The 57,671-nt window shown below is 59.6% G+C and carries 47 protein-coding genes (1 of these 47 running past the window's edge); 17 read left to right on the top strand and 30 right to left on the bottom strand.

What is annotated here, in order from left to right; genetic code table 11:
* A protein-coding gene (locus tag ACESYO_RS07080; RefSeq protein ID WP_283129449.1) for an oxidoreductase crosses the window boundary here: on the bottom strand, positions 1 to 1,212 show its 5' portion. Its footprint begins 783 nt before the window's first position; the window shows 1,212 of its 1,995 coding nt (coding positions 1-1,212); the start codon lies at positions 1,210 to 1,212; its stop codon lies beyond the left edge, outside the window.
* Positions 1,213 to 1,367: 155 nt separating this feature from the next.
* Here ACESYO_RS07080 and ACESYO_RS07075 point away from each other — a divergent pair, with 155 nt between their 5' ends.
* Both ACESYO_RS07075 and ACESYO_RS07070 read left to right on the top strand, forming a co-directional pair.
* A complete protein-coding gene (locus tag ACESYO_RS07075) occupies positions 1,368 to 1,919 on the top strand; it encodes a PadR family transcriptional regulator (RefSeq protein ID WP_058965214.1) in 552 nt (183 codons plus the stop codon).
* Positions 1,920 to 1,930: 11 nt separating this feature from the next.
* Positions 1,931 to 2,947 carry a transglutaminase domain-containing protein gene (locus ACESYO_RS07070; RefSeq protein WP_283129450.1) on the top strand — a complete coding sequence of 339 codons (1,017 nt, stop codon included), beginning with the start codon at positions 1,931 to 1,933 and terminating at the stop codon, positions 2,945 to 2,947.
* A gap of 84 nt (positions 2,948 to 3,031) precedes the next feature.
* On the opposite strand, the gene ACESYO_RS07065 is transcribed toward ACESYO_RS07070, so the two are convergent.
* From ACESYO_RS07065 to ACESYO_RS07030, 8 genes are all read right to left on the bottom strand, one after another.
* Positions 3,032 to 3,259, bottom strand: a complete 228-nt coding sequence (locus ACESYO_RS07065; protein ID WP_058965216.1) for a hypothetical protein — start codon at positions 3,257 to 3,259, stop codon at positions 3,032 to 3,034.
* Between the two features lie 66 nt (positions 3,260 to 3,325).
* The gene (nspC, locus tag ACESYO_RS07060) at positions 3,326 to 4,450 is read right to left on the bottom strand and encodes a carboxynorspermidine decarboxylase (protein ID WP_373209657.1); all 1,125 of its coding nucleotides are present in this window, start codon (positions 4,448 to 4,450) and stop codon (positions 3,326 to 3,328) included.
* Positions 4,450 to 5,709 carry a saccharopine dehydrogenase family protein gene (locus tag ACESYO_RS07055; RefSeq protein ID WP_087181082.1) on the bottom strand — a complete coding sequence of 420 codons (1,260 nt, stop codon included), beginning with the start codon at positions 5,707 to 5,709 and terminating at the stop codon, positions 4,450 to 4,452. Before ACESYO_RS07055 ends, nspC begins: the two co-directional genes overlap by 1 nt.
* 68 nt (positions 5,710 to 5,777) lie before the next feature.
* Positions 5,778 to 6,632, bottom strand: coding sequence for an agmatinase (gene speB / locus ACESYO_RS07050; RefSeq protein WP_283128825.1), 855 nt, complete (start codon positions 6,630 to 6,632; stop codon positions 5,778 to 5,780).
* Complete coding sequence (gene speE, locus ACESYO_RS07045) at positions 6,613 to 7,473, bottom strand: polyamine aminopropyltransferase (protein ID WP_058965220.1); 861 nt, start codon at positions 7,471 to 7,473, stop codon at positions 6,613 to 6,615. The genes speB and speE overlap by 20 nt, the downstream gene beginning before the upstream one ends.
* A gap of 13 nt (positions 7,474 to 7,486) precedes the next feature.
* Positions 7,487 to 8,935, bottom strand: a complete 1,449-nt coding sequence (locus ACESYO_RS07040) for an aminotransferase class I/II-fold pyridoxal phosphate-dependent enzyme (protein WP_283128826.1) — start codon at positions 8,933 to 8,935, stop codon at positions 7,487 to 7,489.
* 26 nt (positions 8,936 to 8,961) lie between these two features.
* Positions 8,962 to 9,720 (bottom strand): adenosylmethionine decarboxylase, encoded by a 759-nt coding sequence (gene speD, locus ACESYO_RS07035; RefSeq protein WP_058965222.1) that lies wholly within the window; start codon positions 9,718 to 9,720, stop codon positions 8,962 to 8,964.
* A 583-nt stretch (positions 9,721 to 10,303) separates the two neighbouring features.
* Positions 10,304 to 10,651 carry a hypothetical protein gene (locus ACESYO_RS07030; RefSeq protein ID WP_373209658.1) on the bottom strand — a complete coding sequence of 116 codons (348 nt, stop codon included), beginning with the start codon at positions 10,649 to 10,651 and terminating at the stop codon, positions 10,304 to 10,306.
* A gap of 210 nt (positions 10,652 to 10,861) precedes the next feature.
* On the opposite strand from ACESYO_RS07030, the gene ACESYO_RS07025 reads away from it, so the two are divergent.
* Entirely contained in the window at positions 10,862 to 12,013 is a 1,152-nt protein-coding gene (locus ACESYO_RS07025; RefSeq protein WP_373209660.1) for an aminotransferase class I/II-fold pyridoxal phosphate-dependent enzyme, read from the top strand.
* Positions 12,014 to 12,023: 10 nt separating this feature from the next.
* Here ACESYO_RS07025 and pth2 read toward each other — a convergent pair whose 3' ends face one another.
* Positions 12,024 to 12,446, bottom strand: a complete 423-nt coding sequence (gene pth2, locus ACESYO_RS07020; protein ID WP_187120502.1) for an aminoacyl-tRNA hydrolase — start codon at positions 12,444 to 12,446, stop codon at positions 12,024 to 12,026.
* 257 nt (positions 12,447 to 12,703) lie between these two features.
* Between pth2 and ACESYO_RS07015 the strand changes: the two genes are divergently transcribed.
* From ACESYO_RS07015 to ACESYO_RS07005, 3 genes are all read left to right on the top strand, one after another.
* Positions 12,704 to 14,074 carry an MATE family efflux transporter gene (locus ACESYO_RS07015; RefSeq protein WP_373209661.1) on the top strand — a complete coding sequence of 457 codons (1,371 nt, stop codon included), beginning with the start codon at positions 12,704 to 12,706 and terminating at the stop codon, positions 14,072 to 14,074.
* 85 nt (positions 14,075 to 14,159) lie between these two features.
* Positions 14,160 to 16,097, top strand: a complete 1,938-nt coding sequence (locus ACESYO_RS07010; RefSeq protein ID WP_283128830.1) for a BMP family ABC transporter substrate-binding protein — start codon at positions 14,160 to 14,162, stop codon at positions 16,095 to 16,097.
* 31 nt (positions 16,098 to 16,128) lie between these two features.
* Positions 16,129 to 16,800, top strand: coding sequence for a metallophosphoesterase family protein (locus ACESYO_RS07005; protein ID WP_058965228.1), 672 nt, complete (start codon positions 16,129 to 16,131; stop codon positions 16,798 to 16,800).
* 76 nt (positions 16,801 to 16,876) lie between these two features.
* Here ACESYO_RS07005 and ACESYO_RS07000 read toward each other — a convergent pair whose 3' ends face one another.
* The 6 genes from ACESYO_RS07000 to ACESYO_RS06975 all read right to left on the bottom strand — a co-directional run bounded on the left by ACESYO_RS07000 (position 16,877) and on the right by ACESYO_RS06975 (position 22,421).
* Positions 16,877 to 17,008, bottom strand: a complete 132-nt coding sequence (locus ACESYO_RS07000) for a hypothetical protein (RefSeq protein ID WP_276870350.1) — start codon at positions 17,006 to 17,008, stop codon at positions 16,877 to 16,879.
* A gap of 194 nt (positions 17,009 to 17,202) precedes the next feature.
* Positions 17,203 to 18,327, bottom strand: a complete 1,125-nt coding sequence (locus ACESYO_RS06995; protein ID WP_373209662.1) for a hypothetical protein — start codon at positions 18,325 to 18,327, stop codon at positions 17,203 to 17,205.
* Positions 18,328 to 18,497: 170 nt separating this feature from the next.
* Complete coding sequence (gene fsa / locus ACESYO_RS06990) at positions 18,498 to 19,154, bottom strand: fructose-6-phosphate aldolase (RefSeq protein WP_058965230.1); 657 nt, start codon at positions 19,152 to 19,154, stop codon at positions 18,498 to 18,500.
* 127 nt (positions 19,155 to 19,281) lie between these two features.
* On the bottom strand, positions 19,282 to 20,757 hold the full coding sequence (locus tag ACESYO_RS06985; RefSeq protein WP_373209663.1) for a family 43 glycosylhydrolase: 1,476 nt from the start codon (positions 20,755 to 20,757) through the stop codon (positions 19,282 to 19,284).
* A gap of 23 nt (positions 20,758 to 20,780) precedes the next feature.
* A complete protein-coding gene (locus ACESYO_RS06980) occupies positions 20,781 to 21,455 on the bottom strand; it encodes a Crp/Fnr family transcriptional regulator (RefSeq protein ID WP_346672421.1) in 675 nt (224 codons plus the stop codon).
* Between the two features lie 87 nt (positions 21,456 to 21,542).
* Positions 21,543 to 22,421, bottom strand: a complete 879-nt coding sequence (locus ACESYO_RS06975) for a helix-turn-helix domain-containing protein (RefSeq protein ID WP_058965233.1) — start codon at positions 22,419 to 22,421, stop codon at positions 21,543 to 21,545.
* 192 nt (positions 22,422 to 22,613) lie between these two features.
* Between ACESYO_RS06975 and bilR the strand changes: the two genes are divergently transcribed.
* The 6 genes from bilR (at position 22,614) to ACESYO_RS06945 (ending at position 30,306) form a co-directional block, all read left to right on the top strand.
* Positions 22,614 to 24,536 carry a bilirubin reductase, long form gene (bilR, locus tag ACESYO_RS06970; protein WP_058965234.1) on the top strand — a complete coding sequence of 641 codons (1,923 nt, stop codon included), beginning with the start codon at positions 22,614 to 22,616 and terminating at the stop codon, positions 24,534 to 24,536.
* A 40-nt stretch (positions 24,537 to 24,576) separates the two neighbouring features.
* Complete coding sequence (locus tag ACESYO_RS06965; RefSeq protein WP_373209664.1) at positions 24,577 to 25,185, top strand: hypothetical protein; 609 nt, start codon at positions 24,577 to 24,579, stop codon at positions 25,183 to 25,185.
* Between the two features lie 225 nt (positions 25,186 to 25,410).
* Entirely contained in the window at positions 25,411 to 26,247 is an 837-nt protein-coding gene (locus ACESYO_RS06960; protein WP_370827584.1) for an AraC family transcriptional regulator, read from the top strand.
* 21 nt (positions 26,248 to 26,268) lie between these two features.
* Positions 26,269 to 27,267 carry a type 1 periplasmic-binding domain-containing protein gene (locus tag ACESYO_RS06955; RefSeq protein ID WP_373209666.1) on the top strand — a complete coding sequence of 333 codons (999 nt, stop codon included), beginning with the start codon at positions 26,269 to 26,271 and terminating at the stop codon, positions 27,265 to 27,267.
* 14 nt (positions 27,268 to 27,281) lie between these two features.
* Complete coding sequence (gene rlmD / locus ACESYO_RS06950; RefSeq protein WP_373209667.1) at positions 27,282 to 28,646, top strand: 23S rRNA (uracil(1939)-C(5))-methyltransferase RlmD; 1,365 nt, start codon at positions 27,282 to 27,284, stop codon at positions 28,644 to 28,646.
* A 55-nt stretch (positions 28,647 to 28,701) separates the two neighbouring features.
* Positions 28,702 to 30,306 (top strand): ABC-F family ATP-binding cassette domain-containing protein, encoded by a 1,605-nt coding sequence (locus ACESYO_RS06945; RefSeq protein WP_373209668.1) that lies wholly within the window; start codon positions 28,702 to 28,704, stop codon positions 30,304 to 30,306.
* Positions 30,307 to 30,414: 108 nt separating this feature from the next.
* Here the strand turns inward: ACESYO_RS06945 and ACESYO_RS06940 are convergent, their stop codons facing one another.
* The 12 genes from ACESYO_RS06940 to ACESYO_RS06885 form a co-directional block, all read right to left on the bottom strand.
* Positions 30,415 to 32,160: a [FeFe] hydrogenase, group A gene (locus tag ACESYO_RS06940; protein WP_373209669.1), complete on the bottom strand. Its 1,746-nt coding sequence runs from the start codon at positions 32,158 to 32,160 to the stop codon at positions 30,415 to 30,417.
* The gene (locus tag ACESYO_RS06935) at positions 32,154 to 33,986 is read right to left on the bottom strand and encodes an NAD(P)-binding protein (protein WP_132587415.1); all 1,833 of its coding nucleotides are present in this window, start codon (positions 33,984 to 33,986) and stop codon (positions 32,154 to 32,156) included. Before ACESYO_RS06935 ends, ACESYO_RS06940 begins: the two co-directional genes overlap by 7 nt.
* Before the next feature lie 258 nt (positions 33,987 to 34,244).
* Positions 34,245 to 35,633 (bottom strand): amidophosphoribosyltransferase, encoded by a 1,389-nt coding sequence (purF, locus tag ACESYO_RS06930; protein ID WP_058965241.1) that lies wholly within the window; start codon positions 35,631 to 35,633, stop codon positions 34,245 to 34,247.
* Positions 35,634 to 35,707: 74 nt separating this feature from the next.
* Positions 35,708 to 36,997, bottom strand: a complete 1,290-nt coding sequence (locus ACESYO_RS06925; RefSeq protein ID WP_283128323.1) for an adenylosuccinate synthase — start codon at positions 36,995 to 36,997, stop codon at positions 35,708 to 35,710.
* 358 nt (positions 36,998 to 37,355) lie between these two features.
* Positions 37,356 to 37,919 (bottom strand): GtrA family protein, encoded by a 564-nt coding sequence (locus ACESYO_RS06920; protein ID WP_058965243.1) that lies wholly within the window; start codon positions 37,917 to 37,919, stop codon positions 37,356 to 37,358.
* A 58-nt stretch (positions 37,920 to 37,977) separates the two neighbouring features.
* Positions 37,978 to 40,377, bottom strand: a complete 2,400-nt coding sequence (locus tag ACESYO_RS06915) for a beta-glucosidase family protein (RefSeq protein ID WP_283128324.1) — start codon at positions 40,375 to 40,377, stop codon at positions 37,978 to 37,980.
* A gap of 192 nt (positions 40,378 to 40,569) precedes the next feature.
* Positions 40,570 to 43,491: a glycoside hydrolase family 3 C-terminal domain-containing protein gene (locus tag ACESYO_RS06910; protein ID WP_373209670.1), complete on the bottom strand. Its 2,922-nt coding sequence runs from the start codon at positions 43,489 to 43,491 to the stop codon at positions 40,570 to 40,572.
* A gap of 424 nt (positions 43,492 to 43,915) precedes the next feature.
* A complete protein-coding gene (locus tag ACESYO_RS06905; protein ID WP_276870368.1) occupies positions 43,916 to 45,253 on the bottom strand; it encodes an ATP-binding protein in 1,338 nt (445 codons plus the stop codon).
* 2 nt (positions 45,254 to 45,255) lie between these two features.
* Positions 45,256 to 45,969 carry a LytR/AlgR family response regulator transcription factor gene (locus ACESYO_RS06900; protein WP_373209671.1) on the bottom strand — a complete coding sequence of 238 codons (714 nt, stop codon included), beginning with the start codon at positions 45,967 to 45,969 and terminating at the stop codon, positions 45,256 to 45,258.
* Positions 45,970 to 46,169: 200 nt separating this feature from the next.
* Positions 46,170 to 47,093 (bottom strand): calcium/sodium antiporter, encoded by a 924-nt coding sequence (locus ACESYO_RS06895; RefSeq protein WP_058965247.1) that lies wholly within the window; start codon positions 47,091 to 47,093, stop codon positions 46,170 to 46,172.
* A 196-nt stretch (positions 47,094 to 47,289) separates the two neighbouring features.
* Entirely contained in the window at positions 47,290 to 47,880 is a 591-nt protein-coding gene (locus ACESYO_RS06890) for a TetR/AcrR family transcriptional regulator (protein ID WP_346672411.1), read from the bottom strand.
* On the bottom strand, positions 47,873 to 51,877 hold the full coding sequence (locus ACESYO_RS06885) for an efflux RND transporter permease subunit (RefSeq protein ID WP_373209672.1): 4,005 nt from the start codon (positions 51,875 to 51,877) through the stop codon (positions 47,873 to 47,875). Before ACESYO_RS06885 ends, ACESYO_RS06890 begins: the two co-directional genes overlap by 8 nt.
* Before the next feature lie 393 nt (positions 51,878 to 52,270).
* Here ACESYO_RS06885 and ACESYO_RS06880 point away from each other — a divergent pair, with 393 nt between their 5' ends.
* The 3 genes from ACESYO_RS06880 to nifU all read left to right on the top strand — a co-directional run bounded on the left by ACESYO_RS06880 (position 52,271) and on the right by nifU (position 54,505).
* Positions 52,271 to 52,690, top strand: a complete 420-nt coding sequence (locus tag ACESYO_RS06880; protein WP_058965250.1) for an RrF2 family transcriptional regulator — start codon at positions 52,271 to 52,273, stop codon at positions 52,688 to 52,690.
* A gap of 179 nt (positions 52,691 to 52,869) precedes the next feature.
* Positions 52,870 to 54,063: a cysteine desulfurase family protein gene (locus tag ACESYO_RS06875; protein ID WP_373209673.1), complete on the top strand. Its 1,194-nt coding sequence runs from the start codon at positions 52,870 to 52,872 to the stop codon at positions 54,061 to 54,063.
* Positions 54,050 to 54,505, top strand: coding sequence for a Fe-S cluster assembly scaffold protein NifU (gene nifU / locus ACESYO_RS06870; protein WP_373209674.1), 456 nt, complete (start codon positions 54,050 to 54,052; stop codon positions 54,503 to 54,505). Before ACESYO_RS06875 ends, nifU begins: the two co-directional genes overlap by 14 nt.
* Before the next feature lie 196 nt (positions 54,506 to 54,701).
* Here the strand turns inward: nifU and ACESYO_RS06865 are convergent, their stop codons facing one another.
* Both ACESYO_RS06865 and catA read right to left on the bottom strand, forming a co-directional pair.
* Positions 54,702 to 55,223, bottom strand: a complete 522-nt coding sequence (locus tag ACESYO_RS06865; RefSeq protein WP_373209675.1) for a P-loop NTPase family protein — start codon at positions 55,221 to 55,223, stop codon at positions 54,702 to 54,704.
* A gap of 6 nt (positions 55,224 to 55,229) precedes the next feature.
* Positions 55,230 to 55,853, bottom strand: a complete 624-nt coding sequence (gene catA / locus ACESYO_RS06860; RefSeq protein ID WP_058965254.1) for a type A chloramphenicol O-acetyltransferase — start codon at positions 55,851 to 55,853, stop codon at positions 55,230 to 55,232.
* A 154-nt stretch (positions 55,854 to 56,007) separates the two neighbouring features.
* On the opposite strand from catA, the gene ACESYO_RS06855 reads away from it, so the two are divergent.
* Both ACESYO_RS06855 and ACESYO_RS06850 read left to right on the top strand, forming a co-directional pair.
* On the top strand, positions 56,008 to 56,460 hold the full coding sequence (locus tag ACESYO_RS06855) for a MarR family winged helix-turn-helix transcriptional regulator (RefSeq protein WP_346672408.1): 453 nt from the start codon (positions 56,008 to 56,010) through the stop codon (positions 56,458 to 56,460).
* The gene (locus tag ACESYO_RS06850) at positions 56,447 to 57,508 is read left to right on the top strand and encodes an FUSC family protein (protein WP_346672407.1); all 1,062 of its coding nucleotides are present in this window, start codon (positions 56,447 to 56,449) and stop codon (positions 57,506 to 57,508) included. The genes ACESYO_RS06855 and ACESYO_RS06850 overlap by 14 nt, the downstream gene beginning before the upstream one ends.
* Positions 57,509 to 57,671 lie beyond the last annotated feature (163 nt).

Raw genomic sequence — 57,671 nt, 5'->3', positions numbered from 1 at the left:
CTTGGGGCGGCAGATGGGCTGGTATGCCATATCCCGCTCGCGGCAGGCCTGGGGATTCACGGCGCAGTTCAGCGCGGAGTATTCCTGAATGCGGCCCATGCAGCCCTCATGGCAGGACAGGCAGGGCCGGACGAATTCGTACCGGTTGGCGCGCAGCTTGTTCACATAATCGGGGTCTGCCAGCAGGGGGCGGCCCAGGCTGATGATGTCACAGGTGCCGTCCGCAATGCAGGCGCTGGCCATTTCCGGGTTGTCCATGCGGCCCGCCATCAGGATGGGCACGTTCACGGTTTCCTTCATCAGCTTGGCATACTTGCGGTACAGGCCCTTTTCCTGATACATGGGCGGATGGTTCCACCACCAGGCATCGTAGGTGCCAACATCCACATCCAGTGCGTCGTAGCCGTATTCCACCAGCAGCTTGGCAGCCTCCACGCCCTCGTCCAGATCGCGGCCGGCTTCCTTGAATTCCTCGCCGGGCAGCGCGCCGACGCGCCAGTCCTTCATCATGCTCTTGGGGCTGTAACGCAGGGCCACCGGGAAATCCTGACCGCAGCGGGCCTTGATCTCCTCCACAATCTCCTTGGCAAAGCGCAGGCGGTTTTCCAGGCTTCCGCCGTACTCGTCGGTGCGGTTGTTGAACAGAGCAATGGCGAACTGGTCGATCAGGTAGCCCTCGTGCACCGCGTGGATCTGCACACCATCGAAACCGGCTCGCTTGGCGTTGTAGGCGCCATCGCCAAACTTCTTCACGATGGAGTGGATCTCCTCCACGGTGAGGGGTCGGCAGGTCTTATTCAGCCAGCGGTGCGGAATGGCGGAGGGGGCCACCGGCGGGAACTCGCCCAGGTTGGTGGGAATGGTCACACGGCCAAACCCGCCGGACAGCTGCAAAAACACCTTCGCGCCGTAAGCGTGAATACGCTCGGTCATCTCGCGGGCGGTGCGCACAAAGTGCACCGGGTTGTAGGTAGCGCAGGGGCAGCTGGGCATGGCGTGCTCCTCCACCTCATTGTCCACAAAGGTAACGCCGGTGATGATCAGGCCGGTGCCGCCTTTGGCGCGCTCGGTATAATAGTCGATGCCGCGCTGATTGAAGCCGCCTTCCGCGTCGCCCAGACCCAGCGGGCCCATGGGAGCCATGGCGAAGCGGTTCTTCAGCTCACAGCTGCCGATGCGGGTTTTCTCGAACAGATTTGCATACGGAAACATTTGTGATCCTCCTTGTTAAATGATTCACGTTGACAGCCATTATTATAGCACCGCTGCAAAAACATGTAAATATAGACATATAAACTTTTACATGTTTTCCCTTCCAAAATTTATGGTATAATTTTATTAAAAACGACCAATACAGGGAGGGCGTCATGCGCACGTTGAAATATGCGATTCTGGGCATGCTCAGCCGCCGGGAGCTGACCGGCTACGATATGATGAAGGAATTCGACCGGGGGCTGGCCAATTTCTGGTATGCCAGCCACAGCCAGCTGTATCCGGAGCTGAAGCGGCTGGCAGGCGAGGGCCTGATTCAATACGAGACCTCCATCAAGGGGGAGAGTCTGGAGAAGAAGATCTATCGCATTACCCCGGAGGGTATGGCAGACCTGCGCCAGTGGCTGGAACAGGACGAACCCCTCCCCCCCACTCCCAAGGATGTGTTCCGGCTGCGGATGTATTTTGGCGACAACATTTCCCGCGACCGGCTTCTGGAGCTGACCCGGGCCCAGCTGGAACGCCGGCGGCAGAAGCTGGCATTTTTGCAGAGCTCTCTGGATCAGGCCGAACCATACAGCGGCCGCTTTGATTCCGCCACCGGCGACCGGCTGGTGCTGGAAGGGGCAGTGATGCGTGAGACCGCCATGGTTCAGTGGCTGGAGCACTGCATCCAGACGCTGGAACACTGTGAAAACGGAAAGTGAGTACCCCGGCCATGGAATCTTACTATCATAATCAGCTGGGCAAATCCGGCCAGGCGGCCTACCATGCCATGCTCACCGGATTGCGGGCCATTGCCCCCGCCTTTCCCGTGCCACGGCTGGAGCCGGGGCAGCTTTCCGAAATCTTTTTGAAGCTGCGGCTGGATCACCCGGAAATCTTCTACGCCGTGCGCTTCACCTACCGATACTACCCGCAGGCCTCCAGCGTGGAAATGGTGCCGGAATATCTGTTTGAAAAGAGCAAGATTCAGGAGCACCAGAAGGCCATGGCCGCCCGCATCCAGAAGCTCACCCGCCCGGCCATGAACCTGAGCGAGAGGGAAAAAGAGCAGTTCGTGCACGATTTCATCTGCCGGAATGTGCGGTACGACAAGCTGAAAAAGCCCTATTCCCACGAGATCATCGGCCCGCTGGGGCAGGGCGTTGGTGTATGCGAGGGCATTGCCAAGACCGTGAAGGCATTGTGCGACGCGCTGGGCGTCTGGTGCATGGTGGCCCTTTCCGAGGCAAACCCGAAACAGGGGGTCAAATACCGCCACGCTTGGAACATCGTGAAGCTGGACGGGGTGTATTATCATCTGGACGCCACCTTCGACAACACGCTGGGCAAGGCCGGGCCCATCCGCTACGACTACTTCAATTTAAATGACGAAAAGCTGCTGCGGGATCACGAGCCCCTGCTCTACCCTGCCCCCGCCTGCACTGCTGGCGACCGGTTTTATTACCGGGAGAAAAAGCTCTCGTTCACAAAGCTTGAGGACGTGGAAAAGCGGGCGGCACAGGCCATTCGGAAAAATCAGCCGCTGATCTTCCACTGGCGGGGCGGGCCGCTGACCCGTAGTACTGTGGCCGAGCTGACTGCCACACTGGAAACCGCCGCCCGGCGCAAGGAGCTGCACCCCCGCATCGGGCTGAACTGGCCCCAGGCGGTGTTTCAGGTGAGCTTTGTGAGCCAGAACCCGGAGCAGGAGCTCACCGAAGAACAGGCCAACGAGGGCGAAACCCTGTAATTTGCCGTTACGCTCAAACAGAACAAAACGCCCGCCGGGCTTCCCTGATGATCAGGGGCCCGGGCGGGCGTTCGTTTTTTGTTTTTAATCCAGACTGAAATCCTCCGCCGAAAATTCCGGCAGCTTGGGCTGGCGGCGGGGCACCCGCCGCAGGGGATCGTAGCTGAATTTTTTGCAGTGATAATAGGGCGAGACCACGCCCTTTTTGGCACACAGGATCATCCGGGGATCCGCCGCCTTCTGGCCGAACTCACAGTAGGTGCAGGCCGGCTGGATGTTAGCCCCGAACATTGGCTTTTTGCGCAGCAGCATACGCTTGCAACACCTCGCTTTGCTGGTTTCTATTATACCCGCGCGGCGGCCCGGTGTAAAGCCGGTTCAGGAAAGGCGGTTTTTGAAGTCCTCATAACCAAAAGCTTTTACCAGCTTCTCCTGCCCGTTTGCGTCCCGCCAGACGATGGCAGGCAGGGGCATGCCATTGAAGGTGTTGGTTTTGACCATGGTATAAAGGGCCATATCCTCAAACACCAGCCGATCGCCCTCGTTCAGAGGTGCGTCGAAGGAGTAATCCCCGATCACGTCCCCCGCCAGACAGGTGGGGCCGCCCAGCCGGTAGGTGTAGGCCTTTTCCCCGCTCTCGCCGGAATTCTGCAGCGGCGGGCGGTAGGGCATCTCCAGCACGTCCGGCATGTGGCAGGCGGCGGAGGTGTCCAGAATGGCAATGTCCATGCCGTTGTGCAGGGTCTCCAGCACACTGGTCACCAGAAAACCGGCGTTCAGCACCACGGCTTCGCCCGGCTCCAGATAGACCTCCACCTGATAGGTTTCCTTCAGGTGCTTCACAATGCGCACCAGACGCTGGCGGTCGTAGTCCTTGCGGGTGATGTGGTGGCCGCCGCCCAGATTGATCCATTTCAATCCGTGCAGATACTTACCGAACTTCTCCTCAAAGGCAGCCACGGTGGTTTCCAGATCGTCCGAGTTCTGCTCGCACAGGGTGTGGAAGTGCAGGCCGTCCAGCAGGGGCAGCAGGCTCTCGTCGAAGTTGGCCAGCGTGGTGCCCAACCGGGAGCCGGGGGCGCAGGGGTCATAGATGGCGTGGCCCTCCTGAGTGGAGCACTCCGGGTTCACCCGCAGGCCCACCGCCTTGCCCGCCGCCTTGGCCACCGAGCCGAACTTTTGCAGCTGGCGGGGCGAATTGAACACAAAATGGTCGGCGTAGCTCAGCAGCTCTTCAAATTCTTCCGGCTTGTAGGCCGGAGAAAACACATGGGTCTCGCCGCCGAAATGCTCCCTGCCCAGCCGGGCCTCGTACAGACCGCTGGCGGTGCTGCCCACCAGATAGCGGCGCAGCAGCGGATAGCAGGAAAACATGGAAAATGCCTTCTGGGCCAGCAGAATCTTGCAGCCCGCCTGGTCGGCCACCTGGCGCAGAATTTCCAGATTCTGCACCAGGCGGGTTTCATCCACCAGAAAATAGGGTGTGGAAATGGCGTTGCTCATCAGTCCACCAGCTCCGGGTTATCGTTGACCTGCCAGGGCAGACCCCACTTGTTCAGGGCGTCCATGTACGGGTCCGGATCAAACTCCTCCACGGTATACACACCGGGCTTGTTCCACTTGCCGGTGAGCAGCATCATGGCGCCGATCATGGCGGGCACGCCGGTGGTGTAGGAGATGGCCTGAGAGCCAACCTCCTTGTAGCACTCCTCGTGGTCGCACACATTATAGATATAGGCAGTCTTGTCCTGACCGTCCTTCTTGCCGGTGAAGATGCAGCCGATGTTGGTCTTGCCCTTGGTGCGGGGGCCCAGGGTGGCGGGATCGGGCAGCAGGGCCTTCAGGAACTGAATGGGCACGATCTCGTGGCCCTCAAATTCAATGGGCGTGGTGGACAGCATGCCCACGTTCTCCAGACACTTCATGTGGGTCAGGTAGCTCTGGCCGAAGGTCATGAAGAAGCGGATGCGCTTCACGTTCGGGATATTCTTGGCCAGAGACTCAATCTCCTCGTGGTGCAGCAGGTACATGTCCTTCTGGCCCACCTGATCGAAGTTGTACTCCCGCTTGATGCTCATGGCGGGGATCTCCACCCAGTGGCCGTTCTCCCAGTAGGAGCCGGGGGCGGACACCTCGCGCAGGTTGATCTCCGGGTTGAAGTTGGTGGCAAAGGGATAGCCATGGTCGCCGCCGTTGCAGTCCAGAATATCGATGGTGTCGATGGTGTCGAACAGGTGCTTCTGGGCCCATGCGCAGTAGGCCTGGGTCACACCCGGGTCAAAGCCGGAGCCCAGCAGGGCGGTGAGGCCGGCCTTCTCGAACTTCTCCTTGTAGGCCCACTGCCAGGAGTAGTCGAAGTAGGCGGAGAAGCCCTCTTCCTTGCAGCGCTTCTCGTAGGCAGCCTTCCACTCGGGATCGTCCAGATTCTCGGGCTCGTAGTTGGCGGTATCCATGTAGTTCACGCCACAGGCCAGGCAGGCATCCATGATGGTCAGATCCTGATAAGGCAGGGCGATGTTCATCACCAGATCGGGCTGAACCTCCTTGATCAGGGCAATCAGCTGGTTCACATCGTCCGCGTCCACCTGAGCGGTGGTGATCTTGGTGGAGGTGGTGCCCTCCAGCTTGGCCTTCAGGTCGTCGCACTTGGACTTGGTGCGGCTGGCGATGCAGATCTCGGTGAATACTTCGCTGTTCTGGCAGCACTTGTGGATGGCAACGCCGGCAACGCCGCCGCAGCCGATGATCAATACCTTGCTCATGATTTCATCCTCTTTCTTCGTTTGATTTTTCGATTGATACAAAAGTGTTTTGCGCTTCGTTTTCCCACTCAGGGCTGCAGAGCCAGCAGCATCTCCCGCACGATCTTGCAGGCCACGATGGTGGACACGCCGCTCTGGTCGTAGTGGGGGCTCAGCTCGTTCACATCGCAGCCCACCACCTTGGCCCGGCTGCACACCAGCGTCACGGCCTGACGCAATGCGTCGAAGGTTACGCCGCCGGGCTCGGGGGTGCCGGTGCCGGGGAAGATGGAGGGATCCATTACATCCAGATCCACGGTGAAGTAGACCGGCTTGCCCTCCAGCTGGTTCAGGGTCTCTTCCAGACCCTCGAAGTCAAACCGGCGGGTGCTCACATGGGTGCGGCCCCAGGCAAACTCCTCCCGGTCGCCGGAGCGGATGCCGAACTGGTGAATGCGGCCGTCGCCCACCAGCTCCCAGCAGCGGCGCAGCACGCAGGCATGGGAGAGCTTGGCCCCCAGATAATCGTCCCGCAAATCGGCATGGGCGTCAAAGTGGATGATGTGCACATCCGGATACATGGCAGCCACCGCACGGAAGGCGCCCAGCGTGACCAGATGCTCGCCGCCCAGCATGAAGGGCCGCTTGCTGGCGTGCAGAACGTGGCGGGTGCGCTCCTCGATGCGATCCAGCGCCTTGTTCACGTCGCCGAAGCACAGCTCCAAATCGCCCAGGTCGATCACATTGGCGTCCTCCAGATCCTTGTCCTGATAGGGGCTGTAGCTTTCGATGCCATAGGACTCGTGGCGGATGGCCGCGCTGCCGAACCGGGTACCCGGTCGGTAGGAGGTGGTGGAATCAAAGGGTGCGCCAAACAGCATGGTGGACGCGAAACGGGGGCCCTTGTCGCACCCCATGAAAACCTCAACATTCTTGCTCAACATCTCTTAAAAGCTCCTCTACGTATGCGGGCAGGTAAAACGCGCCCTTGTGCAGTGTGGTGGTGTAATAGCGGCAGGTCAGCCCGCGCATGTTCCAGCGGGTTTCGTCCAGATCCCGCAGCGGGTGATACTTTTTGGAGGCAAAGCCGAACAGCCAGTGTCCGGAGGGATAGGTGGGGATGTGCGCCTGGTATACCCGGCTGATGGGGAAGGACTCCACAATCCGCTTGTGGGCCCGCTGGCAGGCCACCGCGTCCTCGGTGTAGAAGGGGCTCTCATGCTGGTTGACCATGATGCCGTCCTCCCGCAGGGCGTTGTAGCAGCTGCCGTAAAACTCCCGGGTGAACAGACCCTCGCCGGGGCCGAAGGGGTCGGTGGAATCTACAATGATCAGGTCATACTGATCCTTGCAGGAGCGGATGAACCGCACACCGTCCTCATAGTGGATGGTCAGGCGGGGATCGTTCAGCCGGCAGGAGGTCTGGGGCAGATACTTCTTGCACACCTCCACCACCAGCGGGTCGATCTCCACCATGTCGATGTGCTCAATCTCCGGGTAGCGGGTCAGCTCGCGGATCACGCCGCCATCGCCCGCGCCGATGACCAGCACGTCCCGCACTTTCGGATGCACCGCCATGGGCACATGGGTGATCATCTCGTGGTAGATGAACTCATCCTTTTCGGTGAGCATCATATAACCGTCCAGCGTCAGAAAGCGGCCGAACTCCGGCGCTTCAAACACATCGATGCGCTGGAACTCGCTCTTGCCGCTGAACAGCTGCTTGTCCACCTTGATGGACAGCTTCACGTTCGGGGTCTGCGCTTCGGAAAACCAAAAATCCATCGCTTCCTCCTTCTTATTTGAGCACGTTCAGGCGCAGGATGTCCGCATCCTCAGGGCCGGTCATGGAGCAGCCCTTGGCCTTCGCATACTGAATGTAGTCCAGAATCTCCTTGGTGATGCGTTCGCCGGGAGCCAGAATGGGAATTCCCGGAGGATAGCACATCACGAATTCGCTGCAGATGCGGCCCGCGGTGTCCTCAATGGGCAGCGACTCCTTCTCCGCATAGAAGGCTTCCTGCGGGGAAGCGGCCACAATGGGGTCGATGTATTCCTGCTGCATCAGGCCCGCCTTGCTGCCGCCGAACCGGCGGCGCACCTCGGCCAGCGCGCTCACCAGCCGCTCCACCTCACGGGGGCGGTCACCGATGGACAGATACGCCAGAATATTGCCCAGATCACCGAATTCGATCTGGATGTCGTATTCGTCCCGCAGCAGATCATAGACCTCGATGCCGGCCAGACCCACATCCAGCGTGTTCACCGACAGCTTGGTGGTATCAAAATCAAAGATGCTGTCGCCGTTGCACAGCTCCTTGGAGAAGGCATAGTAACCGCCGATGGCGTTGATCTCCCTGCGGGCGTATTCCGCCAGCTCGCTCACCCGCTGGAATTCCTGTTTTCCCCGCAACGCCAGGTTCCGCCGGGAGATGTCCAGGCTGGACAGCAGCAGATAGGAGCCGCTGGTGGTCTGGGTCAGGTTGATGATCTGGCGCACATGACCCTCCGGCATGGCCGGGCCGGTGAGCAGCAGCGAGCTCTGGGTCAGGCTGCCGCCGGATTTGTGCATGGAAACGGCGGCCATATCCGCCCCCGCCGCCATGGCGGAAACCGGCAGGTTTTCGCCAAAATAGAAGTGGGTGCCGTGGGCCTCGTCGGCCAGGCAGAGCATACCGTTGTCATGCGCCAGCTTCACGATGCTGCGCAGATCGGAACAGATGCCGTAGTAGGTGGGGTTGTTCACCAGCACGGCCTTGGCGTCCGGATTTTCCCGGATGGCCTTTTCCACCGCGGAAACACTCATGCCCAGCGGGATGCCCAGCCGGTGGTCGCATTCCGGGTTCACATACACCGGAATGGCGCCGCACAGCACCATGGCGCCCATCACGCTGCGGTGCACGTTGCGGGGCAGGATGATCTTTTCGCCCCGCTTTGCCACCGACAGAATCATGCTCTGCACCGCGCTGGTGGTGCCGCCCACCATCAGAAAGGCGTGAGCCGCCCCAAAGGCCTGCGCGGCCAGAATCTCCGCGTCCCGGATTACCGAGATCGGGTGGCACAGATTGTCCAGCGGCTTCATGGAGTTCACGTCCATGCTCACACACTGCTGGCCCAGCAGATCCACCAGCTCCGGGTTTCCTCGCCCGCGCTTGTGCCCGGGCACGTCAAAGGGCACCACCCGCATCTTGCCGAAGCGTTCCAGTGCCTCGTAGATGGGAGCCCTTTGCTGATCCAGATGTTCCATTCTCTCTCCCCCTGCCTCTTTGTTTCTCAGTAGATATTGCGCCCGCTGAAGATCTCGATCATCTCGCGGCGCAGGTTGTTCATGATCTCCAGCCGGGTTTTGGGCGGGAGCTCATACACATCGGTTTTGAACAGATAGTTCTGCAGATCCACTTCCTTGAGCATCATCTTGGTGTGGAAGATGTTCGCGTCGTAAACGTTGATGTCCACCGCGTCGTACCGGCGCAGCAGCTCGGGCTCGATGTAGTCCTGAATGCTGTTGACCTTGTGATCCAGAAACAGCTTGCGACCGTTCATGTCCCGGGTAAAACCGCGCACCCGGTAGTCCATGGTGATGATGTCCGAATCGAAGGAACGGATCAGGTAATCCAGCGTGGACAGCGGGGTAATCTCGCCGCAGGTGGCCACGTCGATGTCCACCCGGAAAGTAGCCAGGCAGGTCTCCGGATGGTACTCCGGGTAGGTGTGCACCGTCACATGGCTTTTGTCCAGATGAGCCAGCTGGGTCTCGCCTGCCGGCAGCATGCTGCCCTCGGCAATGAGGATGGTCACCGACGCGCCCTGGGGGTCGTAGTCCTGCCGGGCGATGTTCAGCACCTTGGCGCCGATCATGTCGGTGAGGGTGGTGAGGATGTTGGTAAGCCGCTCGGAGTTATACTGCTCATCGATGTAGGCAATGTAATCCTTCTGTTCCCGGGCGGTTTTTGCATAGCACACGTCGTAGATGTTGAAGCTCAGCGCTTTGGTCAGGTTGTTGAACCCATAAAGTTTCAGCTTTTCTCCCATCGGTCTCCTCCTGAAATTGACATCGCCCTTTTTTGGCCCGGCGGCAACAAAAAACAGGCAATGTGTATTTTTGCATACACATTGCCTGTAAACGAATCCTATTTTGGTGATTAAGCGCGGAACCCCCTGAAAAAAGACCGGCACACAGTTCCGGATGGATACAGTGAGGTACGGCAAAACAGCGCCGCTCAGGGCACAGCCCGGCTTGCTTTCACACAGAGTCTATATAGCAAATACTTACTTTTACTACTCTTATTGACCGTTTTACAAGTTGATGTACGCAGAATACGCACTGGTTGTAAAGTAACCAACTTATAAAATTGAGCTTTTAACTCAATCAATAATGGCGGTATCGCACCGCCCATCGGCAGTTGACCCGGCTGTCCGTATGGCCTTTAACCCACGATTGGGTGGTCAGAAGAAATATTTGCATGGATACTCTGTATGAAAACTCATATCGCATGACGAAAAAAGTATAACCTGTTTTTTTGCCGTTTGTCAACGGCTTTTTTCAGTTTTTAGCAAAATTTTAACGGCCGCTTTTCCCTGCTTTTTCCATGGGATTTTCCATCATTTGGAATAATTATGCATGCACAAGATGCAGGCCGTTTTTCTCCAGCAGCGCCTGCATCTGGCCCTCTTCCAGAGAAAAATCCAGCCGTTTTGTCATGGCTTCGTCGCTGAAGGCAGCCACCCAGCCGCCCTCGGCCTGTTGGCAGAAGGCCACCGTATCCACCGGATCCAACCCCTGGCCGGCCAGCTGCTGGCGAAGAGGTTCGGCCAGCTCCACATACACAAAAAAAGTGGTCAGCCCGTGGCCTCCATTGTACTGAAACGCCCCCTTTACGCAGCCCTCGCCAGCGGCACTGCCCCGGGGATGGATGGCCTGCAGCCAGGTCGGATCCATTGCTCCCATATCCTTGGGTTCCATCTTCATTCCTCCCGTTTACGAATATTGCTCCGCTTTTTGCTATTGTACGCCCTTTTCGCCGTCCGCTGCAAGCAGCACCCGGCTTTTGTGTTTATTTATTCGCAGCATGCAGAATTTCATGCAATGATTTGTGCAAAAGCACACTGCACTTTTACGCGCTGATATGCTATGATAGAAAAAGATGTTTTTTGAAAGAAGGAGAGTTTTTCCATGAGAAATTATATTGCCCGCCGGTTCCAGACCGCGCAGGACAGCGTAATGGCCAGCGCCGCCGCCGAGAAGGGCGCTTACAGCGACCTGATCGACCTGAGCATCGGCGACACCGATTTCACCACCGATGAACGGATCATCCGTGCCGCCATGGAGGATGCCCTGGCCGGTCACACCCACTACACCTCGCCTCAGGGCGACCCGGAGCTGATCGACGAGATCCGTACTTATTATAAAACTGCCCACAACATGGAGCTTTCGCGGCAGCAGGTGTTCATTTCCGCCTCCAGCTGCTTCGGCATGGAGCTGGCGCTCATGAGCATTCTGGATCCGGGCGACGAGGTGATTCTCTTTGCTCCCTACTTCTCCCCCTATAAAGAGCAGGTGGAGCTGACCGGCGGCGTTGCCGTGGAGGTTCCCTGCCTGGAGGAGGAGGGCTTCGCCATCAACGCCCAGCGGCTGCGGGCAGCCATTACCCCCCGCACCAAAGCCATGATCGTGAACAACCCCTGCAACCCCACCGGCGCGGCCTACGACATGCAGACCTATCAGACGCTGGCACAGGTGGCCGAGGAATTCGATCTGGTGGTGATTCTGGACGAAATTTACACCGATTACATGTTTGATGTGCCCTTCCGGCCCTTCCGTGGTCTGCCCGGCATGGCGCAGCGCAGCATCACCCTGAACAGCTTTTCCAAGAACTATATCATGACCGGCTGGCGCGTGGGCTCCATCATCGCCGAGCCTGCGGTGATCGATACCATCAAGCGCATCAACGAGAACATGGTCTACTCCGCCCCCTCGGTGTCCCAGCGGGCAGCCATCCATGCGCTGCGGCTGCGCGGCGAGGTCGGCGATCGATACACCGGCGAATACCGCCGCCGGGTGTTCTACACCGCCGAACGCATCAACGCCATTCCGAAGCTCTCGGTGCGCAAGCCCCAGGGCACCTTCTACCTGTTCATGAACATCAGGGAAACCGGGCTGGACTCCATCGCCTTCTGCCAGAAGTGCGTGAAGGAAGCCCATGTGGCCATGGTGCCCGGCGTGGCCTTCGGCGCTGCCGGCGAGGGTTATGTGCGCATCGCCTGCACCACCAGCGAGGAAAAGCTGGCCGAGGCCTTCGACCGCATCGCGGCCCTGAAATTCTGAGCCGGGCCGTTCAGTACAGCGGCAGGCCGCCGGTGAACTCGTCGGCCTTTTCCGCCGCCAGCGGCTCCAGTGCCAGGCAGGTGTAGGTGGGCTCGCCGTGGAATTCGGTCATGCCCGCATCCTGAATCAGGGCGCTGATCACCCCGGCGTCCTGCGCTTTCCGGTGCAGCTGCAGCAGCTCCTCCTCGGAATCCACATACACACAGATCTTGGCCACTCCCCTGTCGAACCACTCGCTCAGGGGGGTGGCCTCCTGTTTGCTCTCAGCCAGGCCCACCCAGCCGTCGGTCACCTGAATCTGCCCCAGACGGCCCTCCTTCTGCAGCGCCATCAGGGTGGCGGTAACGCAGGCATGGCCCGCCTGGGCGGCAATTTTGCCCTTGCGCATCTTCAGATCCCGGCGCATCACAATCATCTGTTTGGATGAATACATTCTGGTTCCTCCTTGCAAAAACCGGGCGAAAAAGATCCCGGCGATTCCCTGCTATTATACCAGCCGCCGGCCATGGCCGCAACGGCGCTTTGCCACTTTGCTCAAATAGCACTGCAGCATCTTGCGCCAATCCCCGCTCCGGTGGTATGATAGAATAGAAAATTTATTGTCACGCCTTTCCCGCGGTCCTTTCGGGTGCGCTTTCTGCACCCGCGGGCCGCTTTTTGTGCGCGATGTGAAAGCGAAGTGGCTATGAAATGACAAACGACCAGAACCTTCTTACCGTGGGCAGCGTTCCCAAAAAGATGCTGCTGTTCGCGGTGCCAATCTTCTTCAGCAACCTGTTTCAGCAGCTCTACAACGCGGTGGACTCGCTGATCGTGGGCAACTTCATCGGCGAACAGGCGCTGGCGGCGGTGGGCTCCTCCTCCAGCCTGATCATGCTGATGATCGGCTTCATCAATGGCGTGTCGCTGGGTGCGGGCGTGCTGGTGGCCCGGCTTTACGGTGCGCAGGATCACAAAACCCTGAAGCAGGCGGTGCACACCACCGTGGCGCTGGGTTTGTGCGCCGGCGTGCTGCTTTCGATTCTGGGCATCATCTTCACGCCCCAGATTCTGCGCTGGATGGGTACCCCGTCGGATGTGCTGCCCCAGTCGATTCTGTATTTCCGGGTTTATTTCATGGGCTCGCTGTCGGTGGTCATGTACAACATGGGCGCCAGCATTCTGCAATCGGTGGGCAACAGCCGCAGCCCCATGAAATACCTGATCATCGCCTCCCTCACCAATGTGGTGCTGGACCTGGTATTTGTGGCCGGAATGGGCCGCGGGGTAGAAAGCGCCGCACTGGCCACCATCATCAGCCAGACCCTCTGCGCCTTCCTTGCCTTCCGCAAGCTGACCGTGGTGCAGGCGCCTTACCGCATCATCTGGAAAGAGGTGGGTTTCCGGGCGGACATGCTGCGGCAGGTGCTTACCCTGGGCATTCCCTCCGGCGTGCAGAACTCGGTGATCTCGCTGGCAAATGTGATCGTGCAATCCAACATCAACGCCTTCGGCTCCGCCGCCATGGCAGGCTGCGCCGCTTACAGCCGGGTGGAGGGCTTCGCCTTCCTGCCGGTGACCTGCTTTGCGCTGGCCCTTTCCACCTTCGTGAGCCAGAACATCGGCGCGGGCCGTTACGTTCGGGTGCGGCAGGGCATGCGCTTCGGTTTGATCTGCAGCCCGCTGCTGGCCGAGTGCATCGGCCTGTTCATCTTCACCTTCTCGCCCCAGCTGATCGGCGCCTTCAACAATGAGCCTCAGGTGGTGGCCTACGGCGTGGCGGACGCCCATACCGTGGCGCTGTTTTACTGTCTGCTGGCCTTCTCCCACTGCTGCGCGGGCATTCTGCGGGGAATGGGTCGGCCCATTATCCCCATGACCATCATGCTGAGCATCTGGTGCGTGCTGCGCATCTGCTACATTACCATTGCGGTGCGCCTGATTCCGGACATCCACATGGTCTACTGGGCCTATCCCATCACCTGGATCATCAGCTCGCTGCTGTTCGCTCTGTGCCTGACCCGGCTGCGCTTCCCGCCCATGACGGTTCAGCCGGAAAAAGAGGAAAGCCGGGTATTGTAATTTGTGAAAACATCCTTTACCATAAAAAGGGGCCGCCGCGGCGGCCCTGCAACTGTGCTTCCTATTGTTAAAGGAGGGGTTTATTTTGGCAAGTGAAGATTACAAAAAGGCCCAAAAAATGGGTCAGCGCAGCTTCCGCGCCTGTGTTTCCAAGGGGCAGTATCCCTATCTGCAGGTGCTGGATGACATTCTGGAAAACACCGAGCTGGACAGCACCCAGCCTCTGGGTGTGGTGAACATCCCTCTGGACGCCATTGTGGGCACCAAGACCGAGGGCCGCAAAACAGCCTTCGCCCGCAATTTCATGCCTCTTCTGGGCGATCGCACCGAATTTGCGGTGAAGTGGAGCGCCCTGTGTGAATCCCAGATGGAGGAGGGAATCCGCGACCCCATTGAAGCGGTGGAATTTCTGAACCGCTTTTATGTGGTGGAGGGCAACAAGCGCGTCTCGGTAATGAAATATTTCGGCGCGGGCAGCATTCCCGGCAATGTGACCCGCTATATCCCCAAGCGCAACGGCTCCAAGGAAGTGAACATCTATTACGAATTTCTGGACTTCTACAAGCTGACCCAGATCAACCTGCTCTGGTTCACCGAAGAAGGCCGCTTTGCCAAGTTCGTGGCAGCCGTGGGCAAGGCCCCCGGCGAGCGCTGGAGCGATGACGACAAGAGCATGCTCACCTCGATGTACTATCGGTTCCGCTCGGTGTTCGTGCAGCGGGGCGGCGACCGGCTGCCCATCACCCCCGCCGACGGTCTGCTGGCCGTGATGGGCGTTTATCCCTACCGGCAGCTGTGCGGCATGAGCATGCCCGAGCTGCAGCAGGCGGTGGAGCGCGCCTGGAGCGAGGTGCTGGTGCTCACCCGGCCGGATGCAGTGGAGCTTTCCATGGAGCCGGCATTCCCCCAGAACACCGGCCTGTTCTCCCGGCTGCACAACCCCATCGCCTTCCAGGCGCCCAGCCTGAAGGTGGGCTTTGTGTACGAAAAAAGCGCCGATACCTCCGCCTGGACCTATGCCCACGATTTTGGCCGCGGCGAGCTGGAGGAACACTTCGGCGGCCGGGTGACCACCCTGTGCTACGACAATGTGCAGCCGGATGTGAACGGCGACGAGATTCTGGAAAAGGCCGTGGCCGATGGCTGCGACGTGATTTTCACCACCACGCCCAAGCTGATCGGCGCCAGCCTGAAGGCTTCTCTGGCTCACCCGGAAGTGAAGATCATCAACTGCTCGCTGAACATGTCTCACCCGTCCATCCGCACCTACTACGGGCGTATTCATGAGGCAAAGTTCCTGCTGGGCGCCATTGCCGGTGCTCTGGCGGACGACAACAAGATCGGCTATGTGGCAACCTATCCCACCTATGGCATGATTGCTGCCATCAACGCCTTCGCACTGGGCGCGCAGATGACCAATCCCCGGGCTCAGGTGTATCTGGAGTGGACCTCGGAGAAGGGCGCAGATATTCCCGCCCGCTTTGCCAAGAACGGCGTGACCCTGATTTCGGATCTGGACAACCGTGCGCCCCAGCAGCCCCCCTGGAAATTCGGCCTTTACCGGCTGGAGGGAGACCACTTCTGCAACTACGCCATGCCCTTCTGGAACTGGGGTGAATTCTACGTGCGCATTGTGCAGTCCATCATGAACGGCGGCTGGTCTGCCGGAAACAGCGGTGAACGGGCCCTGAACTACTGGTGGGGCATGGATGCCGGTGTGATCGACGTGCTGTGCTCCCGCACGCTGCCCGTGGAGACCCAGCGGCTGGTAAATCTGCTGCGTCAGGCAGTGTGCAGCCGGGACTTTGACCCCTTCGCAGGCGTATTGTATGCCCAGGACGGCCGGGTTGTGATGCCCGCCGACCACAGCCGCCTCACCGCGGAACAGGTCATCACCATGGACTGGCTGGCCAGCAATGTGATCGGCCGCATCCCCCGCTTTGACGAGCTGATCGACGAGGCCAAACCTCTGGTTTCGCTGATCGGTGTGCATAAGGACGAAACAACCACCAAGATCCTGTAACACCGGGATCCGGCGAGGAGAGAAGTCAAACATGAGAATTTTGCTGCTGGCAGACGAAGAATCCAAGGCCCTGTGGGATTTTTTCAGCCCGGACAAGATCCGCGGCTATGACCTGATCATCTCCTGCGGGGATCTGAATCCTCACTATCTGACCCTGCTGGCCACCTTTACCTCGGCTCCGCTGCTGTATGTGCACGGCAACCACGACACCCGCTATCTGCACGATCCGCCGGAGGGCTGCATCTGCATCGAGGACGATATTTTTGAATACCGTGGAATTCGCATTCTGGGGCTGGGCGGTTCGCTGCGCTACAAGGAAGGGCCCTTCCAGTACACCGAAAAGCAGATGGCAAGCCGCATCCGTCGGCTGCGCCGCAAGCTGAAAAGCCACAATGGCTTCGACATTCTGGTGACCCACGCCCCGGCCCGGAGCCTGAACGATGGGGAGGATCTGCCCCACCGGGGCTTCGACTGCTTCAACCAGCTGCTGGAGGAGTACTCCCCCAGTTACTTTGTGCACGGGCATGTGCACATGAGCTATAACGCAAACCTTCCCCGCTGCTGCCGCAAGGGCGACACCACCGTGGTGAATGCCTATGAAAAATATGTAATCGAGGTGGAACCGGATCCGAATCGGCCGGTGCGCCCTGAATGGTGGCAGTTCTGGAAATGGCTGCCTGCCCGCAGCCGGGTACAACCGTAAAACAAAACTCCGCCCCCAGCGCCTGTTGCAGGCAATGGGGGCGGAGTTTTTTCATTGTTTATCACAGCGGCTCCGCTCAGCGGCGGGCGCGAACCCGCACCGGACGCAGCCAGCGGGGGACAAAAGGCAGTTGTTCCAGCCAGGCCAGCACCTGTACCGAGGGGCCGAGCCGAACCAGGGCCTGCTGTAAGAACGATTGGATCATCATGGTGCTCTCCTTTTTCATTGGTCTTTGTGGAAAATCGCCGGGGCGTTTTTCCTATGTATATGGTAGCAAATCCTGCCGCCGGTTGCGGTAACTTTATCACCGAACGGCGGTGGATCTGTAACCGTGTCTATACTATACCAGTCGAATTTGAACAGAATATGAGCACACTGCGAAAGATCCGCGAAAAGAGCAGGTCAGCGGCTTTTGCGTGACAATACCGCCAGCACCAGCACGCAGAACAGCACCACCCCGCCCAACGCCCAGGGCAGCCAGGAGTACTTTTCCATGGTTCGGGCCAGCGAGCTCTGCCCCAGTACCGGTGCGGTGGGCTGAGCTTCGCCCGGCTGACTTGTCTGTGCCGGGCTCTGCGTCTCCCCTGTTTCCTGCGGCGTCTCCTCTGCCGCGCCGGTTACCTTTGCTCCATCCAGCATTTCCGCCAGCGTATCGGCGGTGAGACTGCACACCGCATTCAGCGGCGCGTTCAGGGAATCCACCACCACAAAGTTCCGCTCCTCGTCCAGCGTCATCTGCTTCTGGCTGAGCAAAAGCAGCTGTACGCCGGAATCCGAGAAGAATTTATCCTTCACCTGCTGACGGAAAGCCTGCTGATCGCCGGTGTCGACCTCGCCAAACTGAGCCAGCACAAACCGGCGGGCCCGCTCCCCGGTACTGATGGAACGGTAATATTCCCGGATCGACTCGGCCAGATCGCTGTCCTGCGTCAACGTGCTGCCGATGTTCACACCATCCAGATCTGCCAGCCAGTCGCTTTTGGGCAGCAGGCTGGCATTCTCGTCCTCACAGGCAAAATAGGGCTTCAGCTGCTGGATACAGCTTTCCTCATCCATGCCGGAGCCCTGGACGCTGCCGGCCAGCTGGATGCAGTCGCCGCCCCAGGTGCATACCACCGGCAGCCGCTTCCAGGTGGCCCCGATGCCCGCCATCAGATGCACAAAATCCACCGGTTCGCCGGTGGCGGGGATCTCCACATTTTCCCGCGTTTGCAGCTGCGCCAGCTCCGGGGCCTGCTGCTCCACGAAGCCGGCAAACTCTTCACTGGGCTCCCCCAGAATCATATCCCAGGTGGTGTCGGCATAGCGCTGAGCGCGGATGTAGTTGATGGTAAGCGTCAGCGGCTCCGTCTCCGTCTGCTGACCGGCGGCGTATTCCTCTGCCAGCTGCTGCAGCCGGGCTGTCTGCTCCAACGCATCCTCCAGCGCAGTGGTCTCTGCCGCCCGGGCGCCCGGTGCCAGCAACAGGCAACCGCACAGCATCGTGCCCACCAGCGCCCACAGGCTCTTTTTCATACGTTTGTTCATGCTTTCTCCTTTACCCCTTGTTTTTCGTGTGGTTCGTGCCCTATTATACCGGATGCGGTTCGCAATGCAATGGAAATTTTGTAAAAAAGTGCCACCGCGCCTTTTGATTGGGCAGAAAAATGCCGCGTGCATGCCGGCACCGGCACACGCGCGGTATTTTTCAGAAGAAGTTACTGACCAAACACCGCCAGATAATCCTTCTTGAATTTCTCAATGCCCTGATCGGTGAGAGGATGCTTCGTCATCTGCAAAATCACCTTGTAGGGCACGGTGGCAATGTCCGCCCCGGCCAGCGCGCAGTCGGTCACATGGATGGGATTGCGCACGCTGGCGGCGATAATCTGGCAGTTGATGTCCGGATAATTGTCGAACATCTGGCAGATCATGCGAATCAGATCAATGCCGGGCTGGCTGATATCATCCAGCCGCCCCAGGAAAGGCGACACATAGGTGGCCCCCGCCCGGGCGGCCAGCAGCGCCTGATTGGCAGTGAAAATCAGGGTGCAGTTGGTTTTGATGCCCTCAGCGCTCAGGGTTTTGATGGCCTTCAAGCCCTCCGGGGTCATGGGGATCTTCACCACCATGTTGGGGTGCATGGCCGCAATGGCCCGCCCTTCGGCGATCATACCCTCGGCATCCTCGGTGGTGGCCTTCACCTCGCCGGAGATGGGGCCGTCCACAATGGAGGCGATCTCCTTCAGTGTCTCGGCATAGTCCCGGCCCTCCTTGGCAATCAGGCTGGGATTGGTGGTCACACCGGCGATCACACCCATTTCGTTTGCCTTGCGGATCTCGTCCACATTGGCAGTGTCCAGAAAGAATTTCATGGTACTTGTCTCCTTTCAGCCGTTTTGATCTTGTTTTGCCAGATAACCTCCCGCATTTTGCACGCCACACCCATGCGGCACACAGAAACAGCGGAAGAATATTCCAATCAAACCGTTCCCCGCGGGCTTATTTCGTTTCCTGCACGCCGCAAACAGGCCGCCCCAGGGCAAAGCCGGTGAAATCCACCGCGCCGCAGCCACGGAACACAAAGTAGAGCGGCCGCACCCCCGGGCGAGGATGAATGACAGCCGGGCGCAGAAGGGATTTGTCGGCGGGAACCGGAATCACCGCCAGAGGCTCGTCCCCGTTTTCCCGGTGGGAAACCAGCATCACACCCCGACCACTACCCCGCAGCCGCAGACCGATGCGCCGGGGCTGGCCGGTGAATGCAAAGGAAGAGAAGCCCGCCGCGCTGCCGCTGCGCAGATTGGCAATATACTGCGCCGGCTGTTGCTGGCGGTCGCTGCCCGCCTGGGTGAAGTAAGGGTGCGCAGCCAGCCGGAGCCGGGGCAGACGGATGTCGTACCGGGCCGTGCCCTGCCCGCTGCGCAGATAACAGGCAATGCAGGCCGGCACCCGGCCCAGATCCGGCAGCGGTTTGCCCCGCAGGCCGGTGCTGCTGACCGGCGCCTGCAAGAAGCCGCCGTCCGGGCTGCGCCGCAGCGGCTCGGCGCAGGCCTGCCGGGAGTAGGAATGCCGGTTGGTCTGCCGGTGATAGAACACATACCACTGCCCCCGGATGCAGGCAATGCTGCCATGGGTATTGCCCAGGTAATTGACGGCATCCGCTTCCTTCGGGCGGCCGGGCAGAAACACATCGCCGATGTCCACCAGCGTGCCGCCAAAAACAAAGGGGCCGAAGGGGTGGTCCGCCATGGCGCAGCACAGCTCGTGATTGTGCTCGGAGGAATACACAAAGCAGTAACGGCCATCCACCTTGCGGATGGAACTGGCCTCAAAAAAAGCGTGGTTTTCAAAAGCGCCGGGCCGCCCCTTTCGCGGAAACAGCAGATGGGGGCCCTGCCGGATGGTGCGCATGTCCGGCTCCAGCTCCACCGCCACGCCGCCGGGATTTTCCAACTGCCGGAACCCGGTGACCGGGGCGGGAATGCGGGTGGCAAAGCCGGAATACAGATACACCCGGCCGTCGTCGTCCACCAGAACGCCCGGGTCAAAGGGGAAGGGTTCCCCGGCCCGCTCGCCCCAGAGGTGGCCGTCCGGAAAGGCCACATGGCCGTAAAACTCAAACCGGCCCGCCGGCTCATCACACACTGCCACTCCGATACGGCCCATAAAATCAAAGGCATAATACAGGTAATAGCGCCCATCCGGCCCCTGCACCACGTCCGGCGCATACAGGCAGCGCCGCCCGCCGGGGTTCATGGGGTCCTGTTCCTTGCGGTAAATAACACCCTCAAAACGCCAGTCGGTCAGATCCTCTTCCGGGGCGGACCAGCACACATAATCGTTCATGCAGAACAGCGGCCCGCCAAAGCGGTCGTGGGAACCGTATAGATATACCCGGCCGCCGAACACACGGGGTTCGCCGTCCGGCACATATTCCCAGCTGGGCAGATAGGGGTTGCATCCGTTTGTTTTCATTTGCGTTTCTCCCTTGGCTGCAATCAGAATTCCCGGGGCAGCTCCAGCAGCTCAAACTGCTTTTTCTGGCAGCGCAGAACTCCCTGCCGCTGCAGCTTGCTCAGCTCGGTGCACATGGCGCTGCGGTCCACCGAAAGGTAATCCGCCAGCTCCTGTCGGTCATAGGGGATGGAAAAACTGGCGCTGCCCGCCCGCTGTGCCTCGCCGGACAGGTAGGACAGCAGCTTTTCCCGGGTGGTTTTCTGGGCCATGTGCTCCACCTTCTGGGTAAGCATCAGGTTGCGCCCCGCCAGCACCCGGGTCAGATTGCGGATCATGCGGGTATGAAAATCACAGGCGGTGGTACAGCTCTGGAAAAGGCTCACCACGTCCAGAAACATCACCCGGGCAGTGGTGGCTGCCACCACGCTCACCGCCAGATTTTCGCTGCCCAGGCAGGCGTAGGACTCGGCAAACAGCTGCCCCGGCCCGGAGGGGCCCAGAATTACCCGGTTGCCCCAGAAATCCTCCTTGATGATATGGGCGGTGCCCTCCAGCACGATGCCCATCCGGCGGGTGGGCTCGCCCCGGTGCAGAATGAACTCCCCCTTCTGGTAGGTGTTCACCGCCGCGTGCAGGCAGCCCAGCAGAACCTGAATCTGCTCCGGCTCAATGCCCTCAAACAGCTGCGACGACTGCAAAACCTGAATGTCGTTCATGGCGTCTCCTTTTGTTGGTTTTCCAACCATTTCTTTTCCTTGATTGTACCCGCCGAATCCACGTCTGTCAATCGCAGAAGGGGCGGGTCAGCGCCGGGGGATCGTCCGCTCCTGTTCCGGCAGGGCTTCGTCCGGATATTCCCGGGCACGCTGGCAGCACTGCCGGTAGTATTCCGCCGGGGTCACCCCAAATTCCTGCTTGAAGCTGCGCAGCATGGAGCTGTAGCCGGAAAAGCCACACTGGGTCCAGATCGCCGCCAGCGGCACCCCGTTGCACAGCAGCTCCCGGCAGCGACCCAGCCGGGCCTTTACAATATACTGGTGCAGCGTCTGGCCGGTGCGCTGCTTGAACTGGCGGGCCAGATGCTCCGGGCTCACATAGAAATGCGCCGCCAGATCCTTTAAGCGCAGCGGCTCGGCCAGATGGGCATTGATGTAGGCAAACACCTCGTCCACCACCAGACGCTTGCGCCCCACCAGCGCGGTTTTGCGCTCCTCTGTTACGCAGCAGCGCAGCACGCCGGCTACCAGAAGCTCCACAAGGCCCCGGCGATATACCCCGCCTGCCAGCGCATCCGGCTGGGCCAGCTCCTGGCGCAAAAGGGAATACAGCCGCCGCAGCAGCGTGGCGTTCTGGGTGTTCAGCCGTACCACCGCACACTGGAAGGGCACCACCGAAAAGCAGGCCTCCAGATCACACCCCGGGCAGGAGATCTGCCGCAGCAGTTCCGGCTGCAGGCGCAGCTGCCACAGCTCCAGCCCCTGCTCCTGTGCCCGCGCCTTCGCGGTGGCTCCCGGGCGAAGCAGGCCGATGGTATCCGGCCCCAGGGCGGCGCCGCCCCGGGCCCACTCCAGCCGGCCGCTGCCTCCGTTGATCAGAACCACCAGCTCGCAGCCCCGGGCATCCAGCTCTCTTTCCCTTCCCGGCTCCAGTGTCCACTGTTCCAGCCGATAGTTCTCATCCATGGAAATTCCTCCCAGTTTTTCTCCAAATCATTTTATTTATTTTATCAAAAACGCGCTGTTTCATCAAGTTTTGCGCAATTCACATCAAGAAACGAGATATATTTTTAACAACCTTCGGGCTTATAATGACCTTAGAAAGCGGGCCAGACGCCCGCGCTGCTGCTTTTTGAGATCGGAAAGGAGATCTATATCATGGAACTGCTCACCCCCATCAAGGTTGGCAACATCACCCTGAAAAACCGCATCATGTTCCCCCCGCTGACCACCGGCTATGAAGGCCGGGACGGCAGCATCACCGAACAGAGCAAGGCTTTCTACACCCGCCTGGCCAAAGGCGGCGTTTCCTACATTGTGCTGGGCGACGTGAGCCCCGTGGCCTCCTTCTCCCCCACTCCCCGCCTGTTCCACGACGGCCAGATCGCCGGCTTCAAGGATCTGGCGGACAGCGTACACGCCTACGGTGCCAAGATCGGCGTGCAGATCTTCCACCCGGAATACGACGTGAACGCCCTGATCGAGCTGTTCCAGAAAAAGGACATGATGGGCGTACGCCAGAAGATGCACCACGACATGGAGCACTATGTGACCGACGTGACCGAAGAGCAGCTGATGGACATCATCCAGAAGATGTGCGACTGCGCCGTTCGTGCCCAGAAGGCCGGCATTGATTTCGTTCAGGTACACGGCGACCGTCTGGTGGGCTGTCTGTGCAGCCCCCTGATGAACCGCCGCACCGACAAATTCGGCGGCAGCTTCGAGAACCGCACCCGCTTTGCGGTGATGCTGGTGAAGGCCCTGCGTCAGGCGGTTCCCGGCATGGGCATCGACTACAAGTTCTCGGTCATCACCCCCGAGCGCGGCAAGGGCGGTATCCCTCTGGCCGAGGCCGTGGACTTCGCCAAACTGCTGGAGGAAGCCGGCGTGGACATGCTGCATGTGGCCCAGGCCAACCACACCGGTAACATGGCCGACACCATTCCTCCCATGGGCGTGCAGCCCTACGGCTTCTTTGTGGACATTGCCGGCCAGGTGAAGCAGGCCGTGAAGGTGCCCGTAAGCTGCGTGGGCCGCATCATTGACCCCGAGATGGCCGAGCGCGCACTGGACAGCGGCAAGGCCGACATCGTGGCTCTGGGCCGTCCCCTGCTGTGCGACCCTGACTGGGTGGTCAAGCTGGAAGCCGGCAAGGGCTGCGACATCCGCCGCTGCATCTCCTGCAACAAAGGCTGCACCGATAACATCCAGAACCGCAGCTTCCTGTCCTGCGTGCTGAACGCCGAAAACGGCTACGAGCTGACCCGCTCCATCACCCCCGCCCAGACCAAAAAGAAGGTTGCCGTGATCGGCGGCGGCGTGGCCGGCATGGAGGCCGCCCGTGTGGCTGCCGCCAAGGGCCATGAGGTGGTGCTGTTCGAGAAGAGCGCCCAGCTGGGCGGCCAGCTGAACATTGCCTGCGTACCTCCCCGCAAGGAGGAGATGCGCCGCGCCACCGCCAACCTGGTGCATCAGGTCACCAGCGCCGGTGTAACCCTGCGCATGGGCAAGGCCGTCACCGCCGAGGACGTGCTGGCCGAGAAGCCGGACGCCGTGATTCTGGCCGTGGGCGCTTCCAGCTTTGCCCCCGCCATCCCCGGCAAGGAAAATTCCAACGTATGCGACGCCTGGCAGGTGCTGGCCGGTGCCCAGCAGGTTTACGGCAAGGTTGCCGTGATCGGCGGCGGCATGGTTGGCTGCGAGACCGCTGAATATCTGGCCGAGCGCGGCTGCAAGGTAAGCGTTGTGGAGATGATGGACAAGATCGCCAATGGCGAGAGCAACACCATCCTGCCCACCCTGATGGAGAACTACGCCCGCTATGGCGTGGAGCAGTATGTGAACCACAAGGTCAGCCAGATTGCGCTGGATCACATTCTGTGCGAGGATAAGGACGGCAACACCGTGACCATTCCCTGCGACTATGTGGTTCTGGCCGTGGGCGCCCGCCCCGTGGCCTTTGACGCCGAGCCCCTGAAGGCTGCCGGCATCCCCGTAATTGCCGTGGGCGACTGCGGCGAGCGTGCTGCGGACATTTCCAACGCCATCCGCACCGCCTACGACGCTGCCAACAGCCTGTGATTCCATTTTCCGGATTAAAAAAGGAGATTTCTGTATCATTATGAAAAAACTTGCCATTGCACTGCTCACTCTGACTCTGGTATTCAACCTCTGCGCCTGCGGCCAGAGCAGCAGCTCCGCTGCAACCACCGCCTCCACTTCCGCCAGCACTGCCTCCAGCGAAGCCGCTTCCAGTGAAGCCGCTTCCGCCCCGGCTGCTTCCAGCGAGGCTGCCAGCGAAACTGCCGTTTCCGCTGACGCCGCCGCCACCGCCAGCGCCACCACCGGCCTGTACACCAACCTGGACCAGGCCGCCCTGCTGGAGGCCATTGGCCAGTTCAAGGGCCTGTGCAATGTGTCCACCGTGAATGCGGACGGCACCCCCAACATTGCCATCTTCGTGCCCGGTGTGGCCGACGACAGCCACATCTTCTTCAACTGGGCCGACAACGCCACCAGGGCCAACGTGCTGCGGGAAAAGGCCGCCATCATGAGCTACGACATCGCCGACCCCACCGCCGAGGAGAAGGCCGGTCGCCACTCCGGCGCTGTGGTCAAGCTGGAGCTGGAGGAGGACGCCGAGGTTCTGGCTCAGCTGCAGGAGGCCAATGAATCTGTGAGCGAGGCCAGCGTTGTGCTTAAGATTGTTGAGGTTCTGCCGGTGGGCTGATCTCCTTTTTTGCACCATTCTATCATGCCGTGCCCCTGTTTTTCAGGGGTGCGGCATTTTTTATGGACTTTTGTTGAATTTTCTGTTATACTGGGTATTGATGCGGAAGCCCGCCGGCAAAACGCTTGCCCAATGCCGGCCCACAGGCCGCGCCTTGCCTTTTGCCATGCGCCGCCCGGCTTGCCGCCTTTTCTTTTTTGATCCCCTTGCGGAGGTATCTTTGATATGGCAGAAACCTATAAACAATCCTTTAAGCAGCACTATACAGATAATGTGGAGCTTTCCATTTTTAACTGTGGGCTGCAGTCCTGCGCGCCTTCCCACGCCTGGGGGCCCGGTGTGCGGGATCATTATCTGATCCATCTGGTGGTGAGCGGCCACGGCCAGTACACGGTGAACGGGCGCAGCTTCACGCTGGGCCCGGGCGATCTGTTTCTGGTGAAGCCCAACCAGCTGGTGAGCTACTGCGCCGACGCCAACGACCCCTGGGAATATTACTGGGTGGGGTTCAACGGCGCTTTCGCCAACAAGCTGGTGCAGCAGACCCCCTTTACCGACCAGTCGCCGGTGTATCACTGCGGGGAAGCGGAACCCTTGAAGCAGGCCCTGCGTTCCATCTACGACTGCCGCGGCCCGGAATCCCATCACGAAGCGGCCATGGTGGGGCATCTGTATCTGTTTTTGTCCAGCCTGATGAAGCAGGCCCACGAATGCGATCCCCGGGTGAGCAACACCAGCTCCCAGTATGTGCACGGAGCCATCAAGTACATCCAGTTCAACTATTCCCACGACATCAGCATCGACGACATTGCCAAGGCGGTGGGCGTAAGCCGCAGCCATCTGTACCGGGTGTTCATGAGCAATGTGGGCCAGAGCCCCATCGACTATCTGACCAACTACCGCATCGGCGAGGCCTGCAACCTGCTGCGGGATTCCAAACTCTCCATTGCGGAGATCGCCGTGTCCGTGGGTTTTTTTGATCAGTTCTATTTCTCCCGGGTCTTTAAAAAGACCAAGGGCGTGCCCCCCAGCCGCTATCTGAGCAGCATCGAAAAAACCTGACCCCTTTCTGGAGAACTGCCAATGAAACGAATCGCGCTTATTCTTGCCAAGCTGTTTGCCGTCTGTGCGGCTCTGGGCCTGTGCGCCGTGCTGTATCTGTTCAGCGTGGGCTATTTCGACCCCCAGCCCACCATCGGCTATCTGCACTCGCCCAAGGAGCTTCCTTATGTGGATCTGGACGCACTGGAGGATTATTTTTCGGAAAACGGCGTCCGCTTTTTGCTGGCCGATGAATCCGCCGACTACGAACCCGCCGCCCGGGAGCTGATCGAACAGGGCGCGCAGGTTTTGATTGTAAGTGAGGACGAGGACATTCTGGATCCGGCGCTGCTGCGCCTTGCCCGCAGCCATGGCATTCCGCTGGTTGTGGTGGGCCGCAGCCCTCAGGTGCAGGAGATGGAGGACTACGACAAGCTGTGGTATGTGGGCAGCAGCCCGGCACTGGGCGGCGAGCTGCTGGGCGAAGAGATGGCCATGGGCTTCCGCAGCGGTGCCATTCCGGACGCAAACGGGGATCTGGTGCTGCAATACAGCCTGTATCTGAGCGACATCGGCCCCTATCATCAGGCGCTGAGCTACTATGCTCTGCAGGAATGCGAGCATTACGGGGTATATTCCAACCTGCTGGAATACCTGGACGAGAACGACGATCCCCTGCCCTTTACCGCCGAGGGGCTGGCAGGCCAGCAAAAGCCGGAGCTGTTTTTGTGCACCACCGCCGACGACGCACGTTTTCTGCATGATCTGGCCGGGCAACTGGGCTGGCTGGACGGGGATGCACCGGTGCGCATCGCCGCCGTAGCCGAAAACCCGGAGCTGGCGCAGGCGCTGGTGGACGAGGGAATCGCCATCGCCGCCTCCTACTATGACATTGACGAAATTACCCGGGTAGCAGGCCAGCTGGCCCTGAACTCTCTGGACAAGGAGTTTGCAGGCCAGGGTCTGGAACTGCAGCCCGATGAATCCGGCCGGTTCTTCATTCCCTTCGGCCTGGTCACCACCCTTGAAGAAGACCAATAAAAAGGAGCGTTTTTGTGCCCATTCACAAGAATTCCATCATCCCTTTGACCATCGAAAGCCTTTCCAGCGATGGCAGCGGTGTGGCCCATTACGAGGGCAAGGCGGTGTTCGTGCCCGCCACCGCCCCCGGCGATGTGCTGAACGCCCGTATCGTAAAGGACATGGGCCGGTATGCCTTTGGCATCGTGGAAGAAATGCTGCAGCCCTCCCCCGCCCACATCGAGCCGGACTGCCCGGTGTGCAAGCCCTGCGGCGGCTGCTGCTTCCGCCATCTGGACTACGAAACCGAGGCCCGGGCAAAGCAGAGCTTTGTGGAGGATGCCTTCCGGCGCATCGGCGGGCTGGATACTCCGGTGCTGCCCATTCTGCCCTCGCCGCTGGAGGAGCGATACCGCAACAAGGTGCAGTTCCCGGTGGGGCTGGATGCGAACGGTCATGTGATCGCCGGCTTTTACGCGGGCCGCACCCACCGTATTGTGCCCTGTGCCGACTGCAAGCTACAGCCGGAGGAACTGAATCAGATTGCCGCCTTTGTGTGCGAATTCATGGAGACCCATGGCATCGCCCCCTATCAGGAGGAAACGCACACCGGCCTTGTGCGCCACATCTTTTTGCGCAAGGGCTGGCACAGCGGCGAGATTCTGGTCTGCCTTGTGGTCAACGGCCGCAAGCTGCCCCACGCGCAGGAGCTGTGCGCGGCACTGACCAAACAGTTCCCCGCCATCCGCAGCATCGTGCTGAACGTGAACCGGCAGAAAACCAACGTGATCACCGGGCTGGAGAACATTTCCCTGTACGGGCCCGGATACATTGAGGATCCCCTGTGCGGCGTACCGGTACGGCTGGGGCCGCTGTCCTTCTATCAGGTGAACACCCCTGCTGCCGAGCAGCTGTACGGCGTGGCCCGGCAGTTCGCCCAGCTGCAGCCCGGCGACACCCTGCTGGATCTTTACTGCGGCATGGGCACCATCGGCCTTTCCATGGCGGCAGACTGCAGGGAGCTGATCGGCGTGGAGATCATTCCCGAAGCGGTGGAGAGCGCCGAGCTCAACGCCGCGGCCATGGGCGCACAGAATGCCCGGTTCTTCTGCGCCGATGCGGGCAAGGCTGCCGCGAAGCTGGCAAGCGAGGGCCTGCGGCCGGATGTGGTCTGCCTGGATCCACCCCGCAAGGGCTGTGATGAGGCGACCCTGAACGCGGTGATTACCATGGGGCCCCGGCGCATCGTGATGGTGAGCTGCAACCCGGCCACCGCCGCCCGGGACTGCCGGTATCTGGCCGACCGGGGCTACAAACCCCTGCGGGCCCAGCCCGCGGATCTTTTCCCCCGCACCAAACACTGTGAATGTGTGATCGAGCTGGTAAAGCAGGCGGACTGAACCGCCTGTGCACCGGCCACACTTCTGATAAAAGAATAAAACGAGCGAGGTTTTTATGCTTTCTGTAAATGACGTGAGCCTGCAGTTTCAGGGCAACTACCTGTATAAGAACGTGAACCTGAATTTTGTGCCGGGCAACTGCTACGGTATCATCGGCGCCAACGGCGCCGGCAAGTCCACCCTGCTGAAGATCATCTCCGGTGTGATCGAGCCCACCAGCGGCAGCATTTCCATCGGCCCGGACGACCGGATGAGCGTGCTGGAGCAGGACCACTACAAGTACGACGAGTTCTCGGTGATGGAGACCGTCATCATGGGCAACCGCCGCCTGTACGACATCATGAAGGAAAAGGACGAGCTGTATGCCAAGGAGGATTTCTCCGAGGCGGACGGCGAGCGCGCCGGTGAGCTGGAGGCGGAATTTGCCGAGATGGGCGGCTGGGATGCCGAGACCGAGGTCAACCAGCTGCTCAGCGGCCTGGGCCTGCCCACCGACCTGCACTACGCCCAGATGGACGCGCTGGACGGCCGCCAGAAGGTGAAGGTGCTGCTGGCACAGGCTCTGTTCGGCCAGCCCTCCATCATCCTGCTGGACGAGCCCACCAACGGCCTGGACATTGAATCCATCGACTGGCTGGAAGAATTCCTGATGGACTACTACGGCACCATCATCGTGGTCAGCCACGACCGCCACTTCCTGAACGCCGTGTGCACCCACACCGTGGACATCGACTACAACAAGGTGCAGATGTACGCCGGCAACTACGACTTCTGGTACGAGTCCAGCCAGCTGATGCAGCAGCTGATCCGCAACCAGAACAAGAAAAAGGAAGAGAAGATCAAGGAGCTGCAGTCCTTCATCCAGCGGTTCTCCGCCAACAAGTCCAAGTCCAAGCAGGCCACCAGCCGCAAAAAGATTCTGGACTCCATCCAGCTGGAGGAGATGCCCGCTTCCTCCCGCCGATATCCCTTCGTGGGCTTTGACCCGGAGCGGGAGGCCGGCAAGGACATCCTGTTCGTGCAGGGCCTGACCAAGACTGTGGACGGCGTGAAGGTGCTGGACAACGTGACCTTCACCATGAACAAGAACGACAAGATCGCTCTGGTGGGCGACAACGAGGTGGGCATGACCACCCTGTTCAAGATCCTGATGGGCGAGATGGAGCCGGACGCCGGCAGCTTCAAGTGGGGTGTTTCCACCAGCCAGAGCTACTTCCCGCAGGACAACTCCGCCTTCTTCGACGGCTTTGAGGGCAACCTGATCGAGTGGCTGCGCCAGTACAGCCCGGACCCCACCGAGACCTTCCTGCGCGGTTTCCTGGGCCGGATGCTCTTCTCCGGCGACGAGGTTTACAAGCCCGCGTCGGTGCTGAGCGGCGGCGAGAAGGTGCGCTGCATGCTCTCCCGCATGATGATGGCCCACTCCAACGTTCTGGTACTGGACCAGCCCACCAACCATCTGGATCTGGAAAGCATTCAGGCGCTGTCCAACGGTCTGGCCTCCTTCAAGGGCAATCTGCTCTTCTCCTCCCATGACCATCAGTTCATCGACGAGATTGCCAACCGGATCATCGAGATTCCCCTGGGTCAGGAGGGCTGCCTGGACCGCACCGGCAGCTTCGAGGAATTCCTGGCCTGGAAGAAGGAGCGGGGCCTGTAAGCCGGGTTCTCTGCCCTTCCTCATTCCATAAAAAAACACGAAAAAGCGGCACCCGCCTCCGGAATTTCCGGGGACGGGTGCTGCTTTTATTGGAGGTTGGAATGGCTGTTAACGTTGTTTGCGGGGCATCGTCCAGGCATTGTGGTCGGTGTGGAGCAGCCGATGGGCCCGATGGCTCATGGGCTCGCCCAGATACTCGGCATACAGCCGCTGTACATCCGGGTTCTCGTGAGAGAAGCGCAGGGCGGCGCTGCTGTCCAGCGCGTAGAGATTCTTACCCCGTTCAAAGGCAAGCTCTTCGCCGTCGTGGATGGGCTGGCCGCCGCCGCCCACACAACCGCCGGGGCAGGCCATGACTTCCACAAAGTCGTAGGCCACTTCGCCCTTTTCGATCTGCTCCAGCAGGCGGCGGGTGTTGCCCAGACCGCTTACCACGGCAGTGCGCACCACGGCGTCGCCCAGATGGAACTCGGCGGTGGTCACGCCGGTGCCCTGACCCTGACTGCGCACCTGCTTGAAGGCATCTGCGGGCGGGTTCTCGCCCATCACCACATAGTAGGCGGTACGCAGGGCGGCTTCCATTACGCCGCCGGTGGCGCCGAAGATCACGCCCGCGCCGCTGCCGGCCTGCATCAGATCGTCGCAGGGGCGGTCGACCAGCGTATCTGGCCGGATGTGCGCCGAACGCATCATGCGCACCAGCTCACGGGTGGTGAGCACTGCGTCCACATCGTGGCCCGCGTACTCGCCGTCGAACAGTTCCATGTTCCGCTCGCCCTTCTTGGCCACGCAGGGCATGATGGACAGGGTGTAGATGTCCTCCGGGGAGCGGCCGATGGCCTGTGCAAAGTAGGATTTCATCACTGCGCCGAACATCTGCTGGGGGCTCTTCGCGGTAGACAGCTGCGGCACCAGATGGGGATACTGGGACTTGATGAACCGAATCCAGCCCGGGCAGCAGGAGGTGAACGTGGGCTTTTCTTTTGTTTCGCCGCGGGTGAAGCGGCCCAGGAACTCGGTGCCCTCTTCCATGATGGTCAGGTCGGCGGAGAAGGTGGTGTCGAACACATAGTCCACACCCATCCGCTTGAGGCTGTCCATGATCTTACCCACGGTGGCTTCTTCCCGGGCAAGGCCCAGCTGCTCGCCCCAGGCAGCGCGAACCGCGGGGGCAACCTGTGCCACCACGACCTTTTTCGGGTCGGCGATGGCCTGCCAGACCTGCTCCGTGTCATCCCGCTCGTGCAGCGCGCCCACCGGGCAGTGGGTGATGCACTGGCCGCACAGCGAGCAGTCCGCTTCGCCGATGGTGCGGTGGCCGGTAACGTTAATGGTGGAACGGGAACCGGTGCCCTCCAGATCCCAGATGTTCAGGCTCTGAACCTTATCGCAGATCTGCACGCAGCGCATGCACTTGATGCACTTGGCAGAATCCCGGATCAGGGGGAAATTCTGATCCCAGGGCTGGCGTTCCAGCCGCTCCTCAAAGGGCAGCTCGTGAATGTTCAGATCGCTGGCAATGTTCTGCAGCGCGCAGTTGCCGTTGCGGAAGCAGGTGGCGCACTTGCAGTCATGCTGGGAGAGGATCAGCTGCACGGTGTTGCGCCGGTCGCGCCGCACCTTGGGGCTGTTGGTGTAGATGACCATGCCCTCTTCCACCACGTTGTTGCAGGCGGTAATCAGCCGCTCCTTGCCTTCCAGCTCCACCACGCATACGCGGCAGGCTGCGATCTCGTTGATTTCCTTCAAAAAGCACAGCTTGGGGATTGCAATGTTATTCTGCGCGGCCGCCTCCATGATGGTCGTGCCCTTGGGCGCGCGGATGGCCAGCCCGTCAATCGTCAGGTTTACCATACCTTTTCTCTTCCTCCTTTGAACAGGCCGAAGCCGAAGTGATCGCATCGCAGGCAGCGCCCGGCCTCCTGGCAGGCTTCCTTGTCGGTCATGCAGTTTTCCACGCCCTCAAAATCGCGGATGCGCTCGCAGGCCTGACGCTCGGTCAGCTCCACACGACCACAGGGGCTCTTGTCCGCCAGATCGGGCTCGGGAATCTCCACATCACAGGTAATCTTGTGGTTGTAGCCCAGGTATTCGTCGATGTTGGCCGCCACAACCTTGGCCGCCGCAATGGCCTTGATCACGGTGGCGGGGCCGGTGGCGCAGTCGCCGCCGGCAAATACGCCGGGAATATCGGAGAAGCCACCGGAATTTTCGGTGAGGATCTTGCCCCGTTCCACCGGCAGGCCGGCTTCCTGGAAGTGTTTGGTCTCGATGCTCTGACCCACCGCAACAATCAGGGTGGTGCAGGGAATAAACTGCTCCTCTTCCCCACTGGCCTTCACGCTGGCACGGCCGTCGCGGATGGCGCTGATCATCTGAGGAGTGGTCCACAGGCCCTTCACATGGCCGTTTTCGTCGGTTTCGATGCGGGCGGGTGCCTGCAGAGTGCGGATTTCCACACCTTCGGCCATGGCGCCCTCAATCTCGGCAGGCAGGGCGGTCATATCCGCCACACGGCGGCGGTAGACGATGCTCACCTTCTTTGCGCCCAGGCGCACGGCGGTGCGCACAGCATCCATGGACACGTTGCCGCCGCCCACAACGGCCACTTCCTGACCGTTCAGATCCATGGGCTCGCCCTGGCCCACGGTGCGCAGGAACTCCACCGCAGAGACAACGCCGGGGGCGTCCTCGTGCTCCATGCCCAGCTTCTTGTCGGTGCTGGCGCCGATGCTTACCAGCACGGCATCGTAGTTTTTGCGCAGCTCTTCAATGGTGATATCCCGGCCGATCCGCTTGCCGTATTCCACCTGTACTCCGGTTTCCAGAATGGCCTGGATGTCGTCGTCCAGCCGGTCCTTGGGCAGGCGATAGTTGGGAATGCCGTAGCGCAGCATGCCGCCCAGCTGGGGCAGCATCTCGAACACGGTGACCTGATGGCCCATCAGCTGCAGATAGTAGGCAGCGGACAGACCGCCGGGGCCGCCGCCCACAACCGCCACGGTCTTGCCGGTGGAGGGGGCGTTCTTCGGCGGGGGCACATGACCCGCCCGGTCGGCCGCGACCCGCTTCAGGCCGCGGATGTTGATGGCATCGTCCACCATGTTGCGGCGGCAGCGGGCTTCGCAGGGGTGCTCGCAGATAAAGCCACAGGTGGTGGGGAACGGGTTATCTTTCCGGATCAGGCGGATTGCATCCGCATGGCGGCCTTCCCGCACCAGCGCGATGTAGCCGGGAATATCCACATGGGCCGGGCACAGGGTGACACAGGGCACCGGCTGGCTGTAAGTACAGGTACAACGCCCCACCCGGATGTGCTGCTCGTAGTCGTCGCGGCAGCCGATCAGGCTCTGATAGACCATGCGGGCTGCCTCATGGCCGATGGCACAGTCGGCGGATTCCATGATGGAAAGGGCCGTATTCTCCATCAGGGTCAGGGTTTCCATGGTGGCCTTGCCGTTCAGCACATCCGTAATCAGATGCTTCAGCTGCAGCAGGCCGATGCGGCAGGGTGCACATTTGCCGCAGGTTTGCGCGTGGCACAGCTCCAGGAACGCACGGGTGATATCCACCGGGCAAAGCCCCGGAGGGCTGGCCTCAATACGGCGTTCCAATTCCTTGTACAACTGTTCGATCACCAATTGCGACCTGCTAGGGGTCGGCATTTCCAATCTGCTCATACCATCCTCCGCAAAAGTAATACTTTTATTTTCTGGTTTGATTTTACCACAACAAAGTACCTTGGGCAATAAATGATAATTTTAAAACAAGTTTTTGAAAACTTTTCATGCAAACCGAACAATCAGCGTTTCTGTTTTCTGTGCAATTTTTCAGGTCTTTTCTGCATTTTTATAAAAAAACAGGGCTTTTCCCCCTTCATTCCAGAGGAAAAAGCCCCATTTTGCAATGGTTCAGGCTTTGTGCCTGTGATATTTTTCTCAGACCTTGTTGCTGTACAGCGGGGTCACATAGCTGCCGTCAAAGCAGGCGGTGCACAGGCCCTGGCAGCCGCAGGCCTGCTTCAGGTCATCCACGCTCAAAAAGCGCAGGGAATCCGCCCCCAGCACCTTGGCCAGAACATCCGGCTCCAGGCTGGCGCTGGCCAGCTCGGCCCGGGTGGACATATCCACGCCGTAGAAGCAGGGATACTTGATGGCGGGAGCGGCGATGCGCAGGTGCACCTCGGTGGCGCCGGCCTGACGCAGCAGGGCCACGATCCGCTTGGAGGTGGTTCCGCGCACGATGGAGTCGTCCACCAGAACCACCCGCTTGCCCCGTACCACCGGCACGTTGGCAGACAGCTTGAGCCGCACACCCAGATCGCGCTGGGCCTGGGTGGGCTGGATGAAGGTACGGCCCACATAGCGGTTCTTGATCAGGCCCATCTCGTTGGGCAGGCCGATGGCCTCGCTGTAACCCGCCGCAGCGGACAGGGAGGAATCCGGCACGCCCACCACGATATCGGCCTTGAAAAAGCTGTCCAGATCCTCCTGGGCCAGCAGACGGCCGCACTCACGGCGCACACCGTGCACATTCTGCCCCTCCAGCACGGAATCCGGGCGGGAGAAATAGATGTATTCCATGGCACACAGGTTGCAGCTGGTCTCCTCGGTGTAGAAGCAGCTTTCCAGCCCGGCGGCAGAGATCTTCACGATCTCGCCGGGGCGCACGTCCCGCACCAGATGCGCGCCCACGATGTCGAAGGCACAGCTCTCGCTGGAAACACACCAGCCATCGCCCTGCTTGGCCAGCGACAGCGGCCGCAGGCCGTTCTTGTCCCGCACTGCGTAAAGGTTCTTTTCGGTGAGGATCAGGAAGGCAAACGCGCCGTCCAGCCGGTTGCAGGCCTGCTTGATCTTCTCGATGAGCGGGCCCTTGGTTCCCTGCAGCAGATGCAGAATAATCTCACTGTCCGACGAGCCCCAGAAGATGCTGCCCTTGTCCTCCAGTTCCTTGCGCAGCTCGGCAGCGTTGGCAATCTGGCCATTGTGGGCCACCGCCAGCGCACCGCCATTGGCCAGGCGGGATACGATGGGCTGCACGTTTTCCACCTCGCCGCCGCCGGCAGTGCCGTAGCGCACATGGCCGATGGCATTCTTGCCGGTCATCCCGTCCAGATCATTGCGGCCGAACACATCGCTCAGCAGGCCCTTGCCCTTGCGGCAGCGAACGGTTTTGCCATCCGCCACCGCAATACCCGCGCCCTCCTGGCCACGGTGCTGCAGCGCATGCAGGCCAAAATAGGTCAGATGCGCCGCGTCGCTCTGGCGGTAAACGCCAAACACACCGCATTCCTCGTGCAGACCCTTATCCAGATACTCTCCCATAGTGTTACTTTTACCCCCTTGAAACAGATGAACCGGCCCGGTAATGATTACCGGGCCGGCGCATTTTAAAACAATTACTCACGCACCAGGTACGCATCGCGGGCAGCGCCCACGGAAACATACTTGATCTTGCAGCCAACGGCCTTTTCCAGATACTCCACATAATCCTTGGCCGCCTGGGGCAGGCTCTCCCAGGTGCGGCAGCCGGTGATGTCGCAGTGCCAGCCGGGCAGGAACTTCACAACCGGCTTGGCATTGTCCAGCGCCTCGCCCATGGGGAAGCGGTCCACCTCTTCACCGTTTACCAGATACTTGTCCACCACAGGAATCTCTTCCATGTAGTCCAGAACATCCAGCAGGGTCAGGGCCAGCTCGTCCGCACCCTGGCAGAATACGCCGTAGCGGCTTGCCACCACGTCGAAGGGGCCCACGCGGCGGGGACGGCCGGTGGCCGCGCCGAACTCATGGCCCGCCTCACGCAGGGCGTTCTTTTCCTCTTCGGTCATGGCCAGCTCGGCGGTGAAGGGGCCCTCGCCCACGCAGCTGGAGTAGGCCTTCATAATACCGATGCTCTTGTGCAGCTTGTGGCCGGGAATGCCCGCACCAATGGGTGCGTAGCTGCCGATCACGTTGGAAGAGCTGGTGAAGGGATAGATGCCGAAATCAATATCACGCAGCGCACCCAGCTGAGCCTCGAACAGGATCTTCTTGCCCTCGCGGTCCGCCTTGTCCAGGAAGGCGCCCGCGTCGCAGATGTAATCCTTGAACAGCTCGGCGTACTTCTGGCACCAGGCCCACATCTCTTCCAGATCAATGGGCTTCTGGCCGTAGACCTTTTCCATGGTCAGGTTCTTCCACTCCACGATGGTGGCCAGACGATCCTTCACGGACTGATCCAGATTGAGCAGGTCGCCCATGCGCAGGGTCTTTTTCATGTATTTGTCGCCATAAGAGTAGGCGATGCCCCGGCGGGTGGAGCCGAACTGGTTGCCGCTCTTGGACAGGCGATCCTCTTCCAGGCCGTCCTCCGCCACATGGTAAGGCATGCAGATGGTGGCCCGGTCGCTGATTTTCAGATGGCTGGGATCGATCTGGATACCCTTTTCACGCAGTGCGGCGATCTCCTTCTCCAGATGGGCGGGGTCGATGACCATGCCGTTGCCCATAACGCACACCACGTCCGGCCGCAGAATGCCGCTGGGCAGCAGATTCAGCACGAACTTTCCTTCGGGGGTCACCACGGTGTGGCCGGCGTTGTTGCCGCCCTGATAGCGCACCACGATGTTGTATTCCTGACTGAGCAGGTCCACCATGCGGCCCTTGCCCTCGTCGCCCCAGTTGATTCCGGTGATAGCAGTTAACATAAATCCCTTGCTCCTTTGTTCTTTGGCTGATTGCCCCAAAGCCTGGCCGCTTGCAGCTGCGCGGCCAGACGAGCCTTTCACACAAACAAAGACGCCCACAATCTGCTTTCGCAGCGCTTTGTGAACGTCTTTATTCACTTTAAAATTCTACCATCCCAGCGGTTCCATGTCAATAAAAAGCCGAAAATGCACTGCCTATTTTTTGCAGTTTCTCCCCATTTATTCCCGGCTTTTCTTCCCTGTTGCCCCGCTGGGGCAGCGCGCCGCCTGCCGGGAAAGCAGGCGGCTACAAGCAAATGACCTGCCCTGCGCAAAGCGCAGAGCAGGTCACTTTTCCATTACAGGTCGCTATGAACAATCAGGCAGCCTTTTTGGCTTCACCTTCCGAAGAGGGAAAGATGATCTTGTTCACAAAGAAGAACACCACCATGGAGATACCGCCGTTCAGAACGGTAGTGCCGATGTTGTAGATGAAATCAGGCACCAGCAGACCGGCCACAGCCACCCAGATGCAGTTGATGGAGTTCACGATGCAGGTGATGATGCAGAAGGCCACCAGATACCAGGCAATCTGCGGGCCCAGCTTGCCGTGAGAACGGAACACGAAGTTGCGCTGGATGGGGAAGTTGATGCACTCGCCGATCACCATGGCAACCATGTAGGCGCAGAAGTAGGCAAGGCCGCCGTGCGCCTGGTCGTAGCCCAGAATGTTCCACTCAAAGGTTTCGCCAAACAGGGTCAGCGGAATGCCGGGCCAGCCGAAGCTGGCATCGCCCAGACCTGCAAACGCCGCGGGCAGGAACTGCAGCATCAGGTACTTGAACACGGTGATCAGATTGCTTACGATCACGAACAGGCCGCCCTCGCGAACCCACTTGGCAGCCGCCGGATGCTTGGCGGCAAAATTATTCCAGAAATTCATTTTATGCTTATCCCCCTCATGATTTATCAGGCGTCACACACTGGTTCTGCTTTTTCTTTTACTTCTGTGCCTTGCGGCCGGCGAAAAACGCCTTGATCAGACCGCCCAGACCCTTGAAGAAGTGGCCGTTCACCATGGTCACCATGCAGCGGGCCATATCCATGGTCACCGCGCCGCCGGTCATCTTGGCAATGCCGCGGAAGGGCATGTTGTAGATGAACAGGATGTTCAGATCCGGCTCACCCTTGGCGATGCTCTTGTCTTTCAGGCTGGTCAGGATCTTGTAGACCAGACGGGCCAGCGGATTCTTGGCGTAATACATCTGGCAGATGGCATCGTTCATGCCCAGCAGACCGCTGGCATCCCAGCCGGATTCGGGAATGGGATGGTCCAGCAGAGCCTCGAACTGAGCGTCGGACACCTGCGTAATCTTGCCGGTGTAGTAGCATTCCAGCTGAGCGGGATCGTAGGGGCAGGCAGCGCCGGTACCCTGCACGGTGACCTCACCCTCCAGACGGATGTCGGCCACGCTGGCGCCCACCATCAGCTGGTAAACGCCGCCCTCCACCTGCCAGGAATCGGTCTTGACGTCGAAGTAACGGAAGGCCTTGTCGTCCAGCTCGATGGTAACGGTCTTGCTTTCGCCTGCCTTCAGGAACACCTTGGCGAAGCCCTTCAGCTCCTTGGCCGGGCGGAACACCTTGCCGTCCTTGCAGCCCACATACAGCTGAGCCACCTCGGCGCCGTCCCGCTTGCCGGTATTGGTCAGGGTGAAGGTTACCTCCTTCTCGCTCACCTTCAGGTCACTGTAAGCGAAGGTGGTGTAGGAAAGGCCGAAGCCGAAGGGGAAACGCACCGGCACGCCGGCGGTCTCGTAATAGCGGTAGCCCACATACAGGCCCTCGCGGTATTCACTGGTGCGCTCCAGGCCCGGGTAGTAGGGGCTGGAGGGATTCTCCTCACAGGTCATGGGGTAGCTCTCAGCCAGCTTGGCGCTGGGGTTCACCTGACCGGTGATCACCCGAAGTACGGCACCTGCACCGGCCTGGCCGCCCAGATAGCCGTGAACCAGAGCCTTGCAGCGATCCAGCCAGGGCATCTCCACCGGGCTGCCCGCGGCCAGAACCACCACCAGATTGGGATTCACCTCGGCAACAGCTTCCAGCAGCTCCACCTGATTTTCCGGCATCCGCATGTGATCCCGGTCCAGGCCCTCAGTCTCGCTGATCTCGGGCAGGCCCACATACAGCAGAACCACGTCGGCCTTCTTGGCCAGTTCAACGGCCTCCATCTTCAGGGCGTCGTCGTGCTTGTTGTTGCGCTGATAGCCCTGCGCATAGCCCACGGACTGCAGCGGCATGCCTGCCAGCAGTTCATTGGCGGTATCCAGCTTGGTGGGGTTCACCAGGCTGGAACCGGCGCCCTGATAACGGGGCTTCTGGGCGAATTCGCCGATCACAGCCACCTTGGTGCCCTCGGCCAGAGGCAGGATGTCGTCCTCGTTCTTCAGCAGCACAACCGTTTCCTCAGCGGCATGGGCAGCCAGCTGATGATGGCCTTCCTTGTCGAACTCCTTGCCGGCGGCAGGCGCGTTGATGGTGGAGAACACCAGACGCAGGAATTCATCCACACGCTGATCCAGCAGATCCATGCTCAGACGGCCTTCCTTGACCGCTGCCACCAGCTCCCGGTCGCTGTCGCCGCCGGTGCCGGGCATTTCCAGATGGCTGCCCACACGGACGCCCTCCACATGGTCGTTGGAGCCGCCCCAGTCGGTGACCACTGCACCCTGATAGCCCCAGTCATCCACCAGAACATCCTGCAAGAGGTGCTTGCTCTCGTTGGCATAAACGCCGTTGATCTTGTTGTAGGCGCTCATGATGGTCTTGGGCTGACCTTCCTTCACGGCAATTTCAAAGCCGGTGAGGTAGATCTCGCGGAAGGTTCGCTCGTCCATCACGCTGTCGTTGGCCATGCGGCGCAGCTCCTGGCTGTTGGCGGCAAAATGCTTGGGGCAGGCGGAAATGCCGTTTTCCTGCACGCCGCGCACAAAGGCAGCTGCCATTTTGCCGGACAGATAGGGATCTTCCGAAAAATACTCGAAGTTACGGCCGCACAGCGGGCTGCGCTTGATGTTCAGGCCGGGGCCCAGCAGCACGTTCACGTCCAGGCTGGCAGCTTCCTCGCCCACCAGGCGGCCCACCTGCTGGCTCAGCTCGGGATTCCAGCTGTTGGCCATGGTGGCAGCGGTAGGCAGGCAGGTTGCGGGCACGCTGGCATTCAGGCCCAGGTGATCGCCCGCGCCCATCTGCTTCCGAACACCGGTGGGCCCGTCGGACAGGAAAATGCTGGGGATGCCCAGGCGCTCAATGGGGCGGGTGGTCCACACGTCACGGCCGGACAGCAGGCTGCACTTCTCCTCCAGAGTCATCTGATCGATCAATTCCTTATACTTCATGGGCTCATAACTCCTTTGCTATTTACGCCCCCCTTGGGCGTGTTGATCCATTGGCCGGTTCCCACAAAAGGGCTTTTCAAACCCCTCCTCTGGGAGCCGGCCCAGGGGTCGGGGCCCCCGCGTGAGCTTCACACGGGAGCCCCGATTTTCAGGTCGATTCAGTTACCGGTTGCGCGCAGGGAGCCGAGGTTGTTACGCCTCTTCCTTGCCTTCCACCTGCACAGCAGCCTTGCGGCGGCCGTAGCCCTTGATGGTGCGCACTTCCAGAACGATCAGCACAGCGGCCAGAACCACGTCGGCAGCGATGGCAACAATCTGCCAGGTGGGCATGCCCATGTTCAGGTTCTCTTCCGCATAAGCGCGGCTGTTCACCACGGTGTACAGGATGTTCTTGGAAGCCTGACGCATGGCCTGAACGCCGGTGGCGCTGGTGGTATCGGTCACATGGTTGGTGGCGGTATCGTAGTTCACCAGGCAGAAGTCGGTGCCGTTGCGGATCGCCTGATCAGCATCCATGTAGCCGTATACGCCGAAGTAGTCGGTCAGAACCATGCCCACAAAGCCCCATTCGTCGCGCAGAACCTTGTTCAGCAGCTCGTCGCAGGCGCCGGCCCACTTGTGGCCGATGTAGTTGAAGGAGGACATAACAGCGTCGCAGCCGCCTTCCTTCACAGAAATCTCGAAGGGCTTCAGGTAGATCTCACGGATGGACTGCTCGTCAGCCCAGGTGCACAGCATATCGCAGCGGTTGGCTTCCTGGTCGTTCAGCGCGAAGTGCTTCATGTAAGCGTACACGCCGAACTCCTCGGCGCCCTGGATGGCCTTGGCAGCCATCTTGCCGCTCAGCACGCCGTCCTCAGAGTAGTACTCGAAGTTACGGCCGGCGAAAGCGGAACGATGATTGTTCATGGCAGGAGCGTACCAGCCGGTGGTGTTCATCTCGTCAGCCATCTTGCCGATGCTGCGGCCGAACTCGCTGGCCAGATCCTGGTTCCAGGTGGAAGCGATCATCACAGCGCTGGGGAAGCCTACACTGCCCACGCCGGTGAAGTTGTTGTTGATGGAAGCGGGGCCGTCGCAGTCATAGGTCTGAACCTTGCCGATGCTGGGAACCGCAGCGGTCTGGTAGCCGCCCAGAGCGATCAGGGTGTCCATATCATTGATGGTCAGCTGATCCAGGAAGGTATCCCACTGAGCGTCGTCGTAGTCAACGCCGCGCATGTCAACCAGCTGCAGGCCATTGGAGGCACCGGTGGTGGGCATCACGTCGTCGGCATTGTTGTACTCGTTGGGATCGTAGTTGCCGTTGTTGATGAAGGAAGCCTTCAGCTCATCGCTCATCTCGTAGCTGGCGGGAGCAGCGGTAGCCTCGGCGTAGTTGGCGAAGCCGTCCACACGGGACAGGTAGGTCACGCCGCCGTCAGCGAAGTCGAACTGGTTGGTGGCAACGGTCGCATCGGTGCTGCGGGCATTGCCCTCACCGTAAACGATGGTAGAGGGTACGTTGTAAGTACGGGAATCGATCACAGTGTGAGAATCGCTGTTGATGCTGATGATGTAATCGCCAGCCTCCAGCACATAAGCCTTGTTCACGTCGGCGTCGTAGGAAGCCATATCCTCAGCCTTGAAGGTGATGGTGATGGTCTCGGAAGCGCCGGGCTCCAGCATCTCGGTCTTGTCGAAAGCGATCAGGTTGGCGGTGGATTTCTCAATGCCGCCATTGGTGTAGGGAGGATTGTAGTAAACCTCAACCACATCCTTGCCGGCCACGCTGCCGGTGTTGGTCACGGTTACATCCAGGCTGATGTTGCCCTCACCGTCCACGGTCAGGTCGCTCATGGTCTGGCTGAAGCTGGTGTAGCTCAGGCCGTAGCCGAAGGGATACTGCACGGTGGTGGCGTAGTCGATCACGCCCTCAGCGGCGGCAGTCTCGTAGAAGCGGTAGCCCACGTAGATGCTCTCGTTGTAGTTGATGAAACGAGGAGTGGTGGACTTGATCATGAAGCCAGCGGCGGCGAACTCGTCGGCGTTGGTGTAGCTGAATGCGTGGAAGTTGTTCCAGGTGGGAGTAGCGGTCAGATCGTACACGAAGGTGTCGGCGGTCTTACCGGAGGGGTTCACGGTGCCGGCCAGGATGCTGCCCAGAGCGTTGAAGCCGGACTGACCGGTGCCGGGGCACCACAGCACGCTCTTGATCTGAGCATACTCATCCACGAAGCCCAGCTCCATGGTGTTGGCGCCGTTGTAAACCACGATTACGTTCTCGAAGTTGGAGCAAACCAGATCCAGCATGTCGCGCTCGGTCTTGCTCAGTTCCAGATAGTGCTGGCCCTGCTCAAAGTCGGCATACTCGGTGGAGTTGTTGGTGTAGCTGCCGGCGTAGGAGGTGGTGCCATCCTGCCAGCTGCCGTCGATCACAGCGGCCATATCGGTGGGCAGGTCAGCGCCCTCACCGCCGGAACGGCCGATCACAACCAGAGCGGTGTCGGAGAAGGCCTTGGCGTTGGCCATCATCTCATCGGTGTAGGTGGAAGCCGGAGGCTCGGGCAGAGTCCAGTCCTGAGTGCCCATGGCAATGGTGGGACGGTCTGCACGGTAAGCGGTGTAGAAATCGCTCAGCTCGGTGTTCAGGGTGAAGCCGGCGTTCTCCAGGCCTTCCAGCAGGGTAACGGTGTGGTAGGCGTCGTTCAGAGCGCCGGAACCGGTACCGCCGTAAACGGGATTGGTGGAAGCCCAGCCAAACACGTTCAGGTTGCCGGCGGTCAGGGGCAGGGTGCTGCCCTCGTTCTTCAGCAGAACGATGCCCTCGTCCGCAATGTCCTCAACCAGATCGGTGGCTTCGGCGCTGGTCTCCTCACTGATGGAGCCGCTGCCGGTGGCCAGAGAGATCATGGTGTTCATGGGGCCAAAGCAGATCAGGTTAACAGTAATTACCAGGGCCAGCAGGATGGCCAGACCGGCCTGGCAACGGATCATGTATTTCTTTGCCTTCGGCAATTTCATGCAGGCGATCATGGCAACGATCGCCAGCACCAGAACGACACCAAAGCCAATCAGCTGAGGCTTCATGGAATTGAGAACTTTGATGACGTCTTCAATATTGATAGACAGCATTTCGTTTCCTCCTTAAAAATGTAAATGCTTGCGTACTCGCCTCCGCAAGAGGCTTTTCACTGTGCGCGCAGCCACCTTCCTTTCCGATGCGCCGGTTACGGAACATTCCCTATCTGCCCCGCAGCGGCCCGCCGCACCGCCAGATGTTTTACAAGACAGACCTTGTTTCCGGTCTCCCCCGTTTTTCTGCCTGCATTTTAACACATTTTTATTTCATATTTCATAGCATCTTCACAAATCGCATCTTTTGCGCATGAATGGAAATTCAATTTATTCATTCCGCACAAAACATTCCCGCGAATTTTCAGCAGATTCACCAAGAGCTCTTGGCAAGTTACAAAATCATTTCATTTTTTGTTGCTTCCCACAAAAACAGCCCGCGCATTTCCACTGAACTGTGAAAAATGCGCGGGCTTTCCTGTCATTATTGACTGGTTTGTTCGGTGTCCTCCGCTCCGTTTTTGGGCAGCGGAAACAGCACCTTCATCTCGAACCAGTTGTCTTTTGCTTTCACCGTTACACTGCCGCCGTATTTCGCCGCGGTATAACGGATGCTCTTGATGCCGAAGCCATGGTATGCCTTGTCCTTTTTGGTGGTTACGGGCAGGCCACCCTCAAACTCCAGCGTTCCCTCATAGTAATTTTCGAACCGCAGAAGCAAAAAGCCCTTCTGCACCGCCACCGTCACATGAATCAGCCGCTTGGATTTGTCGGCGATGCGCAGCTCACACTCGATGGCATTGTCCAGCGCATTGCCGAAGATGGTACAGATGTCCATCACGCTCATAAAGCCCAGGCGGGTACCGTCCGCCACACAGGTGAGGGTGATGCCGTGCTTCTGGCAGTAAAGGCTTTTGCTGGTGAGCACGGTGTCCAGCACCGGGTTTCCGGTTTTGTTCTGCGCTTCGTAGGTTTTAATGTCCTCTTCCATCTCATCCAGCCAGGCGGCCCGACGATCCGGATCGCTCTCGGCCCGCAGCGCCGCAATCTGATGCTTCAGATCGTGATACTTGCGGTTGATCACATCGATGCTCTCGCGGGACTGGCGGTACTGGGCATACTGATTCTGCAGCACGTTCTGGATGGAATCCAGCTCGTAGCGCATGTGAAGCTCGCCCCGCTGCACATGATAGGCATACAAAATGGCCAGACCACCCAGATCCACCAGTGTGCGGGTATTGAAGATATCGGTCACAAACCCGCTACTGAAGGGCGTGTTGCTGTACGCATAGCTCAGATTGCTCATAAGGAAAACAGCAAGACCAATCGCAACCGCGCTGCCTGTCTCCCGCAGCGTAACTTTAAAATATCGGTTGGAATCCCTGCGGCGATACTCCAGCAGATAAATAAAACTGAACACCGCAGAGTAGATCACAATCAGGCACAGCACATCCCAGAGCTTGCTGTACCAGCCCAGCCGGAACAGGGTATAAAAATACAGCTGCCACTCCAGCGCCGCAGCAAATTCCGCCAGCAGAAACGCACGCATACAGTGATAACAGGCATCCAGCACCGGCAGGTTGCAGCAGACGCAGAACAATACCAGCATCAAACCGATTGCCGCAATCATACAGGGAATCCACAAAAACAGCGGCGCATCACCGGTGACCAAAAGGAACACACACTGAACCACCAGCATGCCTACGCTTACCCCCGCCAGCTTCCAGCCCCGGATGCGCAGGGGCAGCTGGGCAATATAGACCATACAGGCCAGCCATTCGGCAATGGCGGTATAAAGGCGGGGTATGTCGGGAAACGGCATGTTCACTTGATCACCTCGCCCACATAATTGGCCAGTGCTTCCATGAAATCATTTTTTCGGCCGCGGCTGATCAGCAGCTTCTTGCCGCCCACAATGGCACAGCCGCCCTGTACGCCGTCCACATGCTCCAGATTCACAAGGTAGCCCTTGTTGCAGCGGAAGAAGTTCAGCGATTCCAGCTTTTCCTCCACATCCTTCATGGTACCGCTGGTCACATGGTCACCCTGCTCGGTGTGGAAGATCAGGTTGTGACCCTGGCTCTCCACATAATAGATTTTGTCAATGTCCAGCTTCTGGGCGCCGCCCTTGATAGAGATGGTCATATAACGACGGGCCCGTTTTTTCATCCGCTGGATGGCCCGGCTCAAACGCTGGGAAAAGGCAAAATAGCTCACCGGCTTGAGCACATAGTCCATGGCATCCACCGCGTAGCCCCGAATGGCATACTGCGCCATGTTGGTGATGAAGATGATCACCACCTCCGGATCCACCCGGCGAATCTCCTCGGCGGCGGTCATGCCGTCCATAAATTTCATTTCCACATCCAGAAGAATCAGATCGTACTGGGCCTTGTAGCCTTCCACGATCTCATCCCCATCGGAAAAGATGCTGATTTCAAATTCGTGCCCGCTCTCCTGGGAATAGCGCACCAGAAACTCCCGCAGCTGCTCTGCATAGGCCGCCTCATCCTCCACGATCGCAACGCTGATCATCATCCTTGTGCCGTCCTTTCCATTTTGATTTCCGCAAGTATATTGGGTTCTGCACTTGTTATTTTATTGCTTATTATAATGGAATCCCCCCGGATTTGGCAAGTGTACCCGGCATTGCCCCGTTTCACGGCCCGCCGGAAACAAAAAAGACACGGCAGCCCTGCTTCGGCCCGCCGTGCCTTTTCGTCTGATTTTATCCTTTCTCAGCGCAGAACCACATAGACAATGTAGCCCACATAAACCAGAATACCCACGCCGCCCATGAGCCGGCTCATCCGGCCCTTCAGCCAGCACCACAGGCACATGATCGCGGTGACCACCAGCAGCACCACCGCGTCGGAAAATACTTCGGCAGAGCTTTCAATGGGAGTCAGCGCGCTGGACGCGCCCAGAATGAACAGGATGTTGAAGGTGCTGGAGCCGATGGCGTTGCCCAGGGCCAGGCCGCTTTCGCCCTTGCGGGCGGCCACGATGCTGGTGGCCAGCTCCGGCAGGCTGGTGCCCACCGCCACAATGGTCAAACCGATCAGGGTCTCGCTCAGGCCCAGAGCCGCTGCAATGGCGCTGGCGCTGTCCACCACCAGGTCACCGCCCCAGATGATGGCCACAATGCCCACCACCACAAACAGGATACATTTGGCCACCGAGGGCTTGTCCTCCGCGTCCTCTTCGGTGCGCTCGTTCATGGCTGCACGCACGGTCCAGATCATGTACAGCACCATGCAGGCCAACAGCACAAGGCCCTCCCAACGCTGGAGCACACCGTCCAGCAAAAAGAGCACCAGCAGCGCAGACGCACCCACGCAGACCGGGAAGTCCCGCACGATCAGCTGCCGCTCAATGCCGAAGGCCAGAATCAGCGCACAGCCGCCGGCCACCACCAGCAGGTTGAACAGGTTGGAACCGATTACGTTGCCCAGGCTCAGGCCGTTGCTGCCGGCCAGACCGGCAGTGATGCTTACCGACGCCTCCGGCAGGCTGGTGCCCATGGCCACAATGGTCAGACCGATCACCACCGAGGGTACCCGCAGCAGGCGGGCGATGCCGGAAGAGCCATCCACAAAGGCATCTGCGCCTTTGACCAGCAGGGCAAAGCCCACCAGCAGGATCACAACATTGACTAACATACGCTTTCCTCTTTCACTTTAAATTCTCCACAAAACGGAACAAAACTGTGCCAAAACGACACGAACCGCTTATCATGATACGAGCTCTCTTCCCCTGTTGTCAATCGTATTGCCGCCCTTTGTTTCAAATTGCTACACGCAAGACCGCCGGAAACAGGCGGAAAATCCGTCCGTTTTTCGATGTCCTGCACAGCCGTCAGGCCAGCGCCTTGCAGATCATGGCCCGCACATGTGCCGCGCTTCGATTCAGACCCGCTTCTCCCTCGCAGCTCTGGACCGCACAGACACTGAGCATCGCTGCCTTCATCACATAATGGCAGTATTCGTCGCTGCAGGAGGGCCCGATTCTGCCCTCGCTGCGGCCGGTATCGATCATGCACTGAATCAGCCCAAGCAGACGCTGTTTGCACTGCTCCAGCGGGCGGCGGGCCTGCTGGGGCAGCTCGCTGCTTCCCCGCGGCGCGGTGAGTGCGGCGGCAATCACCCGGTAGCTGCTGCCCCGTTCCAGCAGCATCTTCACCACAAAGGTTTGTGCGTTTTCCAGCTTGCTTTCAAAGGATGTTCCCGCATCCAGCTGCTCCTCAAGCGCACCCAGCTCCCGCTCCATGCACCAGAGCATGGTCGCTGCCAGTATCTCCTCCTTGGAGGAAAAATATTCATACAGCGTTCCCTTGCCCAGACCCGCAGCGGTGGCGATGGCCTGCACCTTCACCTCATACAGCGGCACGCCCTGCTGCGCCAGACTCAAAACGCCCTGAAAGATCTTTTCCTTCGTCTGTTCACTCATCGTCATCCTCCCCAAGGTCTACCTTTTTCAGTTCCTTGCGGAACAGCATATCATACAGCACCGGAACCACAAACAGAGTAAGCAGGGTGGCATAGGCCAGACCGCCAATGGTCACAATGGCCATGGCGCGGCTCATTTCCGCCCCCAGATCCTGCGAGAACACCATGGTGCTCATGGCCAGAATGGTGGTGAGGGCCGTCATCAGAATGGGACGAATGCGCCGACGGCCGGTAAGCACCAGTGCGTCCCGCTTTTCCATGCCGGCCAGCCGCAGCTGGTTGGCGTAGTCCACAAACACGATGCCGTTGTTTACCACCACGCCTGCCAGAATCAAAAAGCCCAGCATCGAGATCACTGAAAGCTGCTGCCCACTGATCCACAGCGCCAGCAGGCCGCCGGTGAAGGCCAGCGGAATGGTGAACATAACAATGAAGGGGCTGAGCAGGCTCTGGAACTGGGCCACCATGATCAGATAGATAAATACCAGCGCCAGTGCGATCATCTTCACCAGATCCACCATGGCGTTCTGGATGGTCTCCACCTCACCGCTGATCTGGATGGTATAGCCCTCCGGGGCCTGATAATCCGCCAGCAGCTGCTCCACCTGGCGGCTGAGCAGGGTGGTGTTGTAGCCCTCTTCGGTCGCCGCGGTCACGGTCATATACCGCTGCTGGTTGTCTCGGCTGATGGAGGAAAGGCTGGCATCGGTCTGCACCGTGGCAAATTCGCCCAGAGTGTGCGTCTCCTCCTCGGTCTCGCCGTTCTCTCCCTGCACCTGTACGGTGAAGGGATAATCCAGCAGATTTTCTCTGGTCAGGGCATCCCGTTCGTCCACAATCACCACATCGTAGTCATCCTGCCCCACGGTGAGGGTGGTGGAAGTGGTCTCGGTGGTGAGCGCAGCGGACAGATCACTGTAAATCTGAGCCACGGTCAGGCCGTACTGCATGGCCTTGTCCTTGTCCACGGTCACCCGGATCTGAGGTGCGCCGTCCTCCTGCCCGTTGCTGATTTCGGTAAAGCCTTCCACCTGGCCCAGCAGGTCCATCATATCCTGACTGATGGCCTGCAGGGTGTCCAGATCACGGCCCTGAATCACGATCTCCATGCCGCTGCCGCCCAGAACCGACATGTCCATGTTGGAGGTGGATACCGCCAGCTCACAGCCGGGCAGCTGCTCCTGCACATCTCTGGCCATCTGGTCCGCCAGAGCCTGGCTGTCCTTCGCGGCCTCCTCGCTGAGCAGCAGGTAGAAGCTCATGCTCTCCACCGTGCTGGAGCTGGAACCGCCCATTCCCAGCATGCTTGCGGTGCTGCCGCCGTCCATGGCGCCCACGGTCTCCACACCGGGAACCTGAAGCATGGTTTCCATGGCCTGATCGGCCATTTCACAGGCATCCTGCCGTTTGGTACCCTGCGGCAGGGTCAGGGTGGCGCTTACCTGATTGCCGCCCATGGTGGCCATGAACTCCATACCCATGCGGGCGGTCTGCCACACTGCCACACCCAGCAGCACAGCTGCCAGGCCAAGCGGCAGCGCCTTGTGACGCAGACAGAACCGCAGCGCACGGGCATAGCCGTTTACCATGCTCTCGAACCAGGGGTGGCGCTTTTCGCTGGCGGTTTTGAGCAGCGTGCTGCTGAGGGCAGGCACCAGCGTAAGGGCCACCAGCAGGCTGGCCACCAGCGAATAGGCGATGGTCAGGCCCATATCGGTAAACAGCTGGCGGGTAATGCCCTCGGTAAACACGATGGGCAGGAACACGCAGATGGTAGTAAGGGTGGAAGCCGCGATGGCGCCCGCCACCTCCCTGGCGCCCCGCACCGCTGCCTTTGCGGCCGGAGTGCCTTCGCTGCGCATGCGATAGATGTTTTCGATCACCACGATGGAGTTATCCACCAGCATACCCACGCCCAGTGCCAGACCGCTGAGAGAGATCATGTTCAGGGTGACGCCAGAGAAATACATAAGCACCACCGCGAACATCAGGCTGATGGGAATACTCAGTGCCACCACCAGTGTGGGCTTGAAGTCCTTCAGGAAGATGGCCAGCACGATGACCGCCAGCACACCGCCCCACGCCAGGTTGGACAGCACGCTGCTCACCGTCATCTGAATGTAATCGCCCTGATCCATCAGCGGGGTGATGCGCAGGCCGGGATATTTCTCCTGCAGCTGTTCAATGGCCCGGTTGGCCTCCTTGGATACCTCGCTGGTGGAGGCGGTGGAGCCCTTCTGGATGGTCAGCACCACTGCACTGTTTCCGTTCACCCGGGCATAGCTCTCGGCGCTGTTGTCGGTCATGGCAATATCCGCCACATCCTTCAGGCGAATGTCGCCCACACCGTCGATGTGCATCAACAGGGCGTTCTCCACACTCTCCTGATCCGAGAAGGCGTCGCCCACCCGCAGGATATAGGAGTCATCCCCTTCCTTAATATAGCCCGCAGGCATGGAGAAGTTCTGCGCCATAACCAGACCGCTTACCATGTCCTTGGTGAGCAGAGTGGAAAGATCCGCCTGCTCCATGGCCTGCTGACGCGCATCCTCAAACTGCTCCTGGGCCTGCTCCATCTGCTCCTCAGCCTGAGTCAGCGACTGCTCCGCTGCCGCCAGCTGAGCCTGACCGCTGCCGAATCCTGCCGCTGCGCTGAGTTTGCCGCTTTCCAGCTGTTTATAGGCCTCCTGCGCCTTTTCCAGCCCTTCCTGGGCGGCCTCCTTCATCATTTTGGCCGCCATCAGCTCGGTTTCCAGATTGGCCAGCTCGGTCTCAATCTGAGGCAGGCGCTCATCCATCTTCTGCTGCAGCTGGGTCTGCTGGGCAGCCAGCGCATCCCGCTGGGCGGCCAGCTCGGCCCGCTGAGTGGTCAGCTGATCCTTCTGGGCAACCATCTGCTCCCTGCCGACCGTCAGATCCTCCAGCGTAGTCATGCCCTGATCCATCAGCGCCTGCACCGCGTCCTTCAATTCCTGCGTGGGCAGCATGGCCATCAGATCGCTCAGCGCGGTATCCTCCGGCAGGCCCATGGCCAGCATCTGGTCAATGCCTGCCACCGCGGCATCAATCCGGGCAATGCCGTCGTCCATCTGAGCAAGGCCCGCATCCATCTGGGCAAGGCCGTCCGCAATCTGCTTCGCGCCGTCCTCATATCCCTTTTTCTCCGTTTCCAGCGCAGTTTTGCTGGCGGTAAGCGCCGCTTCCTGGCTGGCCAGAGCCTGCGCCTGGGCGATGGCGGAATCCAGCTGAGCGCTGCCCTCTGCCAGCTGGTCGGCGGTCTCGGCCTGCTTGTCCTCCAGCGCAGTCTTGCCGCTTTCCAGCTCGGCCCGGCCGTCCTCCACCTTCTTGCGGGCGTCATCCAGCTCCTGCTTGGCATCCGCCAGCTTATCGTCCACGCTGGCCAGCACCCGGGTGTTCACCTCATCGATCTTTTCCTGGCTCAGGGTCACCTGCAGAGTCTGCTCCACCATACCGGTGCCGCTCACACTGGCCACACCATCCAGCCGTTCAAAGCCGGGGATCACGTCCGAATCCACAAACTCGGTAAGATCGTAGATGTCCATGCCTTCCATGTCCACACTGGCGATCATCACCGGCAGCATGTCCGGCGAAAGCTGCATCAGCATGGGGTTCTGCGCCGTATCCGGCAAAGCGCCCTTGATCTGATCCAGCGCAGTGGACAGAGCCACCATGGCGCTGTCCATATTGGTGTCCTGCTCAAATTCCAGAGCCACCATGCTCACATTCTCGCTGGAAGTGCTGGTCACGTTTTTCACACCGCTCACAGTACCCAGCCCCGCCTCCAGCGGCGCAGTCACCGCCGCCTCCACACGCTCCGGGCTGGCGCCCGGGTAGCTGGTAACCACCATCACATAGGGCAGTTCCATGGCGGGCAGAAGATCCGTGGTCATGCTGGTGAAGCTAATCACGCCCAGCACAATCACCATGATCACCGCCACCACCACGGTGAACGGCTTTTTCACGCAATATTTGGACATAGCTGCATTCTCCTTGGGAATTGTGTAAAATGAAGATGCCGTGTAAAAATACACAGCGCCCGAAATCCGACCGACCGGTCGGTCGGTTTACCTGTACAGTATACACCCGCCATGTGCCCTGTACAAGACGGCAGCAAAAAATTTTTTGCCCGGCGCTGCTGCGCCGGTTCGATGGCACTCACTGCATAAACTTGCTTTTGCATGCAGCAGACGCGCCGTTTTCCTGAGATATTTGCACAAATTTTATCCGTAGCGGCAGCGCAATTCATACGAATCACCGTTTTGTTTGTAACCCCTTGATTTTTGTGGGGAAATATCAGACAATATCCATGTTGAAGTGTGTGCGCGGCCTGCGGACGGGCCGCACGGGAACTGTGATGAGGTGTTGTGTTTATGATGATCTCCACCAAAGGGCGCTATGCTCTGCGCGTTATGATGGATCTGGCGCAAAACCCGCCGGAAGAATACGTTGCTCTGGGCGGCGTGGCCGAACGGCAGGGCATCTCGATGAAGTATCTGGAAGCCATTGTAGCGCTGTTGAACAAGGCCGGTTTTCTGGAAAGCCGGCGCGGCAAGGCCGGCGGCTACCGGCTGGCCAATGCTCCCTCGGAATACACTGTGGGCGAGATTCTGAAGGCCGCAGAGGGCGGGCTTGCCCCGGTGAACTGCCGGGAATGCTCCGATGGCGACTGCCCCCGGGCCAACCAGTGTGCCACCCTGCCCCTGTGGCAGCGGCTGGATCACCTGGTGGAAAACTTTCTGCAAAGCGTGACCCTTCAGGATATGCTGGACGGCACGCTGCCCCCTGTTTGAACCTCTGCGGAGCACCTGCACAGCCTTTTCCGGCTGTGCAATTTTTTTATTTTTCATTTTCCTATTGACTTTCTGGGTTTTGCGTGTTATTATCCTATTGCAACGATGGGAATTAACTTCCCACCCTGCCACAGCGTTTCCTGCCGGGCATCCGGCAGTTTGATTCAGGAGGAATACAAATGGGCTATATCTATGCCGATAATGCGGCCACTACGAAGATGAGCCGCCATGCCGCCGAGGTCATGCTCGGCGTGATCGAAAACAATTACGCAAACCCCTCCAGCCTGCACACTCCCGGCCAGCTGGCCGCGGTGCAGCTGACCGAAAGCCGCCAGACCATCGCAAAGATTCTGAACTGCGAGCCCCGGGAGATCATCTTCACCGGCGGCGGCAGCGAGGCCGACAATCAGGCCCTGCTCTCCGCAGCAGCCATTGGCCAGCGCAAGGGCAAAAAGCATATCATCTCCACCAAATTTGAGCATCACGCGGTGCTGCACACCTTGAAGAAACTGGAAAAACAGGGCTTTGAGGTGACCTATCTGGACGTTTACGAAAACGGCATCGTCCGCCCCGAGGATGTAAAGGCCGCCATTCGACCGGACACGGTTCTGGTAAGTGTGATGTACGCCAACAACGAGATCGGCACCATCCAGCCCATCCGGTCCATCGGCGCCATCTGCCGGGAGCAGGGCGTACTCTTCCACACCGACGCGGTGCAGGCGGTTGGTCATCTGCCCATTGACGTGCAGGCGGACAACATCGACATGCTCAGCCTCTCCGCCCACAAGTTCCACGGCCCCAAGGGCGTGGGCGCTCTGTATGCCCGCAAGGGTGTGGCGCTGACCAGCCTGATCGAGGGCGGCGCACAGGAGCGGGGCAAGCGGGCCGGCACCGAGGATCTGCCCGCCATCGCCGGCATGGCCGCCGCCTTGCAGGATGCGGTGCGGGAAATGGATGCCAACACCGCGAAGGTCTCCGCCCTGCGGGATCAGCTGATCAAAGGGCTTTCCGCCATTCCCCACTCCACCCTCACCGGCGACCGGGAGCACCGGCTGCCCGGCTGCGCCAGCTTCTGCTTTGAGGGCATTGAAGGCGAATCGCTGCTGCTTCTGCTGGATCAGAAGGGTGTGGGTGCTTCCTCCGGTTCCGCCTGCACCTCCGGTTCGCTGGATCCCAGCCATGTACTGCTGGCCATTGGTCTGCCCCACGAGGTGGCCCATGGCTCGCTGCGCCTGACCCTGAGCCATGAAAACACCCCCGAGGAGATGGAGCACATCATTCAGGCCGTAACCGATGTGGTGGCCTACCTGCGCTCGATCTCCCCCGTTTGGAACGATCTTCAGAAAGGAATCAAGAACTATGTTATACAGTGATAAGGTCATGGACCATTTTCTCAATCCCCGCAATCTGGGCACCATCGACGACGCCGACGGCGTGGGCGAGGTGGGCAACGCCAAATGTGGCGACATCATGAAGATCTACCTGAAGATCGACAACGACATCATCACCGACGTGAAATTCAACACCTTCGGCTGCGGCAGCGCCATTGCTTCCAGCAGCATGGCCACCGAGATGATCAAGGGCAAGCCGGTGGACGAGGCGCTGAAGCTGACCAACAAGGCAGTCACCGAGGCGCTGGATGGCCTGCCCCCGCACAAGATCCACTGTTCGGTGCTGGCCGAGGAAGCAGTGCAGGCGGCTATTGCCGACTACCGCACCCGCAACGGCCTGCCCACCGACGACATCCCCTCCTGCAACGGCTGCTGCGGCGGCTGTCACAGCCATGATCACGGTAATGGCCACAACGAGGAGTAAGGCATTCTCTTTTTCGATTTTTCCTCTTATTTCATAACATCCTCCAATCTGCATTTTGCAACAAAGGACCGGCCGCCCCCTTAACGAGGCGAGCCGGTCCTTTGTGTTGTATCCTGAAAATTCTTTGCTGCTCTGGTGCAGCGCCGCACCATTCCCGGCAGACTCCTCCGGCAGTGTATCGCTCCACCACCTGAACTTATGCAGGATTGTTTTCGTTTTCCCTTTTCTTCTTCCATTCCCGCAGCCAGTCATCCGCCTGCTGCCGGGAACGAAAGACAATACAGTCCGCCTGTTGCCGGAAAGAATCCAGCAGCTCATACACCCGGGGCAGCTGAATCTTGGGAAAGTCCTCAATCCATTGGCGGAACTCCGGATCAAATTCGGTTTCGATCCAGGGCATATCCTCCCGGGCCGTACCGATGCGGGCCGCCGCCCCTTCCAGACATAGCTCCAGCGGATAATCCAGCAGGAACACCGTATCGCACCGTTCCAGCCGCATTTCCATGGTGCGCAGGTAATTGCCGTCGATGATCCAGCGGGGCTGCTTTAAAATATTCGCCAGTGCCGCATCAAATTTCTCTTCCGACAGGGTGCTTTTGTCCGGCCGGTGCCAGATCTGATCCAGATAGAAAAGCGGCAGGTCGGTCGCCTGATGCAGCGCCCGGGCAAAGGTGCTCTTGCCCGCGCCGGGGCAGCCGATCACGATCACACGTTCCATAGCCGATCACCCGTTTAAAAGATCCTGCAGCTCGTTCACCAGACGGCACAGATGAAAGCCGTCGCATACCGCGTGGTGCACCTGCACCGCCAGCGGCAGCAGTACCCGGCCGTTTTCCTCATAAAAGCGCCCCATGGTGAAGATGGGCGGCAGGTAGTCGTAGCCATTTTGCAGGTTCAGATTAAACCCCTCAAAGCTGGCCCAGGGAATCATGGACACCGGAAAGGTGTTGGCCGGGGTATCCGGCCGGGCCATCATGCCCGGGTTGTTTCCATACGTCGCCATATCCCGCTCGTACGCGGCGCAGAAGGCATCAAAATCCGGGGTATAGGCCGTCCACAAATTGGAAAAGGTTTCGGTATCCTTATGGAAGATGGTGTAACAGGGGTGAACCACATCGTAATAGCCCGGCTCCCCTGCCTCGTCCAGCGCCATGCGGAATTCCTGATGACGGTTCACCACCGTGGACAGATAATACAGCATGGCCGGATAGAGTTTCTGCCCGCTTTGCCGCAGCCGGGTGATGTCCAGCTTGAACACCCCGCTGTAAGTACAGGGCACCTGACTGAAATAGTGGTTGAAATATTCCTCCCGCGGCCATGCGTTGCGGTCAATTTTTGTAAACGTCATTGCCTGTTTCCTCAGCGCCCTCCTTATATATCGAATAGAGACATTATAAAAGAAACGAAGCTTTTCGTCAACCAAAGTCACTGCCCCGTTCTTGACAAAGTGAACTTCACATCATATAATTAACACCGTTAACTACATGAGAAAGGGGAATTCCATGGAACTCGAATGGACCGATATGGCCCGCCGCCAGCAGCAGCTGCAAAAAATCATGCGTGCCCTGCTGCCGCCGCGCCGTTCTGTGCTGACCACCAGCGAATGTGAGCTTCTGGCCCTGCTGTATCTGCGGCCTGAGCAAAATACCCCGGTGATGCTCAGCCAGGGCAGCGGCATGAAAAAGGAAGCGGTGAGCCGCTGCCTGAAAAGCCTTTCGGAGAAGGAGTGCATCCGCAAGGAGCGCCAGCCGGAAGACGAGCGCAGCTACCGGCTGTATCTGACCGACAAGGGCCTTGCCGAACTGAAGCAGAGCTACGAGAGCATTTTGCAGCCCTTTTATGATCTGTGGCGCAGCGCCGGGCCGGATTTCGAGGCGTTTCTGGAATACACCGGCCGGCTGGCGGCCCACATTGAGGAAGGGGAAGAAAAGAACGTTGACCATGAAGTTTTATGACGCTTTGCAGCTGGACCCGGCAATCCTGAAACGAAAAATCGCCGCCTGCACCACCCGGCGGGAAAAAGCCTGGTACTGGACGGCGATGGCCGTGCGCTCGGTGCTGATCGTGGCCTTTGCCATCGTGTTCATCAGCCTGTTGTCCGGCCTGTTCGGCTCCGACAACACTCCCATGGCGGTGGCGCTGTTCTGCATCATGCTGGGCATCCGATTTGTGAATTTTGAATACTGCATCGGTGACTCGCTGATCACGCTGGCACTGGCGCTGGCCATTCTGGTGGTGGTGCCCAGTGCGGCGGCGGTGGTTCCCGCGCCATTGCTGATCCCGATGCACGCCGTGGCCTTTTTCGTCCTGCTTTATATGACCACTCAGCGGCCGGAGCTGGGCAACGGCGGGCTGTACAGCTTTGCCTATGTGTATCTGACCGGCAATCCGGTGGTGGGCGAGGCGCTGGCCCGTCGGGCGCTTCTGGCGCTGGTTGGCTATCTGATCTGTGGTGCCATCCTGTTCGGCAAGCACCGGCATCAGCACAAAACCGTGCGGTTCCACCATGTGGTGCGCCGGTTCGATCTGGCCAACATCGTGCATCTGTGGCAGCTGCGCATGGCCCTTGGCGTGGCGCTGGTGCTCACCGCCGGGCAGGTGTTCGGGGTGGAGCGGTTCATGTGGATGGGCTTTGCCTGTGCTTCGCTGCTGTCGGAATATCCCTATTCCGGCAACGGAGCCCCCCGTTTCTTCCAGCGCATCGTGGGGGCGGTGGCCGGCTCGCTGGCCTTTTTCCTGATTTACTCCATTACACCCGCCGGGCTCCATTCTCTGCTGGGCGGGCTGTGTCTGGGCTTCTGCACCGATTACCGGTACAAAACGGCCATGAACTGCTTTGGCGCCCTGATGCTGGGCGCCGGAATCTATGGCATTCAGGGCGCGGTGGTGCTGCGCATTGTGGATACCGTGCTGGGTGTCGCCTTCGGGCTGGTGTTTGCCGCTCTGTTCCACTGGTTGGTAGCAGTGCGCTTTCTGCCCCGCACAGAGAATTCGGAAGGCTGAATCGTTTAAAAAACAGACCGCACATTGTTTTGTGCGGTCTGTTCAGCTTGTAGAAAAACCTGCGGTGACAATCAAGCCAGAGCAGGTTTTTTGCATGAAAAGTAAAAGAACAGAGAAAAAGGAAGAAGATTTCCTCTCCATCTTGTTGGTTTGCGGAGATCCG

This window comes from Allofournierella massiliensis, from assembly GCF_964241245.1.
Taxonomy (GTDB): Bacteria; Bacillota; Clostridia; order Oscillospirales; family Ruminococcaceae; genus Allofournierella; species Allofournierella massiliensis.
This window is presented reverse-complemented; position numbering and strand designations above follow the sequence as displayed.

Bases quoted from the DNA above. Each gene is read 5' to 3' on its own strand.
- ACESYO_RS06865 (WP_373209675.1), bottom strand. From the start codon at position 55,223: ATGGAACGTGTGATCGTGATCGGCTGCCCCGGCGCGGGCAAGAGCACC.
- speE (WP_058965220.1), bottom strand. From the start codon at position 7,473: ATGGATTTTTGGTTTTCCGAAGCGCAGACCCCGAACGTGAAGCTGTCC.
- ACESYO_RS07075 (WP_058965214.1), top strand. From the start codon at position 1,368: ATGCGCACGTTGAAATATGCGATTCTGGGCATGCTCAGCCGCCGGGAG.
- ACESYO_RS07025 (WP_373209660.1), top strand. From the start codon at position 10,862: ATGAGAAATTATATTGCCCGCCGGTTCCAGACCGCGCAGGACAGCGTA.
- ACESYO_RS06935 (WP_132587415.1), bottom strand. From the start codon at position 33,986: ATGAGCAGATTGGAAATGCCGACCCCTAGCAGGTCGCAATTGGTGATC.
- ACESYO_RS07015 (WP_373209661.1), top strand. From the start codon at position 12,704: ATGACAAACGACCAGAACCTTCTTACCGTGGGCAGCGTTCCCAAAAAG.
- ACESYO_RS06915 (WP_283128324.1), bottom strand. From the start codon at position 40,377: ATGAAGTATAAGGAATTGATCGATCAGATGACTCTGGAGGAGAAGTGC.
- ACESYO_RS06925 (WP_283128323.1), bottom strand. From the start codon at position 36,997: ATGTTAACTGCTATCACCGGAATCAACTGGGGCGACGAGGGCAAGGGC.
- bilR (WP_058965234.1), top strand. From the start codon at position 22,614: ATGGAACTGCTCACCCCCATCAAGGTTGGCAACATCACCCTGAAAAAC.
- ACESYO_RS06890 (WP_346672411.1), bottom strand. From the start codon at position 47,880: ATGAGTGAACAGACGAAGGAAAAGATCTTTCAGGGCGTTTTGAGTCTG.
- ACESYO_RS07070 (WP_283129450.1), top strand. From the start codon at position 1,931: ATGGAATCTTACTATCATAATCAGCTGGGCAAATCCGGCCAGGCGGCC.
- ACESYO_RS06855 (WP_346672408.1), top strand. From the start codon at position 56,008: ATGGAACTCGAATGGACCGATATGGCCCGCCGCCAGCAGCAGCTGCAA.
- ACESYO_RS06985 (WP_373209663.1), bottom strand. From the start codon at position 20,757: ATGAAAACAAACGGATGCAACCCCTATCTGCCCAGCTGGGAATATGTG.
- nspC (WP_373209657.1), bottom strand. From the start codon at position 4,450: ATGAGCAACGCCATTTCCACACCCTATTTTCTGGTGGATGAAACCCGC.
- speD (WP_058965222.1), bottom strand. From the start codon at position 9,720: ATGGGAGAAAAGCTGAAACTTTATGGGTTCAACAACCTGACCAAAGCG.
- ACESYO_RS06850 (WP_346672407.1), top strand. From the start codon at position 56,447: ATGAAGTTTTATGACGCTTTGCAGCTGGACCCGGCAATCCTGAAACGA.
- ACESYO_RS06880 (WP_058965250.1), top strand. From the start codon at position 52,271: ATGATGATCTCCACCAAAGGGCGCTATGCTCTGCGCGTTATGATGGAT.
- nifU (WP_373209674.1), top strand. From the start codon at position 54,050: ATGTTATACAGTGATAAGGTCATGGACCATTTTCTCAATCCCCGCAAT.
- ACESYO_RS06995 (WP_373209662.1), bottom strand. From the start codon at position 18,327: ATGAACAAACGTATGAAAAAGAGCCTGTGGGCGCTGGTGGGCACGATG.
- ACESYO_RS06895 (WP_058965247.1), bottom strand. From the start codon at position 47,093: ATGTTAGTCAATGTTGTGATCCTGCTGGTGGGCTTTGCCCTGCTGGTC.
- ACESYO_RS07030 (WP_373209658.1), bottom strand. From the start codon at position 10,651: ATGGAACCCAAGGATATGGGAGCAATGGATCCGACCTGGCTGCAGGCC.
- ACESYO_RS07040 (WP_283128826.1), bottom strand. From the start codon at position 8,935: ATGGAACATCTGGATCAGCAAAGGGCTCCCATCTACGAGGCACTGGAA.
- ACESYO_RS06960 (WP_370827584.1), top strand. From the start codon at position 25,411: ATGGCAGAAACCTATAAACAATCCTTTAAGCAGCACTATACAGATAAT.
- ACESYO_RS07000 (WP_276870350.1), bottom strand. From the start codon at position 17,008: ATGATGATCCAATCGTTCTTACAGCAGGCCCTGGTTCGGCTCGGCCCC.
- purF (WP_058965241.1), bottom strand. From the start codon at position 35,633: ATGGGAGAGTATCTGGATAAGGGTCTGCACGAGGAATGCGGTGTGTTT.
- ACESYO_RS06900 (WP_373209671.1), bottom strand. From the start codon at position 45,969: ATGATGATCAGCGTTGCGATCGTGGAGGATGAGGCGGCCTATGCAGAG.
- ACESYO_RS06965 (WP_373209664.1), top strand. From the start codon at position 24,577: ATGAAAAAACTTGCCATTGCACTGCTCACTCTGACTCTGGTATTCAAC.
- ACESYO_RS07055 (WP_087181082.1), bottom strand. From the start codon at position 5,709: ATGAGCAAGGTATTGATCATCGGCTGCGGCGGCGTTGCCGGCGTTGCC.
- pth2 (WP_187120502.1), bottom strand. From the start codon at position 12,446: ATGTATTCATCCAAACAGATGATTGTGATGCGCCGGGATCTGAAGATG.
- ACESYO_RS06955 (WP_373209666.1), top strand. From the start codon at position 26,269: ATGAAACGAATCGCGCTTATTCTTGCCAAGCTGTTTGCCGTCTGTGCG.
- ACESYO_RS06910 (WP_373209670.1), bottom strand. From the start codon at position 43,491: ATGCTGTCTATCAATATTGAAGACGTCATCAAAGTTCTCAATTCCATG.
- ACESYO_RS06980 (WP_346672421.1), bottom strand. From the start codon at position 21,455: ATGAACGACATTCAGGTTTTGCAGTCGTCGCAGCTGTTTGAGGGCATT.
- ACESYO_RS07065 (WP_058965216.1), bottom strand. From the start codon at position 3,259: ATGCTGCTGCGCAAAAAGCCAATGTTCGGGGCTAACATCCAGCCGGCC.
- ACESYO_RS06875 (WP_373209673.1), top strand. From the start codon at position 52,870: ATGGGCTATATCTATGCCGATAATGCGGCCACTACGAAGATGAGCCGC.
- ACESYO_RS06945 (WP_373209668.1), top strand. From the start codon at position 28,702: ATGCTTTCTGTAAATGACGTGAGCCTGCAGTTTCAGGGCAACTACCTG.
- ACESYO_RS06905 (WP_276870368.1), bottom strand. From the start codon at position 45,253: ATGCCGTTTCCCGACATACCCCGCCTTTATACCGCCATTGCCGAATGG.
- speB (WP_283128825.1), bottom strand. From the start codon at position 6,632: ATGTTGAGCAAGAATGTTGAGGTTTTCATGGGGTGCGACAAGGGCCCC.
- ACESYO_RS06885 (WP_373209672.1), bottom strand. From the start codon at position 51,877: ATGTCCAAATATTGCGTGAAAAAGCCGTTCACCGTGGTGGTGGCGGTG.
- ACESYO_RS06940 (WP_373209669.1), bottom strand. From the start codon at position 32,160: ATGGTAAACCTGACGATTGACGGGCTGGCCATCCGCGCGCCCAAGGGC.
- fsa (WP_058965230.1), bottom strand. From the start codon at position 19,154: ATGAAATTCTTTCTGGACACTGCCAATGTGGACGAGATCCGCAAGGCA.
- ACESYO_RS06920 (WP_058965243.1), bottom strand. From the start codon at position 37,919: ATGAATTTCTGGAATAATTTTGCCGCCAAGCATCCGGCGGCTGCCAAG.
- ACESYO_RS07005 (WP_058965228.1), top strand. From the start codon at position 16,129: ATGAGAATTTTGCTGCTGGCAGACGAAGAATCCAAGGCCCTGTGGGAT.
- ACESYO_RS06975 (WP_058965233.1), bottom strand. From the start codon at position 22,421: ATGGATGAGAACTATCGGCTGGAACAGTGGACACTGGAGCCGGGAAGG.
- catA (WP_058965254.1), bottom strand. From the start codon at position 55,853: ATGACGTTTACAAAAATTGACCGCAACGCATGGCCGCGGGAGGAATAT.